The 55,066-nt window shown below is 69.0% G+C and carries 51 protein-coding genes, 2 pseudogenes and 1 riboswitch (2 of these 54 running past the window's edge); of the genes and pseudogenes, 26 read left to right on the top strand and 27 right to left on the bottom strand.

Annotated elements, in window-relative coordinates:
* Positions 1–197, bottom strand: partial view of a hypothetical protein gene (locus Q8K84_RS01735; RefSeq protein ID WP_305279993.1) — the beginning only. Its footprint begins 379 nt before the window's first position; 197 of the gene's 576 nt are visible here — the first part of the coding sequence; its start codon is at positions 195–197; its stop codon lies beyond the left edge, outside the window.
* A gap of 331 nt (positions 198–528) precedes the next feature.
* Between Q8K84_RS01735 and Q8K84_RS01730 the strand changes: the two genes are divergently transcribed.
* The gene (locus tag Q8K84_RS01730) at positions 529–1,299 is read left to right on the top strand and encodes a sulfite exporter TauE/SafE family protein (protein ID WP_305279992.1); all 771 of its coding nucleotides are present in this window, start codon (positions 529–531) and stop codon (positions 1,297–1,299) included.
* 11 nt (positions 1,300–1,310) lie between these two features.
* Here Q8K84_RS01730 and Q8K84_RS01725 read toward each other — a convergent pair whose 3' ends face one another.
* Positions 1,311–1,715 (bottom strand): MAPEG family protein, encoded by a 405-nt coding sequence (locus tag Q8K84_RS01725; protein WP_305279991.1) that lies wholly within the window; start codon positions 1,713–1,715, stop codon positions 1,311–1,313.
* A 208-nt stretch (positions 1,716–1,923) separates the two neighbouring features.
* Between Q8K84_RS01725 and Q8K84_RS01720 the strand changes: the two genes are divergently transcribed.
* Together Q8K84_RS01720 and Q8K84_RS01715 are read left to right on the top strand one after the other, a co-directional pair.
* Positions 1,924–2,484 (top strand): hypothetical protein, encoded by a 561-nt coding sequence (locus tag Q8K84_RS01720; RefSeq protein ID WP_305279990.1) that lies wholly within the window; start codon positions 1,924–1,926, stop codon positions 2,482–2,484.
* Between the two features lie 12 nt (positions 2,485–2,496).
* On the top strand, positions 2,497–3,672 hold the full coding sequence (locus Q8K84_RS01715) for a zinc-dependent alcohol dehydrogenase (protein WP_305279989.1): 1,176 nt from the start codon (positions 2,497–2,499) through the stop codon (positions 3,670–3,672).
* Between the two features lie 19 nt (positions 3,673–3,691).
* Here Q8K84_RS01715 and Q8K84_RS01710 read toward each other — a convergent pair whose 3' ends face one another.
* From Q8K84_RS01710 to Q8K84_RS01700, 3 genes are all read right to left on the bottom strand, one after another.
* Positions 3,692–4,924 (bottom strand): argininosuccinate synthase, encoded by a 1,233-nt coding sequence (locus Q8K84_RS01710; RefSeq protein WP_305279987.1) that lies wholly within the window; start codon positions 4,922–4,924, stop codon positions 3,692–3,694.
* 69 nt (positions 4,925–4,993) lie between these two features.
* On the bottom strand, positions 4,994–5,359 hold the full coding sequence (locus Q8K84_RS01705) for a hypothetical protein (RefSeq protein WP_305279986.1): 366 nt from the start codon (positions 5,357–5,359) through the stop codon (positions 4,994–4,996).
* 73 nt (positions 5,360–5,432) lie between these two features.
* Positions 5,433–7,349 carry a potassium transporter Kup gene (locus Q8K84_RS01700; protein ID WP_305279985.1) on the bottom strand — a complete coding sequence of 639 codons (1,917 nt, stop codon included), beginning with the start codon at positions 7,347–7,349 and terminating at the stop codon, positions 5,433–5,435.
* Between the two features lie 224 nt (positions 7,350–7,573).
* Here Q8K84_RS01700 and Q8K84_RS01695 point away from each other — a divergent pair, with 224 nt between their 5' ends.
* On the top strand, positions 7,574–8,368 hold the full coding sequence (locus Q8K84_RS01695; RefSeq protein ID WP_305279984.1) for an SDR family oxidoreductase: 795 nt from the start codon (positions 7,574–7,576) through the stop codon (positions 8,366–8,368).
* A gap of 8 nt (positions 8,369–8,376) precedes the next feature.
* Here Q8K84_RS01695 and Q8K84_RS01690 read toward each other — a convergent pair whose 3' ends face one another.
* Positions 8,377–9,063 carry a MarC family protein gene (locus tag Q8K84_RS01690; protein ID WP_305279983.1) on the bottom strand — a complete coding sequence of 229 codons (687 nt, stop codon included), beginning with the start codon at positions 9,061–9,063 and terminating at the stop codon, positions 8,377–8,379.
* Positions 9,064–9,146: 83 nt separating this feature from the next.
* Between Q8K84_RS01690 and pyrF the strand changes: the two genes are divergently transcribed.
* On the top strand, positions 9,147–9,866 hold the full coding sequence (gene pyrF, locus Q8K84_RS01685) for an orotidine-5'-phosphate decarboxylase (protein WP_305279982.1): 720 nt from the start codon (positions 9,147–9,149) through the stop codon (positions 9,864–9,866).
* Here the strand turns inward: pyrF and Q8K84_RS01680 are convergent.
* A complete protein-coding gene (locus Q8K84_RS01680) occupies positions 9,863–10,612 on the bottom strand; it encodes a hypothetical protein (protein ID WP_305279981.1) in 750 nt (249 codons plus the stop codon). The two genes, pyrF and Q8K84_RS01680, sit on opposite strands and share 4 nt — an antisense overlap.
* Positions 10,613–10,713: 101 nt before the next feature.
* Positions 10,714–10,911, bottom strand: a complete 198-nt coding sequence (locus tag Q8K84_RS01675; RefSeq protein ID WP_305279980.1) for a DUF1674 domain-containing protein — start codon at positions 10,909–10,911, stop codon at positions 10,714–10,716.
* 89 nt (positions 10,912–11,000) lie between these two features.
* Here Q8K84_RS01675 and Q8K84_RS01670 point away from each other — a divergent pair, with 89 nt between their 5' ends.
* The 4 genes from Q8K84_RS01670 (at position 11,001) to purH (ending at position 16,594) form a co-directional block, all read left to right on the top strand.
* Positions 11,001–12,320, top strand: a complete 1,320-nt coding sequence (locus Q8K84_RS01670; RefSeq protein ID WP_370867810.1) for an RsmB/NOP family class I SAM-dependent RNA methyltransferase — start codon at positions 11,001–11,003, stop codon at positions 12,318–12,320.
* A gap of 76 nt (positions 12,321–12,396) precedes the next feature.
* The gene (gene rpe, locus Q8K84_RS01665) at positions 12,397–13,059 is read left to right on the top strand and encodes a ribulose-phosphate 3-epimerase (protein WP_305279979.1); all 663 of its coding nucleotides are present in this window, start codon (positions 12,397–12,399) and stop codon (positions 13,057–13,059) included.
* Between the two features lie 11 nt (positions 13,060–13,070).
* Positions 13,071–14,810, top strand: a complete 1,740-nt coding sequence (locus Q8K84_RS01660; protein WP_305279977.1) for a heparinase II/III family protein — start codon at positions 13,071–13,073, stop codon at positions 14,808–14,810.
* 60 nt (positions 14,811–14,870) lie between these two features.
* Positions 14,871–14,954: riboswitch (ZMP/ZTP riboswitch) on the top strand.
* Positions 14,955–14,980: 26 nt separating this feature from the next.
* Positions 14,981–16,594, top strand: a complete 1,614-nt coding sequence (purH, locus tag Q8K84_RS01655) for a bifunctional phosphoribosylaminoimidazolecarboxamide formyltransferase/IMP cyclohydrolase (protein WP_305279975.1) — start codon at positions 14,981–14,983, stop codon at positions 16,592–16,594.
* 10 nt (positions 16,595–16,604) lie between these two features.
* Here purH and Q8K84_RS01650 read toward each other — a convergent pair whose 3' ends face one another.
* Positions 16,605–21,479, bottom strand: a complete 4,875-nt coding sequence (locus Q8K84_RS01650) for an NAD-glutamate dehydrogenase (protein WP_305279974.1) — start codon at positions 21,477–21,479, stop codon at positions 16,605–16,607.
* 472 nt (positions 21,480–21,951) lie between these two features.
* Between Q8K84_RS01650 and Q8K84_RS01645 the strand changes: the two genes are divergently transcribed.
* Positions 21,952–23,436, top strand: coding sequence for a helicase HerA-like domain-containing protein (locus Q8K84_RS01645; protein ID WP_305279973.1), 1,485 nt, complete (start codon positions 21,952–21,954; stop codon positions 23,434–23,436).
* 21 nt (positions 23,437–23,457) lie between these two features.
* Here Q8K84_RS01645 and Q8K84_RS01640 read toward each other — a convergent pair whose 3' ends face one another.
* Both Q8K84_RS01640 and Q8K84_RS01635 read right to left on the bottom strand, forming a co-directional pair.
* Positions 23,458–25,773, bottom strand: a complete 2,316-nt coding sequence (locus Q8K84_RS01640; protein WP_305279972.1) for a PAS domain-containing sensor histidine kinase — start codon at positions 25,771–25,773, stop codon at positions 23,458–23,460.
* A 97-nt stretch (positions 25,774–25,870) separates the two neighbouring features.
* Positions 25,871–26,653 carry an SDR family NAD(P)-dependent oxidoreductase gene (locus Q8K84_RS01635; protein ID WP_305279971.1) on the bottom strand — a complete coding sequence of 261 codons (783 nt, stop codon included), beginning with the start codon at positions 26,651–26,653 and terminating at the stop codon, positions 25,871–25,873.
* Positions 26,654–26,708: 55 nt separating this feature from the next.
* Here Q8K84_RS01635 and Q8K84_RS01630 point away from each other — a divergent pair, with 55 nt between their 5' ends.
* The gene (locus tag Q8K84_RS01630) at positions 26,709–27,143 is read left to right on the top strand and encodes a YkvA family protein (RefSeq protein ID WP_305279970.1); all 435 of its coding nucleotides are present in this window, start codon (positions 26,709–26,711) and stop codon (positions 27,141–27,143) included.
* Here Q8K84_RS01630 and Q8K84_RS01625 read toward each other — a convergent pair.
* From Q8K84_RS01625 to Q8K84_RS01615, 3 genes are all read right to left on the bottom strand, one after another.
* Entirely contained in the window at positions 27,140–28,003 is an 864-nt protein-coding gene (locus tag Q8K84_RS01625) for a DMT family transporter (protein ID WP_305280038.1), read from the bottom strand. The two genes, Q8K84_RS01630 and Q8K84_RS01625, sit on opposite strands and share 4 nt — an antisense overlap.
* 70 nt (positions 28,004–28,073) lie before the next feature.
* Positions 28,074–28,937: an SDR family NAD(P)-dependent oxidoreductase gene (locus Q8K84_RS01620; RefSeq protein ID WP_305279968.1), complete on the bottom strand. Its 864-nt coding sequence runs from the start codon at positions 28,935–28,937 to the stop codon at positions 28,074–28,076.
* A gap of 182 nt (positions 28,938–29,119) precedes the next feature.
* Positions 29,120–30,121 carry an NADPH:quinone oxidoreductase family protein gene (locus Q8K84_RS01615; RefSeq protein WP_305279967.1) on the bottom strand — a complete coding sequence of 334 codons (1,002 nt, stop codon included), beginning with the start codon at positions 30,119–30,121 and terminating at the stop codon, positions 29,120–29,122.
* Between the two features lie 193 nt (positions 30,122–30,314).
* Here Q8K84_RS01615 and rlmN point away from each other — a divergent pair, with 193 nt between their 5' ends.
* From rlmN to Q8K84_RS01600, 3 genes and pseudogenes are all read left to right on the top strand, one after another.
* Entirely contained in the window at positions 30,315–31,502 is a 1,188-nt protein-coding gene (gene rlmN, locus Q8K84_RS01610; protein WP_305279966.1) for a 23S rRNA (adenine(2503)-C(2))-methyltransferase RlmN, read from the top strand.
* 68 nt (positions 31,503–31,570) lie between these two features.
* Entirely contained in the window at positions 31,571–31,999 is a 429-nt protein-coding gene (locus tag Q8K84_RS01605) for a DUF350 domain-containing protein (protein WP_305279963.1), read from the top strand.
* Between the two features lie 7 nt (positions 32,000–32,006).
* Positions 32,007–32,831: pseudogene (locus Q8K84_RS01600) on the top strand (serine protease); the annotation flags it as partial.
* Positions 32,832–32,926: 95 nt separating this feature from the next.
* Here the strand turns inward: Q8K84_RS01600 and Q8K84_RS01595 are convergent.
* Genes Q8K84_RS01595 through Q8K84_RS01585 form a run of 3 tightly spaced genes read right to left on the bottom strand, consistent with a single transcriptional unit; the run spans position 32,927 to position 36,714 of the window.
* Complete coding sequence (locus tag Q8K84_RS01595) at positions 32,927–34,678, bottom strand: MFS transporter (protein ID WP_305279961.1); 1,752 nt, start codon at positions 34,676–34,678, stop codon at positions 32,927–32,929.
* Positions 34,679–34,711: 33 nt separating this feature from the next.
* The gene (locus Q8K84_RS01590) at positions 34,712–36,268 is read right to left on the bottom strand and encodes a response regulator (protein WP_305279959.1); all 1,557 of its coding nucleotides are present in this window, start codon (positions 36,266–36,268) and stop codon (positions 34,712–34,714) included.
* A gap of 35 nt (positions 36,269–36,303) precedes the next feature.
* A complete protein-coding gene (locus Q8K84_RS01585; protein ID WP_305279957.1) occupies positions 36,304–36,714 on the bottom strand; it encodes a helix-turn-helix domain-containing protein in 411 nt (136 codons plus the stop codon).
* A 117-nt stretch (positions 36,715–36,831) separates the two neighbouring features.
* Between Q8K84_RS01585 and Q8K84_RS17340 the strand changes: the two are divergent.
* Positions 36,832–37,011, top strand: a pseudogene (locus tag Q8K84_RS17340) (response regulator transcription factor); the annotation flags it as partial.
* A 142-nt stretch (positions 37,012–37,153) separates the two neighbouring features.
* Positions 37,154–37,486, top strand: a complete 333-nt coding sequence (locus Q8K84_RS01580) for a hypothetical protein (RefSeq protein ID WP_305279952.1) — start codon at positions 37,154–37,156, stop codon at positions 37,484–37,486.
* On the opposite strand, the gene Q8K84_RS01575 is transcribed toward Q8K84_RS01580, so the two are convergent.
* Positions 37,483–37,623 (bottom strand): hypothetical protein, encoded by a 141-nt coding sequence (locus Q8K84_RS01575; protein ID WP_305279950.1) that lies wholly within the window; start codon positions 37,621–37,623, stop codon positions 37,483–37,485. The genes Q8K84_RS01580 and Q8K84_RS01575 overlap by 4 nt on opposite strands.
* A gap of 79 nt (positions 37,624–37,702) precedes the next feature.
* Here Q8K84_RS01575 and Q8K84_RS01570 point away from each other — a divergent pair, with 79 nt between their 5' ends.
* Positions 37,703–38,059 (top strand): hypothetical protein, encoded by a 357-nt coding sequence (locus Q8K84_RS01570; protein WP_305279948.1) that lies wholly within the window; start codon positions 37,703–37,705, stop codon positions 38,057–38,059.
* 132 nt (positions 38,060–38,191) lie between these two features.
* Positions 38,192–38,596 carry a hypothetical protein gene (locus Q8K84_RS01565; RefSeq protein ID WP_305279946.1) on the top strand — a complete coding sequence of 135 codons (405 nt, stop codon included), beginning with the start codon at positions 38,192–38,194 and terminating at the stop codon, positions 38,594–38,596.
* On the opposite strand, the gene Q8K84_RS01560 is transcribed toward Q8K84_RS01565, so the two are convergent.
* From Q8K84_RS01560 to rdgB, 7 genes are all read right to left on the bottom strand, one after another.
* The gene (locus Q8K84_RS01560; protein WP_305279944.1) at positions 38,551–40,083 is read right to left on the bottom strand and encodes a YifB family Mg chelatase-like AAA ATPase; all 1,533 of its coding nucleotides are present in this window, start codon (positions 40,081–40,083) and stop codon (positions 38,551–38,553) included. The two genes, Q8K84_RS01565 and Q8K84_RS01560, sit on opposite strands and share 46 nt — an antisense overlap.
* A gap of 165 nt (positions 40,084–40,248) precedes the next feature.
* A complete protein-coding gene (gene gshB / locus Q8K84_RS01555; RefSeq protein ID WP_305279940.1) occupies positions 40,249–41,196 on the bottom strand; it encodes a glutathione synthase in 948 nt (315 codons plus the stop codon).
* Positions 41,197–41,265: 69 nt separating this feature from the next.
* Positions 41,266–42,084, bottom strand: coding sequence for a SirB1 family protein (locus tag Q8K84_RS01550; RefSeq protein WP_305279938.1), 819 nt, complete (start codon positions 42,082–42,084; stop codon positions 41,266–41,268).
* Positions 42,085–42,094: 10 nt separating this feature from the next.
* Entirely contained in the window at positions 42,095–42,493 is a 399-nt protein-coding gene (locus Q8K84_RS01545) for a YraN family protein (protein WP_305279937.1), read from the bottom strand.
* The gene (gene rsmI / locus Q8K84_RS01540) at positions 42,480–43,364 is read right to left on the bottom strand and encodes a 16S rRNA (cytidine(1402)-2'-O)-methyltransferase (protein WP_305279934.1); all 885 of its coding nucleotides are present in this window, start codon (positions 43,362–43,364) and stop codon (positions 42,480–42,482) included. Before rsmI ends, Q8K84_RS01545 begins: the two co-directional genes overlap by 14 nt.
* A 45-nt stretch (positions 43,365–43,409) precedes the next feature.
* The gene (gene hemW / locus Q8K84_RS01535) at positions 43,410–44,579 is read right to left on the bottom strand and encodes a radical SAM family heme chaperone HemW (RefSeq protein ID WP_305279931.1); all 1,170 of its coding nucleotides are present in this window, start codon (positions 44,577–44,579) and stop codon (positions 43,410–43,412) included.
* A complete protein-coding gene (rdgB, locus tag Q8K84_RS01530; protein ID WP_305279930.1) occupies positions 44,576–45,178 on the bottom strand; it encodes an RdgB/HAM1 family non-canonical purine NTP pyrophosphatase in 603 nt (200 codons plus the stop codon). Before rdgB ends, hemW begins: the two co-directional genes overlap by 4 nt.
* Before the next feature lie 394 nt (positions 45,179–45,572).
* Between rdgB and Q8K84_RS01525 the strand changes: the two genes are divergently transcribed.
* Together Q8K84_RS01525 and Q8K84_RS01520 are read left to right on the top strand one after the other, a co-directional pair.
* Entirely contained in the window at positions 45,573–46,103 is a 531-nt protein-coding gene (locus Q8K84_RS01525) for a DUF2975 domain-containing protein (protein ID WP_305279928.1), read from the top strand.
* Positions 46,104–46,115: 12 nt separating this feature from the next.
* Positions 46,116–46,352: a helix-turn-helix transcriptional regulator gene (locus Q8K84_RS01520; protein ID WP_305279927.1), complete on the top strand. Its 237-nt coding sequence runs from the start codon at positions 46,116–46,118 to the stop codon at positions 46,350–46,352.
* A 349-nt stretch (positions 46,353–46,701) separates the two neighbouring features.
* Here Q8K84_RS01520 and rph read toward each other — a convergent pair whose 3' ends face one another.
* On the bottom strand, positions 46,702–47,418 hold the full coding sequence (rph, locus tag Q8K84_RS01515; RefSeq protein ID WP_305279925.1) for a ribonuclease PH: 717 nt from the start codon (positions 47,416–47,418) through the stop codon (positions 46,702–46,704).
* 150 nt (positions 47,419–47,568) lie between these two features.
* Here rph and hrcA point away from each other — a divergent pair, with 150 nt between their 5' ends.
* The 3 genes from hrcA (at position 47,569) to dnaN (ending at position 50,516) form a co-directional block, all read left to right on the top strand.
* Positions 47,569–48,636 (top strand): heat-inducible transcriptional repressor HrcA, encoded by a 1,068-nt coding sequence (gene hrcA / locus Q8K84_RS01510; RefSeq protein ID WP_305279923.1) that lies wholly within the window; start codon positions 47,569–47,571, stop codon positions 48,634–48,636.
* Positions 48,637–48,647: 11 nt separating this feature from the next.
* Positions 48,648–49,268 carry a nucleotide exchange factor GrpE gene (grpE, locus tag Q8K84_RS01505; protein ID WP_305279920.1) on the top strand — a complete coding sequence of 207 codons (621 nt, stop codon included), beginning with the start codon at positions 48,648–48,650 and terminating at the stop codon, positions 49,266–49,268.
* Positions 49,269–49,397: 129 nt separating this feature from the next.
* On the top strand, positions 49,398–50,516 hold the full coding sequence (dnaN, locus tag Q8K84_RS01500; RefSeq protein WP_305279918.1) for a DNA polymerase III subunit beta: 1,119 nt from the start codon (positions 49,398–49,400) through the stop codon (positions 50,514–50,516).
* Between the two features lie 10 nt (positions 50,517–50,526).
* Here dnaN and Q8K84_RS01495 read toward each other — a convergent pair whose 3' ends face one another.
* Entirely contained in the window at positions 50,527–51,165 is a 639-nt protein-coding gene (locus Q8K84_RS01495; protein ID WP_305279916.1) for a pentapeptide repeat-containing protein, read from the bottom strand.
* A gap of 151 nt (positions 51,166–51,316) precedes the next feature.
* On the opposite strand from Q8K84_RS01495, the gene recF reads away from it, so the two are divergent.
* The 3 genes from recF to Q8K84_RS01480 form a co-directional block, all read left to right on the top strand.
* On the top strand, positions 51,317–52,459 hold the full coding sequence (recF, locus tag Q8K84_RS01490; RefSeq protein WP_305279914.1) for a DNA replication/repair protein RecF: 1,143 nt from the start codon (positions 51,317–51,319) through the stop codon (positions 52,457–52,459).
* A gap of 10 nt (positions 52,460–52,469) precedes the next feature.
* On the top strand, positions 52,470–54,908 hold the full coding sequence (gene gyrB, locus Q8K84_RS01485) for a DNA topoisomerase (ATP-hydrolyzing) subunit B (RefSeq protein WP_305279913.1): 2,439 nt from the start codon (positions 52,470–52,472) through the stop codon (positions 54,906–54,908).
* Between the two features lie 90 nt (positions 54,909–54,998).
* Positions 54,999–55,066, top strand: the start of a protein-coding gene (locus tag Q8K84_RS01480; RefSeq protein WP_305279910.1) for an amidase. The gene runs 1,360 nt beyond the window's last position; 68 of the gene's 1,428 nt are visible here — the first part of the coding sequence; it begins with the start codon at positions 54,999–55,001; the stop codon falls past the right edge of the window.

Below are 55,066 nucleotides of genomic sequence, written 5' to 3'. Positions count from 1 at the left end.
CCTTCCACGGTCTCGCGACCGGTCAGGCTGTTGCCCGCGAAGCTGACCCGCCAGCGGTCGGGCTCCACACGCATCTCGGAATAGCCCCCCGACACCGCCTGGCCTGGAAGGTTGGGCTGATAGGGCGTGGCCGTGGCGCAGGCGCTGAGCCCGGCCAGAAGGGCGAGGGCGACAGCGGGACCCGATAGTCTTTTCATGTTCGTCTCGTTCCTTGAAGAACGTCCCCCGAACGCTCTGCGGCAGACTAGGCCAACACCGTGGCGCAATTTTGGTCGCCCGGCCACTCCCGCGCCCCGCACGGCTTGGCCGATCATCTCTAAGTCCAAGACTTCAGATGACATTATCGTGTGCGCGCCCCTTGGGCGGCCCAGGCCGGTTCCGGCCATTTCGGGAGCCAAATTGAGGCCTTAACCACTCACACCGCCCCTCTGGCTCAGGACGTGCACATTCAGGCGTTGTAGATTTCAATTAATTCCTATTGAGACACTAGGATAGTATTTCGCAGCGCTGCGAAGCCCGGGGGTTGGGATGGATTCGGACTTCATGCTTTTTGCGGCGGTGGGTTTCGCCGCGCAGCTGGTGGATGGCGCTCTGGGCATGGCCTACGGGGTTGTTTCGACCACCACCCTGCTGGCCATGGGTGTCTCGCCGGCGAACGCCTCAGCCAGCGTGCATGCCGCCAAGGTCTTCACCGGGGCGGCGTCGGCGGTGTCCCACGCCCTGCACAAGAACATCAACTGGCGCCTGTTGGCCCTCCTGGCGGCCGGTGGGGTGATCGGCGGCGTCGTCGGCACCTACCTCCTGACCTCGATCGATGGCGACACGATCAAGCCCTATGTGGTCGGCTGGCTCGGCCTCATGGGGCTGGTGATCCTCTACCGCGCCTGGAAGGGCGTGCGACCCAAGCCCTTCTCCTGGAAAAGCCCCATGCCCCTTGGGGTCCTGGGCGGCTTCTTCGACGCCGTCGGCGGCGGCGGCTGGGGGCCGGTGGTCACCTCCACCCTGCTCGGCTCGGGCGCTGACCCCCGCAAGGCGATCGGCACCACCAACGCGGCGGAGTTCTTCGTCGCCACCGCCGTTTCGGCGGCCTTCCTTTCAGCCCTACTGACAGGCCACTGGGAGACCGAGGGGCTACGCGACCACATGTGGTCCGTCCTTGGGCTGATCGCCGGCGGTGTGGTCGCTGCGCCGTTCGCAGGCTGGATGACCAAGGTGCTGCCCATCCGGGCCCTGACCTGGTTTGTCGGCGTCCTGGTCACCTCGCTCGCGGTCTGGCAGGCGGTGGTGTTGTTCCTCTAGACTACGGAGCCTCAGGCCCCGATCACGACCAATGTCCAGATGATCCTGCCCGCCGCGCCGAACAGCAGGACAGCGGCGGCCAGGGCCTGAATCACGAAGCCGAGCTCGCGCTTTCCAGGATCGGCCACATAGCCGAGAGCGTAGAGGATGCGCCCGATGATCCAGATCACCCCCAGCCCCGCGGCGACCAGATCGTTCCAATAGAGGGCGAACAGCCATAGGGCCGGCAGGAAGATGGGCAGCCATTCCAGGGTGTTGGCCTGGACCCTCACGTGCCGCTCCAGCACCGGATCCCCGGTCATGGCCGGCGCGGCGATCCCGCTTGTCCGGCGCGCGCCGGCGACACGGATGCCCATCCAGAAATAGACCAGTATGGCGGCGATGGTGACCAGCGCGACCCAGCTGTGCGGACCCATGGCGAACTCCCCCTGTGTTGATGACGGCGCAGCTTCGCGCCTTGGCGCCACAGTGGCACGGGCCAAGCGCCACCGGAACCGGCGCTGGGCGAGAACCGGCGTCCGGGCCCAACAGCCGCCGCCTTCTGCCGAGATTCCGCCGGTTTTCCGGGAACGATCACGGGCCTGAGGTGAGTTTATCGGGGGTCACCGATACAGGAGCCGGCCCGTGTCCTCAGTCCACACGCCCCACACCGACAGCCCCTGGCGCCGCCGCGCCGGCAAGGCCGTAGGCGCCCTCAAGGACGCCCGAAGCTGGGCGGCGGGCGAGCCCTGGGACGCCTCCCCCAGCACCACCCTGCCCTTGCCCGGGGGCGGCCGCATGCGCCTGGCCACCGACCGCGTTCGGGCCAAGCCCGCCCTGTCGCCGCAGATTTCCTTCATGCTGGGTCAGAACGCCATCGGCCTGGGGGTCTGGGGCCTGTTTTTCCCCCGTGGGGTCCAGCGGTTCCTCGGCCTGAACACCTCGCCCCAGACCACTCAGATACTGTTCGGCGCCCGGGAGATGGCCACCGGCATGAGTCTGTTCTCCGACCCGACCCGGGCTGGCGTGCTGTGGGCGCGGGTGGCGGGCGACGTGTTCGATATCGCCGTGCTCAGCGCCCTGAACCGCCGCAGCAATCCCAAGCGGGGCAACGCCCGACTGGCCCTGGGTGTGGTGCTGGCCGTCACCGCCCTGGACGTGATCACCGCCGCCCGCATGACCAACGTCAAGCGCAACTGCGCCTAGGAGGACCGCCCCATGAAAGCCATCTGCTGGCAAGGCAAGAAGGACCTCCGCTGCGAGGAGGTGCCGGACCCGATCATCGAAGACCCCAAGGACGCCATCATCCGGGTGACCTCCACCTGCATCTGCGGGTCGGACCTGCACCTCATGAACGGCCTGGTGCCCACCATGTGCGTCGGGGACGTCATGGGCCATGAGGCCATGGGCGAAGTTGTGGAGGCGGGCCCCGAAGCCCGCGCCCAGGGCCTGAAGGTGGGCGACCGGGTTGTCGTCCCCTTCCAGATGACCTGCGGCGTCTGCGACCAGTGCCAGGCGGGCAACTTCTCCGTCTGCCAGACGACCAACCGGAATTCGGACCTGGCCAAGGCCTTCTTCGGCGACACCACCGCTGGGCTGTTTGGCTATTCTCACATTACCGGCGGCTATGCCGGGGGGCAGGCGGAGTATCTGCGCGTCCCTTATGCCGCCACCACCCTGATCAAGATTCCGCAGACCGGCGCCGACGAGAAGTACCTCTTCCTCAGCGACATCCTGCCGACCGGGTGGCAGGCCGCGGCCTTCGCCGACATCCAGCCGACCGACACGGTGGCGGTCTGGGGTTGTGGGCCGGTGGGACTGTTCGCCATTCAATCGGCGATCCTGCAGGGCGCGAAGCGGGTCATCGCCATCGACGACGTGCCCGAGCGCCTGGCCCTGGCCTCAGGCCTGGGCGCCGAGGTTCTCGACCGCAGCGCGCACAAGGTGCTGCCGACCCTCAAGGACATGACCGACGGGCATGGGCCGGAAAAGTGCATCGACGCCGTGGGTCTGGAGGCCCATGGCCCGACGCCGCTGCTCGGCATGATCGACCGGGTGCAGACCGCCCTGAAGCTGGAGACCGAACGGCCGGTGGCTCTACGTGAGGCGATCATGGCTTGCAAGGCGGCCGGTACGGTGTCGATCCCTGGCGTCTATGGCGGGCTGGCCAACATGATTCCTCTGGGCGCCATGATGAACAAGGGCCTGACCCTCCGCACAGGCCAGACCCATGTCCGGCGCTGGAGCGACGACCTGCTACGACGGCTCGATGACGGCGAGATCGACCCCACCTTCCTGATCACCCATACCGAGCCCCTCGGCCGGGGCCCGGAGATGTACAAGACCTTCCGGGACAAGCAGGACGGCTGCGTGAAGGTGGTGCTCAAGCCCTGAGAGCACCGACAGGCGCGACCTACCGCCCGCGGCGATCGCGTTTGGCGGTCCCACGCAGGCGCAGGGCGTTGAGCTTGATGAAGCCCGCCGCGTCGCGCTGGTCGTAGGCCACCTTGCCCTCTTCGAAGGTGACCAGCTCCTGGTCATAGAGCGAGTAGGGGCTGGAGCGGCCGATGACGGTGACATTGCCCTTGTAGAGCTTCACCCGCACCTGACCGGCCACGTGGGCCTGGGAATGGTCGATGGCGGCCTGCAGCATCTCGCGCTCCGGGCTGAACCAGAAGCCGTTGTAGATCAGCTCCGCATAGCGGGGCATGAGCTCGTCCTTCAGGTGAGCCGCGCCGCGGTCCAGGGTGATGGACTCGATGCCCCGGTGGGCGGCCAGCAGGATTGTGCCGCCGGGTGTCTCATAGACACCCCGGGATTTCATACCGACGAAGCGGTTCTCCACCAGGTCCAGGCGGCCGATCCCGTTGTCGTGGCCAAGCTGGTTGAGGCGGGTGAGCAGGGCGGCCGGCGACAGGGCCTCGCCGTCGATGGCGATGGGATCGCCCTTCTCGAAGTCGATGGTGATGACCGTCGGCTTGTCCGGCGCATCCTCGGGCGAGAGGGTGCGCATGTGGACGAATTCCGGGGCTTCCACCGCCGGGTCCTCCAGAACCTTGCCCTCGGAGGAGGAGTGCAGAAGGTTGGCGTCGACGCTGAAGGGCGCCTCGCCGCGCTTGTCCTTGGTGATCTGGATCTGGTGCTTCTCGGCGAAGTCCAGCAGGGCCTCGCGGCTCTTAAAGTCCCACTCCCGCCAGGGCGCGATCACATGGATGTCGGGCTCCAGCGCATAGTAGCCGAGCTCGAAGCGGACCTGATCATTGCCCTTGCCGGTGGCGCCATGGCTGACGGCGTCGGCGCCGGTGGCGCGCGCAATCTCGATCTGCCGCTTGGCGATCAGGGGGCGCGCGATGGAGGTCCCCAGCAGATACTGGCCCTCATAGACCGTGTTGGCGCGGAACATCGGGAAGACGAAGTCGCGGACAAATTCCTCCCGGACATCCTCGATGAAGATGTTTTCCGGCTTCACCCCTGCGGCCAGGGCCTTGGCCCGCGCCGGCTCGATCTCTTCGCCCTGGCCAAGGTCGGCGGTGAAGGTGACCACCTCGGCCCCGTATTCGGTCTGCAGCCACTTCAGGATGATCGAGGTGTCCAGGCCGCCGGAATAGGCGAGGACGACTTTCTTAATCGGCTTGTCGGCGGCCATGACGAGGTCTTTCGAGGATCGGAGGATGGAGGAAACAGGCGCGGCTTTAAGGGCGAACGGTCGCCCCGTTCAAGACCTAAGCGCGCCTTCCTGGTCCAGCTGGTCCAGGGCGGCCTTGAGCCAGCGCAGATGATAGAGCGCAAAGAGGCCCGCCAGGGTGGCGCGAATACCGAACAGCACCAAGGCGTCTGGGGTGCCTGGGGGGATCTCCCGGTTCTGCCAGAGCAGGACCAGGCTGAGCAGGAAGGCCAGGCCGGGGATCAGCAGTAGGGCGATATGGCGCGGAATGCGCATCATGGCCCGCCCGTCCCGGGCGAACTGCAGCGGCATCTTGGTTTCGGCCGGCACGCGCCCCCACGCCTTGTGCGAGGCGCTGGCCATGATCGACAGGGAGACGATCCACAGGGCGTCGCCCACAATGCCCAGCCAGTTCATCGGTCTCTCCCTGCGGTTCTGATCGCCGACCCATGGCCCAGTATGGCCCGCAGAGTCCAGGCCAGCCCTGTTCCTAGACCGTGACCTGCGTGCCCAGCTCCACCACCCGGCCGGGCGGGATCTTGAAGAAGTCGGTGGGATTGGCCGCGTTGCGCATCAGGAAGATGAACAGCCGATCCTGCCAGAGCGGCATGCCCGACTGAGCCGAGGGCACCACCGAACGGCGGCCCAGGAAGAAGCTGGTGGCCATGATGTCGAACTTCAGCCCGAGCTTGCGGCAGAGGCCGAGCGCCTTGGGGAGGTTGGGGCTCTCCATGAAGCCATAGGCGACGACGACCTTCTTGAAGTCCTCATTGACCGGCTCGATCTTGATCCGGTCCTCGTCCTTGACCCGGGGAGTCTCGGCGGTCCGGACGGTCAGGATGACGTTCTTCTGGTGCAGCACCTTGTTGTGCTTGAGATTGTGCATCAGGGCCACTGGGGCGACGTCAGGATCCGAGGTCAGGAAAATGGCGGTCCCCGGCGCCCGGTGCGGCGCCCGGGCCTTCAGGATCTCGCTCAACTCGGTGAGCTGGATGCTGTCACGGCGGGTCTTGTCGGTGAGGATCTGGGCGCCGCGCATCCAGGTCCACATGATGATGACCAAGCCCCCGCTGAGGGCCAGGGGGAACCAGCCGCCCTGGAAGACCTTCAGCAGGTTGGACGACAGGAAGACCAGATCAATGGCCGCAAAGCTGCCGGCCACCAGGGCGGCCTGCCACCAGGGCCGCTTCCACATCGCGCCGATGATCACGAACAGCAGCAGGGTGTTGACGAACATGGTGCCAGAGACCGCGATCCCGTAGGCGGAGGCCAGGTTGGACGAATTCTGGAACAGGGCGAGCGTCAGCAGCACCCCCGCCAGCAGCAGCATGTTGACCTGCGGCACATAGATCTGGCCGGCCTGGGTTTCGGAGGTGCGGCGGATGTCGATCCGCGGCAGCAGGCCGAGCTGCACCGCCTGCTGGGTGACCGAAAAAGCGCCGGTGATCACCGCCTGGCTCGCCACCACGGTGGCCGCCGTAGCCAGCATGAGGACCGGCCAGAAGATGGCTTCCGGGATCATCTCATAGAAGGGGCTGATGCGGGCCTCGGGATTGGTCAGCACCAGGGCGCCTTGCCCCAGGTAGTTCAGCAGCAGGGCGGGGAGCACCAGGACGATCCAGGCCGCGCGGATCGGGCCCTTGCCGAAGTGACCCATGTCCGCATAGAGCGCCTCGGCGCCGGTGACCGCCAGGAAGACGCTGCCCAGGATGACAAATCCCAGGAAGCCGTTGTCCAGAATGAACAGCAGACCGTAGTGAGGCGACAGCCCCATCAGAATCCGCGGGTCGTCAAAGATATGATAGATTCCGAGGCCGCCCAGGGTCAGGAACCATACGGCGGTGATCGGGCCGAAGTAGCGGCCGATCTTCGCGGTCCCCCTGGACTGGGCCATGAACAGGGCGATCAGGATCCCCGCTGAAATCGGCAGCACGAAGGGGGAGAGGGCCGATCCGACCCCAGGCGCGACCTTCAGCCCTTCCACAGCCGAAAGCACCGACAGGGCCGGGGTGATCACGCCGTCCGAATAGAACAGCGCGGCCCCGATCATGCCCAGCAACAGGATCGCCCCAGACCGCCGCCCGAGCGACCGGCGCGCGAGCGCCATCAGGGCCAGGGCGCCGCCTTCTCCCTTGTTGTCGGCGTTCAGCAGGAAGATCACATACTTGACAGAGACGATCAGGATGAGCGCCCAGGCCATCAGGGAGACGACGCCAAACACCGCCAGCTCGTCGGTCCCACCGCTGCGGGAGTGGGCCAGGGCCTCGCGCATGGCGTAGAGGGGGCTCGTTCCGATGTCGCCGAAGACGACGCCGACGGAGCCCAGGGCGAGCGCCCAGAAGCCTTCCGCCTTGGGGTGGGACGCACCTGAATGCGCCTCGGCAGCCGAGGGGGTCGGCTCACTCATCAAGACTCTCCGGAGACCGCGGGGGCGGTATCTCGTAATCCCAGACAGGACGTCTGCGCCCCAACGATGCGGCCGGCGCGATACACCCTTTCCGCATGGGGTTCAATCGTAGGGGCGTTCGACGGACTGTCGCACGACGGCTTGCCCCGCGCGGCGTCCTTGGTCACCCTCTGCATTCGACGGCGCCGATCGTGGCCAGGCCGCAGATACTTGCAGGAGCGCCGATGGCTCGCCGACTGGCCCTGGTGACCGGCGCCTCGGCCGGCATCGGCGCCACCTTCGCCCGAAGCCTGGCCGCCCAGGGCCATGACCTGGCGCTCACCGCCCGCCGGCTGGATCGCCTGGACGCCCTGGCCGCCGAGCTGAGGGAGCGTCATGGGATCGAGGTGCTGACCCTGGCCGCCGATCTGGCCGATCCGGCTGCGCCCCGGGCGCTCCAGGCCGCCCTGACAGCTGAGGGGCGGACGGTCGACCTGCTGATCAACAATGCCGGCTATGGCCTTCCTGGCGCCTTTGGCGACAACAGCTGGGACGATCAGGCCGCAAGCCTCCAGGTCATGCTGACCGCGCCGTGCGAACTGGCCCACCTGTTTCTCCCCGGCATGACGGCGCGGGGGTTTGGCCGCATCGTCAATGTCTCGTCCGTGGCCGGCCTTGTGGCGGGTGGGGCGGGGCTTTATGGGGCGCAGAAGAGCTTCCTGGTCCGTTTTTCCCAGAGCCTTCATCTGGAATGCGCCGGGTCTGGGGTTCACGTCAGCGCCTTGTGCCCGGGACTGACCTGGTCGGAGTTTCACGACGTCAATGGCATGCGCGATGCGTTGGACAGCGCCACCCCGGCCTGGCTGTGGATGGACGCCGAGACCGTCGTCGCCGCCGGCCTCGCCGCGGTGGAGGCCAACCGGCCGGTCTGCGTGCCCGGCGCGGTGAACAAGACCCTGGTCCTTCTGGCCCAGCATCTGCCTGACACCTGGATCATGGCGCTGACAGCGTCCCAAGGCTGGCGTTTCCGCAAGCCCTGAGCCTTGCATCACTCAGACACATAGGGTTTGGCGGCCTCGTTGAGGATCACCCCGCTGGTGGCGTCGGCAATGCCCACCAGGACGAACTGCACCGCCATGGCGCAGAGGATGAGGCCCAGCACGCGCACGACGATGGTCATGCCGATCCGCCCGAGAATCTTGCTGATCACGGGCGCGGCCCAGAAACAGAGCATGGTCACAAGGGCGATGGCCCCGATCACCCCCACACCGATGGCCGCCCCGGTCAGGCCAAAGGCCTTGGCCTCGCTGGCGTAGATGACCACCGAGGAAATGGCGCCGGGTCCGATCAGCAGGGGCATGGCGAAGGGCACGATCAGCCGCTCGAACTTGCGCCCGGCCCGCCCCTTCGGGTTTTCGTCGCCCTCGGCCATGGCCGAGAAGGTGGCGGTGAAGTCATCCCGAGCCATCTCCAGGCCCAGCAGAAACAGGATGATGCCGCCGGCGATCCGGAAGGCCGGCAGGGAGATGCCGAAGAAGGCCAGCAGCGCCAGGCCCGAAAAGTAGAAGAAGGTCAGGAAGCCAAGGATGAAGAGGGCGATATAGACGGCCACCAGCCGCGCATCGCGGCCCTTGCTGCCCTGGGTCGCCGCGCCGAACAGGGGGACGTTCCCGATCGGATCGATCAGGGCGAACAACGCCACGAAGAAGTTGACCGCGAACTCAGCCTGGCTCATGCCTCGCTCCTAGCTCAAAATTGAAGCGGCGCCGATCTCCCTTATGGGGCGGGAACGGCGCAAATCCGCCTGGAGCCTGCGCCATGACCGCCGCCGCCCGCCTGGAGACCGCCGCGACCTGTGACCGGCGCCTCATCGTTCCCCTGGACCTGCCCGATATCGATCAGGCCAAGGCCATGGTCGAGGCGATCGGCGAGTCGGTCAGCTTCTACAAGATCGGCCTGGAGCTGTTCGCCTCCGATGGCATGAGCCTGGCGCGGGACCTGAAGGCCCAGGGCAAACAGATCTTTCTCGACTGGAAGCTGCATGACATCGGCACGACCGTGCAGCGATCGGCCGCTGTGCTGGCGGAGTCCGGTTGCGACTTCCTGACCGTGCACGGCGAGCCCCAGGTCATGGCCGCCGCCGTCCGGGGCAAGGGGCGTTCGGACCTGAAGGTGCTGGCGGTCACCGTGCTGACCAGCCTGTCGGACGACGATCTGGTGGAGATGGGCTTTTCCGAGCGCGCCCGCACCCTGGTGGAGCGGCGCATCCATCAGGCGGTCGCCGCCGGCTGCGACGGCGTGATCGCCAGTCCGCATGAGGCGCAACTGGCCCGGTCCATCGGCGGCCCCGACTTTCTGGTGGTGACCCCAGGGGTGCGCCCCGACTGGGCGGCGAAGAACGATCAGGCCCGGGCGGCGACCCCGGCCCAGGCCTTGGAGGCCGGCGCCTCGCACCTGGTCTGCGGCCGTCCGATCACCGGAGCCAATGATCCCCGGGCCGCAGCCCTGCGGATTGTGGCCGAGATGGCCGGGATCTAGCGGCCCTTGCCGCCGTGGCCGTGGCCGCCGCCATGACCTTTGCCGCCATGGCCACCGCCGTGGCCGCCCCCATGGCGGCCCCCGTGGCCACCCATGTAGCCGCCGTGGATGGAGACCCTGGCTGAGGCCGAGGCCGAGGCCGAAGCCGATGCGGAGGCATAGGCGCTGGACGACCCGCCACCGCCGCCGCCAACCACATAGAAGCCGCCGCCGCCATAGCCGCCTGAGGGAATGGGCCCCACCCCGCCGGAGCCGGCGAAGAAGCTGTTGGACAGGACCATGCCTTCAGCCGCCCCGCAGGCGCTGGCGCAGGGGACGCAGCAGGGGCTGGGCGGCGGGGGACCATAGCCTGGAGGGCCGTATACGGGAGGACCGTATGCTGGGGGGCCGTAGGCTGGGGGCCCATGCATCGGGGGGCCGTGCATCGGGGGGCCGTAGGCCGGTGGCTGATAGCCGGGATGCTGCGACGGAGGGTGGCCGTAGTCCTGCCGGTACGGCCCGTATTCCTGGGCGTAGCCGCGGGTCCCATAGCCGTCGCTGACATAGGCCTGCTCATAGCCATAGGTCTCGGTGTAGCCGGAACTGTGCTGGTAGCCCTGTCCGCCATGGCCGCTGGAATATCCGCCCGCCGAGGCCGGGCAGGGATTATGGGCGGGGCAGGCTGCGGCGAGGCCCGCGCCCGCGACGGAAAGGGTGAGGCCCGCGGCCAGTCGGGCGAGCCAGCGGTGAGAAATAGGCCAGGACATCAGACGCTCCTGTTTACAAAACTTAACAGAAGCCTAACGCGGCTGGCGGGCGCCGGCGAGTCGCTGCACCCCTTGCGCGAGCTTGGCCGGTCTCTTTCCAGCTAGAAGTCGACGGCGATTCCCTTGCGCTCCCAATCGCCGAACCGCGTGGGCTCTAGCCCCTTGGGCCCGCCCTCTTCTGGCGGCGGCTGCAGGGCGGCCTCGGCCTCGCGGCGGGCCTGGGCCTCTTCGAGGGCGCGACGGGCCGCCGGGCTGAGAAGCTTGTCCGGTGCGGCATTGGGGGGAAGGGTCTCGGTCATAGACAGGATTTAGGACGCCCAGGGCCTGCGCGCCAGTCGTAGGGCCGGCGCCACACGGCGGGAAAGGCGGGCAGAACTGCGATCTTTCCTTGCCTGAGGGCGACGGAGCGGGCACGTCGGCGCCGGTGAATGACGACAATGATCTTGGCCTGCCGGCCCGGGGCGCCGCCCTCGACATCCTGACCGCCGCCCTGGCCCGCCGCACGGGCCTGGAAGAGGCGATCTCCACACCTGCCTTCGGGGCCCTGTCGCCCCGGGACCGGGCCTTCGCCCGGGCGCTGGCCATGGCCACCCTGCGCCGGCTCGGGCCCATTGACCGGGCGCTGGACGCAAAGCTCGCCAAGGCGCCGCCCGATGGGGTGCGCCAGATCCTGCGGATCGGCGTGGCCCAGGCCTTCCTGCTGGAGACCCCGCCCTTCGCCGCCGTGGCCACCAGCGTCGATCTGGCCGCCTCCCGCCGGGACACCGCGCCCTTCAAGGGCCTGGTCAACGCCGTCCTGCGCGGGCTGTTGCGCGAGCCGCCAAGGCTGGATGAGGCCGAAGCCCTGGCCCCGCCTTGGCTGATGGCCCGATGGAACGCAGCCTATGGCCCCGACATCGCCCTGCAGATCGCCGCCACGATCGCCCAGGAGCCGGGGACCGACCTGTCGGTTCGCGATCCCGCCACCACCGAGGCCCTGGCCGCTGAGCTGGAGGCCGATCTTCTGCCCGGCGGCAGCCTGCGGACCGCCCGTCGGGGCGATCTCGCCACCTGGCCGGGCTTCGAAACCGGCGCCTGGTGGGTGCAGGACGCCTCGGCCGCCATTCCCGCCCGCCTGCTGGAGGCCGGCCCCGACCAGCAGGTGCTCGACCTGTGCGCCGCGCCGGGGGGAAAGACCCTGCAACTGGCCGCCACGGGCGCCAGCGTCACCGCCCTGGACCGCTCGGCGGGCCGCCTCAAGCGCCTGGCCGCCAATCTCGAACGAATGGGGCTGAAGGCGGCCACCGTCACCGCCAACGCCGTGGACTGGAAGGCGCCCGACCTGTTCGACGCCGTGCTGCTGGACGCGCCCTGTTCGGCCACCGGCACCTTCCGCCGCCACCCCGACGTCCTGTGGGCCGCGCGCCCGGCCGACATTGCGAGCCTGGCCGAGACCCAGGCAAGGCTGCTCGACGCCACCGCGCCGCGGGTCGCGCCCCAGGGCCGGCTGGTCTACTGCGTCTGCAGCCTGGAGCCCGAGGAGGGCGAATCCCAGGTCGAGGGCTTCCTGGCCCGCCACCCGAACTTCGTCCTTGAGCCCATCGCCCCCGGCGAGGGCGGCGCGCCGGCGGCCAGCGTGCGGCCTGACGGGACCTTGCGCATCCTGCCCTTCCACAGTCCCGGCGGGACGGACGGATTCTATATCGCCCGCTTCCTGCGCCAGGGCTGAGCCCTCGCCGGACGAGCGGCCCCCTGCGGCCCTGCGGTCCTTGTGGCCGGCCCGCGGCTTGGGTTAAGTCCAGACGATGACGCGCACGCCTCTCATCGCCCCCTCCATCCTGGCCGCCGACTTCGCCCGCCTGGGCGAGGAGTGCCGGGCCATCGAAGCCGCCGGCGCCGACTGGGTCCATATCGACGTGATGGACGGCCATTTCGTGCCCAACATCACCATCGGCCCCGACGTGGTGAAGGCCCTGAAGCCCCACGTCGCCATCCCCTTCGACGTCCACCTGATGATCGCGCCGGCCGACTCCTATGTGGAGGCCTTCGCCAAGGCCGGCGCCGACCTGATCAGCGTCCATCCCGAGAGCGGCCCGCACCTGAGCCGGACGCTGCAGCTGATCCGCAGCCATGGGTGCAAGGCCGGCGTGGTGTTCAACCCGTCCACCTCGCCCACAGCCATCGAGTCGATCATGGACCAGATCGATCTGATCCTGGTCATGTCGGTCAATCCGGGCTTCGGCGGGCAGAAGTTCATGACCTCGCAGCTGGCCAAGATCCGCCGCTTCCGCGAGATGATCGACGCCCACGGCCGCGAGATCCACCTCGAAGTGGATGGCGGCGTGACGCCAGAGACCGCCCCTCTCTGCCTGGAGGCGGGGGCCACAGCCCTGGTCGCGGGCACCGCGGTCTTCAGGGGCGGCGCCGGCGCCTACGCCGCCAACATCACCGCCCTTCGGGGCGGGTGAGCGGGTCGCCCGTGGCCGGACAGCCCCCCCCGGCGCCGGCGGCCAGGCGGCTGCCCGGCCAGGTGGCCGCGCTGGCCCTGGCCGTTGGCCTGCGCCGCCAGATCCGACGGGAGTGGGCCGGCTCCCCCCTGCATCGCTGGATGCTGGCGAGACCGAAGCCTGAGGGCCTGACCACCACGACCCGCGACCCCCGACCCGGGCGGGCGGAGAATGGCCGGCGCATCCTGCTGGGCGATTTCACCTTCGCCGGGGTCACCCTGCACGCCGGCCCCAAGTGCGACCCCTGGGACCGCCCAAATCCCAGCCGCCGATTCGCCGTGGCCCTGCACCGGTTCGACTGGATGCGCGACCTGCTGGCTGTGGGCGAGAGCGGCGCCGTGGAGGGACTGCGGCTGACCCTGCTCTGGCGGCGCACATTTGGCCGCTGGAACGGATTTTCCTGGGACCCCGAGGTGCTGGAGCGCCGGGTGTTCAATCTGGCGTGCGGGGCGCCGGCCATCTGCGCCGGAGCATCCGACGCCGAATCCGCCCAGATCGCGCTGGATCTCGCCCGGCAGGCGCGCCAACTGCTGGCCACGATCGATGGTCCGGCCCGCGCCGCTGAACGCGCCTGCGCCGCCGCCCTGGCCGGCGCGGTCCTGGCCGGGGAGGCCGGGGACCGATTGGTCACCACAGCCCTCGGGCGCCTCGTCAAGGCCCTGGGTGAGACGGTCGAGGCCGACGGGGGGCATGCCTCCAGATCACCGCAGGCCGCGCTTCAGCTTCTGCTCGACCTACAGACCCTTGATGAGGCCCTGGTCCAGCGCGGCATCGCCCCGCCGGACGAGATGATGCGGGCCATCGACCGCCTGGTGGGCGCGGTCCGCTTCTTCACCCTGGCCGACGGCGCCCTGCCGGTTTTCCAGGGGGGCGAGGCCCTGCGCCCGGCCCTGGTGGCGGCGGCCCGGGCCAGAGAGAACGACGCCGGCCGCACCCTGCCCGCCGCCCGCAATGGCTATCAGCGCCTGGAGAGCCGCAGCCTGCAACTGGTCGCCGACACAGCCCCGCCCGCGGTCGGCCCCTGGAGCGTCACCGCCTGCGCCCAGCCCCTAGCCCTGGAGGTGCTGATCTCAGGCCGCCGGGCGATCACCAACTGCGGCTGGTCGCCGGACGCCGTGGGGCCAGAGGCCCTGCGCCTGGCTGACGCCGCCTCAACAGCCTCCATGGGCGACCTGTCCTGTGGCGCGCCGGTGCGCGGCCTGCAGGCCCGCGCCCTTGGTCCGCGGCTGATCGGGGCCGACGCCGCGGTCAGCGCCAAGCGGCAACAGGCCGAAGGCGCCCTGTGGCTGGAGATGTCCCATGACGGTTGGGTCCGCCGGTTTGGCCTGCGCCACGAGCGACGTCTCTACCTTGACCTGGCGGCGGACGAGCTGCGGGGCGAAGACCGTTTCACCCCCGTCGCCGACGCCGCGCCCGGGGAGGATCCCCGCCGGTTCATCCCCTTTGCGGTGCGCTTCCATATTCATCCCGACGCCCGGGCCTCCCTGGCGCGGGATGGCAAGAGCGTGCTGATCAAGCCCGATGGCGAGGAAACCGGCTGGTGGCTGCGCAATGACGCCCTGGAGGTGGCGATCGAGGCCTCGGTGTTCTTCCAGGACGGCCAGGCGCGGCGCACCAGCCAGGTGGTGCTGCGCGGCCAGGTCCGGCAGGAGACCGGCGCGCGCCTGCGCTGGAAGCTGGCGGCCGCCGAGCCCTGGCCGCCGCCGCGCTGACCGAGATTCCCGGGACGCGGCGTCGCATTGACTCTGGCCGTCGCCGGGGTCTAGAGCGCCCCTGTCCTGCGTGACTGGCGAAAATTGAGGTGGGCGACCACCGGGGAGCCAGGACCTCATACGCCGCTCGCCTGGGCACGCCTTGTCACCTTTCCCGCCAGGAGACCGCCGTGCCCGCCGCCCCCGACTTCCCGCCCGCCCCAGACGCCGTCAAACCGGTCCGCGCCCTGCTTTCGGTCTCCGACAAGACCGGTCTGATCGAGGCCGCCCGGGCCCTGTCGGAGATGGGCGTCGAGCTGGTCTCCACGGGCGGCACCAAGGCGGCCATCGCCGCCGCCGGCCTGCCCGTAAAGGACGTCTCCGACCTCACCGGCTTCCCGGAAATGATGGATGGCCGGGTCAAGACCCTGCACCCGGTGGTGCATGGGGGCCTGCTGGGCGTGCGCGACGCCGCCGACCACGCCCAGGCCATGGCCGAGCACGGCATCGGCCCCATCGATATCGTCTACGTGACCCTCTATCCCTTCGAGCAGACGGTTGCGGCGGGCGGCGACTTCGCGTCCTGCGTCGAGAATATCGACATCGGCGGGCCGGCCATGATCCGGTCTGGCGCCAAGAACCACGGCTATGTGGCCGTCTGCACCGAACGCGCTGACCTGGAAGAGGTGATCGAAGCCCTGCAGACAGATGGCGCGACCGCGCTCGCCCTGCGCAAGCGCCTGGCCGCCCGGGCCTATGCCCGGACAGCGGCCTATGACGCCGCGATCTCGCAGTGGTTCGCCAAGGAACTGGCCGAAGAGGCCCCCCGCCGCCGGGCCTTCGCCGGCGAGCTGGTGCAGACCATGCGCTATGGCGAAAACCCGCATCAGGCCGCGGCCTTCTATCGCGACGGGTCAAGCCGCCCAGGCGTGGCCACCGCCACCCAGCTGCAGGGCAAGGCGTTGTCCTACAACAACATCGCCGACACCGACGCGGCCATCGAGCTGGTGGCCGAGTTTGACCCCGCCGCCAGCGCGGCAGTGACCATCATCAAGCACGCCAATCCCTGCGGCGTAGCGCTCGGCGCAACCCTGACCGAGGCCTATCAGCGCGCCCTGCAGTGCGATCCGGTCTCGGCCTTCGGCGGCATCGTGGCGGTCAACCGCCGGCTGGACGCCGCCGCGGCCCGGGAGATCGTCAAGGTGTTCACTGAGGTGGTGGTCGCGCCTGAGGCCGACGACGAGGCCATCGCGATCTTCAAGAAGAAGAAAGACCTGCGCCTGCTCCTGACCGGCGGCCTGCCCGACCCGAAGTCGGCCGGCGTCACCTATCGCCAGGTGGCCGGGGGCTTCCTGGTGCAGGGCCGCGACACAGCCCATATCACCGCCGCTGACCTGAAGATCGTGACCCAGCGCCAGCCGACGGAAGCCGAGCTCCGGGACATGCTGTTCGCCTTCACTGTCGCCAAGCATGTGAAGTCCAACGCCATCGTCTATGCCCGCGACGGCCAGACCGCCGGCATTGGGGCCGGACAGATGAACCGCAAGGATTCAGCCCGCATCGCCGCGTTGCGGGCGGCGGAGGCGGCGGAGGCCGCCGGCCTGCCGGAGTCCCTGGCCAAGGGTTCGGCCTGCGCCTCGGACGCCTTCTTCCCCTTCGCCGACGGCCTGATCCAGGCGGCCGAGGCCGGGGCCACCGCAGTGATCCAGCCCGGCGGTTCGATCCGCGACGCGGAGGTCATCGCCGCCGCCGACGAAGCGGGCCTGGCCATGGCCTTCACCGGCGTACGGGTCTTCCGCCACTAAGCCGCGCGGCTTAGCCCTCGGCGCGGACCGCCAGTTCGCGCAGGGCGCCGTGGGCGATGGTCAGCTTGGCGAAGGTCCAGCCGCCCGGCGCGGACTCGATCTCGGCCAAGGTGCGGTTGGCTGACGCCACCGCATCTCTGACCGAGGCCGACCAGGCCTTGATCGCGGCCTCGGCCGAGCGGGCGTCCGCCCCGGCCGTCGCGCCCCGCGCCTTGCCCATCACCGCCCGGGCGACGGCGGTCTGTTCACTGAGCAGATCCTCGACCAGCCGGCGCACGGCCGTGCGTTCGAAGATGTCGCCCGCCGAATGCCCGCCTGCGGCGGCGCGCAACCGGTCAAATCCGAAGACCTCGCCGACCTTGTGGTGCAGCCGCGCCACATGCTCCACCGGCCAGCGGGAGGCCTCCGCCAGGTCGGCCAGATCGGCGGCGATGGTCAGGGGCTGGAGCTCGACCACGGCGTGAGCCAGGGCCTCCGGCGCGCCGGCGGCGGTCAGTCGCTCGGCCAGGGCGTCCAGATCGGCTCGCTCCACCGGCGTCAGGACCTCCGGTGCGAGGGCCTTCAGCGCCCGGGCCGGCTTTGCGTAGCGGTCGATCAGGGCGCTGACGCCCTCACCCTGCCGCTGGGCGCGGCGGGCGAACCAGAAGGTCAGACCGCGCAACTGGCGGGCCAGTTGGCGGAGCAGCAGGAGCTGAGCGCGCGCCGGGACCTCATTGTCGAGGGCTTCGACCGCCTCCCACAGGGGAGCGACGTCCAGAACGGCGCGAGCGGCCTCATAGCCGACGAAGAAGGCCCGGGCGTCACAGCCCGCCGCCGCCATCAGGCGTCCAGGGAAGCTGGGGCCGCAGCGATTGACCACGTCATTGGCCACCACCGTGGCGATGATCTCCCGGCGCAGTCGATGCCGGCGCATTTCCGGCGCATAGCGCATCAGGGGCGCGGGGAAATAGCCCTCCAGAACCTGCTCGAACCAGGGATCGTCCGGGACCTCGGTCTCGACCATTTCCCTAAACAGCTGGATCTTGCCGTAGGCCATCAGCACCGCCAGCTCCGGCCGAGTCAGGCCCAGGCCCGCCTCCGCCCGCGCGGCGATGGCCGCGGCGTCCGGCAGTCCCTCCACCACCCGGTCCAGGCGGCCGATGGATTCGAGCCGGGCCATGAACCGGGCGTGGGGCTCAAGCTCGCCGACGGCGTCCAGTTCAAGCAGAGACAGCGCCTGGTTCTGGTCGTAGTTGTGCGCCAGCACATGCTCGGCGACGTCGTCGATCATGGAGCGCAGCAGCTTGTCCCGATCGGGCCGGGTCAGGTCGCCCGCCCGCTCGACCATGCCGGTGAGGATCTTGATATTGACCTCGTGGTCGGAGGAATCGACGCCGGCGGAATTGTCGATGGCGTCGCTGTTCACCCGACCGCCAGCCTCGGCGAAGGCGATCCGGGCGGCCTGGGTCAAACCCAGATTGGCGCCCTCGCCCACCACCCGCACGCGCAGGTTCTGGGCATTGACGCGCAGGGCGTCATTGGCCTTGTCGCCCACATCAGCGTGGCTTTCGGCGGCGGCCTTCACATAGGTGCCAATGCCGCCAAGATAGAGCAGCTCGGCCTTGGCCTTGAGGATGGCGCTGATCAGCTCCACCGGCGTCAGGGTGTCGGCCTCGACCTCCAGCATGGCCTGGATCTCGGCGCTCAGCGGGATCGATTTCTGACTGCGGGGAAAAACCCCGCCGCCGGCCGAGATCTTGTCCCGGTCATAGTCGTCCCAGGAGGAACGCGGCAGGGCGAACAGGCGCTCGCGCTCGGCGAAGCTGGTCGCCGGATCCGGGTCCGGATCGAGGAAGATGTGCCGGTGGTCGAATCCGGCCAGCAGGCGGATCTGCCGCGACAGCAGCATGCCGTTGCCGAACACGTCCCCGGACATGTCGCCGACGCCGACCACGGTGAAGGGCTCGGCCTGGATATCCTTTCCCAGCTCCCGGAAGTGGCGCTTGACCGCTTCCCAGGCGCCGCGGGCGGTGATGCCCATCTCCTTGTGGTCGTAGCCCGCCGACCCGCCCGAGGCGAAGGCGTCGCCCAGCCAGAAGCCGTAGGACTCCGCCAGTCCGTTGGCGATGTCGGAGAAGGTGGCCGTACCCTTGTCAGCGGCGACCACCAGATAGGGGTCCTCCCCGTCATGGGCCACCACGCCCTTGGGCGCGATCACCTGACCCTCTGGGGTGAGGTTGTCGGTGATGTCCAGCAGGCCGCGCAGGAAGGTCTTGTAGGCCTCGACCCCGGCCGCCCGCACCGCATCAGGGCTTCCCCCGACCGGCAGAGCCTTGGGATAGAAGCCGCCCTTGGCGCCCACGGGCACGATCACTGCGTTCTTCACCTGCTGGGCCTTGGCCAGGCCCAGAACCTCGGTGCGGAAGTCGTCGCGGCGGTCTGACCACCTCAGGCCGCCTCGGGCCACAGGACCAAAGCGCAGGTGCACCCCTTCGACACTCGTCGACCAGACATAGATCTCGCGATAGGGCTTGGGGGCCGGCAGATCGGCCAGTTCCTCGCTGGCCACCTTGAAGCTGATGAAGGGCGCAGGGGCCCCGTCGTCGCCGATCTGGTAGTAGTTGGTGCGCAGGATCGACTGAACCAGCAGGGCGATGCGGCGCAGCACCCGGTCGTCATCCAGGCTCTCCACCATCTGCAGGGCCTCGGTGATCTCCCCCATCACCGCACCGGCCTGGGCCTGCCGCTCGGCCAGATCGGCCCGGACAGCGGGATCGAAACGGGTGCGGAACAGGTCGAGGATCAGTCGGGTTACGCCTGGCCGTCGACTCAGCGCCTCTTCCTGCAGACGCTGGGACGGATCCAGGCCCGTCTGCTGACGGTATCGGGCCAGGGCGCGCACCAGGGCGGCCTCGCGCCAGCCTATGGACAGCTCCAGCACCAGCCGGTTGAAGCCATCATTCTCGGTCTGGCCTGTCCAGACGGCGACAAAGGCCTGTTCGAAACAGGCCTTTACGTCGTCGAACACCAGATTTTCGCCGCGGGGATCGTCCAGCTCGAACTCGTGGACCCAGACCGGATCGGCGCCCACCCGACGGACGGGGAAGCCCGCCTCGGCCATGGCCTTCAGGCCCATGCTCTCCAGGATCGGCAGCACGTCGGCGAGCGGCGCGGGCTCGGCAGGACGATAGAGCTTGAATCGGAAATTGCGGGCGGTGTCGCCCTCCCGGCGGAAGGCGCGCACCCGCACGATCTCACCTGGCGACAGGTCATCGATCACCGCCACGTCAGCAAGGGCCTCGGCGGCGTCATAGCGGTCGCGATAGCCGGCCGAGAACGCGCCGTAATAGCGGCCGAGCAGGTCGCCGGTGACCGCGGCGGGGCGCTCTAGGTCACGGACGGCGGCTTCGAACCGGTCTTCCCAGGTGCGGGCGGCCTCGGCGATCTCGCCCTCGACGGCGGCGAGATCGGGCTCACGCTTCTGGCCGGCGGAGAAGCCGATGATGAAGTGCACCCGGGCCAGGGGCGAGTCCGAGAAACTCGGATAATAGGCCGAGACCCGGCCGCCATAGGCCTTGGCCAGTAGCTGGCCGGCGCGAATGCGCAGATCGGAATCGTAGCGTTCCCGGGGTACGAACATCAGGATCGAGCAGAACCGGTCGAAGGGATCGCGGCGCTCGAACAGACGCACCCGGGGGCGGTCGTGCAGATGCAGGACGCCGAGCGCATTGGTCAGCAGCTCGTCCTCGGTCATCTGGAAGAGTTCGTCGCGGGGATAGTTCTCGACGATATTCTTCAGCCGCTTGGCGTTGTGGCTGCCGGGCGCCTTGGCCGCCCGGGCCAGAGCCCCGGCCGCCTTGGCCCGCACCAGGGGCACGGCGGCCACCGGCTGGTCATAGGCCTCGGCGGTGAACAGTCCGACGAACCGCACCTCGCCCGAGGGCCGACCATCGGGGCCGTACCGACGCACGCCGACATAGTCCATATAGCCCCGGCGATGGACCCGGGAGCGCATATTGGCCTTGGCCACGGTGACGGCGGAGTCGTCTTCCAGGCGTCGCGCCAGTTGGGCGGTGAGGACGGCGGGCTCATTGGTCCGACGCAGCACCCGCTGGGCCGGGTCACGGAGCACGCCAAGACCGTCCTGGGGCTGAAATAGTGGCTCTTCAGAGGCGTACTCGCCACCTTCGGCCCTCGGATATTCGTAGATCCGGGCCCCCAGGAAGACAAAGTGCTCGGTATGCAGCCAGCGCAGGAAGGCCAGCTCCTCAGCCCGGCGGGGGGTGACCGGCGCCAGGGATTCCAGCTCGGCCACCGTACGGCCCATCAGGTCGAGCATGGCGGGGAAGTCGGCCACGGCGGCCCGGGCGTCAGCCAGGGCCGTGCGCAGGCCGCTCAGCAACTGTTCCTCCCGATCGGGTCCGATGCGGTCGATGAAGACCTGGATCATGGACTCCCGGCGCAACGCCCCTTCTGCGGCGCGCAGCCCCTTGGCGTCGCGGGCGACCTGCACCACCGGATGGAACATGGCGCGGACCTGGAAGCCCTGCTCGGCGATCTCCCCCATCACGCTGTCGACCAGGAAGGGCGCATCCTCCTGAACGATCTCCACCCGGTCGAGGTCCAGCCGCGGGGAGTCTTCCGACGCCCGCTCGGCCCGCGCCACCCGCAGGACCGGAGACAGGCCGCGCCGTTTTTCGGCGAAGGTCCAGAAGGCGGCCAGGTTGGCGGCGAGATCGTCGAGATCGAACTCGGGCAGCTCAGCGGGTACGACGTCCTCGGCGGCCTGGGCCGCGAAGGCCTGCAGCGCCTGGTCCTCGGCCGGGCCGGGGCCAAGTCTCGCCAGCAGCTTGTCGGCCAGAACCCGGCCAAGCGCCTCAGGTGAGGGGATGTTGGCGCCGCTCATGACAGACTCCCTTTCGCCAGAACGCCGCCGGAGGAGAGGATCCGGCGGCGTTTGGTTCCGGCAGGGGGGACCGCCGGAACGCTGGGGTCTCGCCGCGTCGGCGTCCCTTGCGGGGCGACGCTTTGAAGCCGGGAGCGGGCGACCCCCGACAGACCTTCAGATAGGTGTTCAGACGTCAAAGGGAAGACCTGTCATCTATTCGTCCTGGCCGCCGGATGCGCCGCCGCCTGTGAGCGGTCGTGGCCCGGAGGCGGCCGGATCGGGCGCGGTGATTCTATGACTGTCCTTCGGGTCCTAGCCACCGTCAATCTGCTTGCACGGCGGCGCCGCCTCTCGGGGCTGTAACGAGAAGATTATTGCCGAAGGGGCGGCCAACAGAGGCCGATCCTTCCGGGTACCCGCCGGAGACGTCGCCGCTGGTCGATCCCGGTTCGGCCAGCTAGCCTAGCCTCATCAAGACGGGGCGAACGATATGACGGCGATGGGCGCAGAGGGAATTCTGGTGGGTCTAGGGGGCGGGGAAATCCTCTCCCTGCGGCTGGACCGCGCCAACCGCCACGGCCTGGTGGCCGGCGCCACCGGAACCGGCAAGACCGTCACCCTCCAGATCCTGGCCCAGGGCCTCTCGGACGCCGGGGTGCCGGTCTTCGCCGCCGATGTGAAGGGCGACCTGTCAGGGATCGCCATGGCCGGCGCGCCCAATGACAAGCTGGTCGCCCGGGCCGCCAAGATGGGCCTGGAGATCTCGCCCCAGGGCGCGCCCACCGTGTTCTGGGATCTGTTTGGAGAACAGGGCCACCCGATCCGGGCGGCGGTGTCAGAGGTGGGGCCGCTGCTGCTGTCGCGCATGCTGGAGCTGAACGACGTCCAGGAGGGCGTGCTGACCGTCGCCTTCCGCGTGGCCGACGAGGAAGGCCTGCTGCTGCTGGATCTCAAGGATCTGCAGGCGGTCCTGGGTTTTCTCAGCGAGAACGCCGCCGATATCAGCACCCGCTATGGCGCCGTGGCCAAGACCAGCCTGGCGGCCATCCGGCGCAAGCTGCTGGTGCTGGAGGACCAGGGCGCCGCAGGCTTCTTCGGGGAGCCGGCGCTGTCCTTGAGCGACCTGATGCGGGTGGACGGCGCCGGTCGCGGCCAGGTGAACATCCTGGCCGCCGACCGACTGATCAATTCGCCCAGGCTCTATGCCACCTTCCTGCTGTGGCTGTTGTCGGAACTGTTCGAGGAACTGCCCGAGGTCGGCGATCCGGAAAAACCCCGCCTGGCCTTCTTTTTCGACGAGGCCCACCTCCTGTTCCGCGACGCCCCCCGGGGCCTGCTGGAAAAGGTCGAGCAGGTGGTCCGGCTGATCCGCTCCAAGGGGGTCGGGGTCTATTTCGTGACCCAGAACCCGGCCGATATTCCCGACAGCGTGCTGGGCCAGCTCGGCAACCGGATCCAGCATGCCCTGCGCGCCTATACGCCCGCCGACCAGAAGGGCCTGAGAGCCGCGGCCCAGTCTTTTCGCGCCAACCCCGACTTTGACACCGCCGAGGCGATCCAGGGCTTGGGTGTGGGCGAGGCGCTGGTCTCCCTGCTCGACGAAAAGGGCGCGCCTTGCGTCGTCCAGCAGACCTTGATCCGGCCGCCCGCCTCGAGGCTCGGCCCGGCCACAGCGGCTGAACGCAGCGTCCTGATGGCCAGCAGCCCCGTGCGCGGCCTCTATGACGAGGCCCGGGATCGCGACTCCGCCCACGAGCGCCTGCAGGCAAGAGCCGAGGACAGGGCCGCCCCAGCCCCGCCGGCCAAGACCGCACCAGAGCCCCGCCAGCCGACCCGTCCGACCCGCCGCACGGGCGGCGGCGGAAGCCGTCAGGGCCTGGGCGAGGCCTTCACCAAGTCGGTCCTGCGCACAGTCGGAAGTCAGATCGGACGCGAGATCGTCCGCGGCATGCTGGGCGGCCTGCGTCGGCGCTAAGTCCGCCTTTGAGACAGGCGCTCAGGCCGCGCCGGCGGCCTGGCGCACCACGGCGCTGAGTTGTTCGGCGCGGAAGGGCTTTCGCAGGATGGGCCAGGCTTCGGCCTCGTCGGGATCATCCAGGGTCTCGCCGCTATAGCCAGTGGTCAGCACCACGGGCAGGGCCGGGTGGATCGCTCTCAAGCGCCGGGCGAGATCAACCCCGCTGACCCCGCCAGGCATGACAATGTCCGACAGGACCAGATCGAAGTCTGCGTTCTGACCCAGGCGCTGCAGCGCCTCCATCCCGTTGATCGCGGTCTCCACCTGGCAACCCATTTCGTCCAGGAGGCTCTCGGTGACCGCCCGGACCGCGTCGTCATCCTCGACCAGCAGGATGCGCAGGCCATCCATGCCGGTCGAAAACACAGGCGTCTCCACCTCCGCGACAACGGCCAGGGGGCCATCGGCGGCCGGCAGATAGAGACTGATGGTCGAGCCCGCCCCAAGGGCGCTGCGAATATCCACCGCCCCGCCGCATTGACGGATGAAGCCATAGACCTGGGCCAGGCCAAGGCCTGTCCCCTTGCCTGTTTCCTTGGTGGTGAAGAACGGTTCGAAGACGTGTTCGAGCACCTCGGGCGCCATGCCTGATCCGGTGTCGGAGACCGACAGGCGCACATAGGGGCCGGCGGCCGCCTCGCGCACCTGCCCTTCCGCCAGCATCGTGCGGGCGGCCTCGATCCGGATCTGGCCGCCTGGGGCGGTGGCGTCGGCGGCGTTGACCACCAGGTTCAGCAGGGCGGCCTCGAACTGGGCCGCATCGAGCCGCGCGGCGCCGACCTCGGGAGAACAGTCGATCTCCAGGGTGATCGCCTCCCCCGCCGCCCGCCGCACCAGGGGCTCAATCTGTTCGATCAGGGGCGCTACGGCCAGGTTGGCCAGGCGCAGTTCCTGGCGGCGGGAAAAGGCCAGAAGCTGCCGGGTCAGCCGCTCCCCCCGGCGCCCCGCGGCCAGGGCCGCCGTCGCCAGCTTCGTGACCCGCGCCGTGTCGTCCGGGGCCTTGAGCATCATGTCCAGACCGCCGATGACGACGGTCAGGAGATTGTTGAAGTCGTGGGCCACCCCCCCGGTCAGGCGCCCCACCGTCTCCAGGCGCTGGGCTTGGGCGAGGGCCGCCTCGGTGCGGGCCCGGGCCTCCAGGCTGGCCTCCAGGTCGCGGGTGCGCTCGGCGACCCGGGCCTCAAGGTCCTGCCGGGCCTCAACGATCTCGGTGATGTCGGACGCCGAGCCGAACAGGCTGCGGACCCCGCCACCTTCGTCCGGCAGGACCGCGGCCCGGCCATGGACCCATCGCCAGGCCCCGTCGGACCGGCGCAGCCGAAATTGCGGCGCGAAGGGCAGCGCGCCCCGCACCGCCTGACGCCAGGCTTCCGCGACCCCGTCCCGGTCCTCAGGATGCACCGCGCTTAGCCAGCCGCTCTCGACGGCCTCGGCCGACTTCTGCCCGGTGAAGGTCAACCATTGGGGGCTGGCGAAGGTCCAGGCGCCGTCAGCATTGGCGACCCACATGAGCTGCGGCAGGGATTCGACGAAGGCCCGCACCCGCGCCTCGCCCCGGCGCAGGGCGTCCACCGTATTCCGCAGTTCCGTGACGTCCCGGAAGGTGACCGCCACCCCTCCCCCAGCCCGCAGGGCGCTGGAGCGGACCCAGTGTTCCTCGCCATCGATGATCCGGCGGACCTCGACGTCGTCGGGCTGATCCTGGCTGAGCGCCCGGCGCAGGCGCTCGAACATGTCCTGGCCGGTCTCGTCCGGAAACACCTCGCGCACCCGCCGGCCCACCAGACCGGGGACCCCGGCCGGGGCCATCCGATCGGCGGCGGCGTTGGCGTAGACCCAGACAAAGTCCACCACCTCGCCCGCTTCCCGGACGGGATCGAGGATGACGAAACTGTCCTTGGCCGCCTGTTGCGCGAGGCGGAACCGCTCCTGAACCGTCGCCCCCCGACGGATCGCCACCCGCAGCGGCTTGGCCAGGGCGACGGTCAAGGCGCCTGTGAGGACAAACAGGCCGGCAGACACTGGCAGGCTGGCCCCGGCCCTGGCCTCCGCTGGCCAGAGTGAGGCCGCCACAAGGGCGCTCAGGGCGACTGCGATCAGACCGCCCCGGGCGCCGGCGACGACGGTCGCGAAGATGATCGCCGGATAGTAGATCATGAAGGCCGGCGGCGCGGTCAGAGCCAGCTCCAGGACGCCCTGCGCCACGGTCGCCGCAGCGACCGTGGCCACGACCATCCCATAGGCGATCGCGGGCCGCTCGGTGGCTGTGGCGAAACGCTGGGCCCAGGTGGCCATCATTTGGATACGCACCCCCAGTGAGGGATTTGGCTACTTCAAGCTCGTACTGTGGCGCAACGTCGCAGCCGGGGAAACCCCGGCTGCGACCTCAGCCTTAGCGCGGCGGCATACGGATGGCGCCATCCAGGCGGACATGCTCGCCGTTGAAGTAGCCATTGCGGCACATTTCCACGGCGAGGGAGGCGTATTCCTCGGCATTTCCCAGGCGCTTGGGGAAGGGCACGGAAGCGGCCAGGGCGGCCTTCACATTCTCCGGCGCGGCGTTCATCAGCGGGGTGTTGAAGATGCCCGGCAGGATGGTGTTCACCCGAATGCCATCGTTCATCAGGTCGCGAGCAATGGGCAGGGTCATGCCGACGACGCCGCCCTTGGACGCCGAATAGGCCGCCTGGCCTACTTGGCCGTCGACAGCCGCGACTGAGGCCGTATTGACGATCACGCCGCGCTCGCCGTCTTCCAGCGGCTCCAGGGACAGCATGCCCTGGGCGGCCTTGGCCACGCAGCGGAAGGTGCCCACCAGGTTGATCTGGACGATCTTTTCAAAGATCGCGATGGGGTGGGACTTGGCTTCCCCGGTGGTCTTGTCGCGGCTGGCGGTCTTGGCGGCGAAGCCGGTGCCGGCGCAATTGATCAGGATCCGCTCCTGACCATGGGCGGCGCGCGCCTTCTCAAAGCCCGCCTCCACGGTGGCGTCGTCGGTGACGTCGACCTTGCAGAAAATTCCGCCGACGTCTTTTGCGACCGCTTCGCCCTTGTCGGCGTTCATGTCGAAGATGGCGACCTTCACCCCGTGGGCGGCCAGAGCGCGGACCGTGGCCTCGCCGAGGCCGGATGCGCCGCCGGTGACGACGGCGGCGACAGAGGAATCAAGTTTCATGGACGCTACGCCTCCTGATGCGTTTAATGATGCAATCTGAAACTGGCTTATCCTGATGATCGCGCGGCCTAAAGTATCACCCGACGTCAAGACTGACGGATTTGATCCGACCAGGGTCCTGGACCCGAAGCGGGCGCTTGTCCCGGCGGTGATCAAGGTCAATGAGGAGCGGGTCCGCCGCGGCTTCTGGCCCAAGATCGTGCGGACGGCTTCGAAAATTCCCTTCGCCTCCGACGCCGTCGCCGTCTGGTTCTGCGCCAGGGACCCCGCCACCCCCAGGGCGGCCAAGGGCATGATGCTGGCGGCCCTGGCCTATTTCGTCATGCCTGCAGACGCCATTCCCGACGTCCTGGCGGTGGTGGGCTTCACCGATGACGCGGCGGTGTTCGCCGCCATGCTGGCCCTGGTCGGCCGCTATGTGAAACCCCGCCACAAGGTCGAGGCCCAGGCCTTCCTCGACCGACAGACTCAGGATGGGTCGGAGCCCTAGAGCTCCGCCGCCGCTTTCAGCCGGGCCTTGCGGGATATCTGCTGCTCGCGCCAGGTGATGAACAGGGTGGAGATCACCACCACGGCGGCGCCCATCAGGGTCCAGATGGTCGGCAGTTCGTTGAACAGCAGGAAGCCGGCCCCGGCGGCGAACACCAGCCGGATATAGTCGATCGGGGCCATGGCGCCGGCGTCGCCGATGGACATGCCCTTGATATAGAAGCCTTGCGTCAGGGTTCCGACCACCCCCATCACACACAACAGGAAAAGGTCGAAGGGCTCTGGCCAGCGCCAGACGAACAGCGCGCCGGGCAGGGCGAAGACCAGGCCCAGCGTCGCCGACCAGACCAGCAGCACCATCGGGCTATGGTCCCGGGTCATCACCTTCATGCCAGTGATGGTCAGGGCGAACAGGAAGGACGAGGCCAGCATGGCCGCCGCGGGCCAGCCGATGGCGAACTCGCCCCCCGCCCCTGGCCGCACCATGATCAGCACGCCAGCAAACCCCACCAGGGCGGCGCCGATGCGCATCAATCCGACCGGCTCGCGCACGATGAAGAAGGCCAGCGGCACCAGCCACAGGGTGCGTGTGAACGACAGCGCATTGGCGTCAGCCAGCGGCATCTTCTGAAAGGCGTAGAAGGACAGGATCATCCCCAGCGTCCCCGCCGCCGAGCGGAACAGCAGGATGCCCGGCCGCGTGGTGGCGAAGGCCGCCCCACGACGGTTGATGATGAAGGGGATCAGGATCACGAACCCCGCCACCTGCCGGTAGAAGGTCTGCAGGGCCGCCGGATAGTCGTCGCCGAGGAACTTGATCAGCGTCGTCATGACGGTGAAGCCCAGCGCCGAGGCCACCATCCACAGGGCGCCATGGACGTTGGGGGCCAGGGGTGTCCGCGGCGCCTTGGTCTCGCTCAACCGCCCCGCCTCACGAGGCTGTGGGTGGGGCGAAGGGCGAATCCTCGCCGAACATCTGCACGAAGGGCGAGGGCGAATCCGTATCCCAGCTGTGGCGGCCGCCGACGGTGATGCCGCCATCCACCACCAGGTGCGTGCCCGAGACGAAGGCCGAGGCGTCCGAGGCGAGGTAGAGCGCAGCCTCTGCGATATCGGCGGGGAGGCCCGCCTTGGGCACGGGCTGGACGCTGGCGGCGCCCTGCTCCACCCGGGCGGCCATCTGGTCGGCCACCTCGCGCGGCAGGCCGAGGGATGCGCCGAAGATCGAGGTGGCGATCAGGCCCGGGCAGATGGCGTTGACCCGCACCTTCTGGCGCGAAAGCTGAGCGGCGGCCACGCGGCTCATATGGATGACGCCGGCCTTGGCGGTGGAATAGGCGATGGGGCCAAAGCCCGCCTGCAGGCCGGCGATGGAGGCGGTGTTGATGATCGAGCCGCCGCCGCGGGCGATCATCATCGGGGCCGCATGCTTCATGCCGAGCGCCGGCCCACGGACCAGCACCGAAAAGATCCAGTCCCAGCCCTCGGCGGTGACCTCGGTGATCGCCCCCATGCGGTCGGAGATGCCGGCGTTGTTGAACAGGATGTCGAGGCCGCCGAACGCGCTCTGGGCCAGTTCCAGGGCCGCGACGATGTCCGCCTCGGAGGTGACGTCGCAATGGGCGTAGCGGACCTGCTCGCCGAAGCGGGCCTCCAGCATGGCGCCTTTTTCGTCCTGGATATCGGCGGCGACGACCTGCGCGCCCTCGGCGATGAACAGCTCTACGGCGCCGAGGCCAATGCCGGAGCATCCGCCGGTGATCACCGCAACCTTGCCCGCCAGACGTCCAGCCATGATCCATCTCCCTTGTGGACGCAGGATCGGTCGCCGGCGCCTCATCTATGTGATCGATGATCACTAGAGCGCGTTTCGTAAAAGTGGAAACCGGTTTTACGGCTGAAACGCGCTCGGCCTAAAGAATCTGGCGCGACGGGCGGGAGGGGAAGCTGCTTCCACCCCCGCCGCCGAGATCGGGATCAGTCGACGGTGACGACCACCTTGCCCATGGCCTTGCGGCTGGCCAGGTGGGCGATGGCGTCGGCGCCCTTGTCCAGGGGGAAGCGTTCGGAGACATGGGGCTTGATCTTGCCCTCGGCATAGAGCGCCAGCAGATCCTTGACGCTCTGGGCGAAGGCCTCGGGATCCTTGGCCGCCCAGGTGCCCCAGAAGACGCCGACGATCTCGCAGCCCTTCAGCAGGGTCAGGTTCAGGGGGATCTTCGGAATTTCGCCGGCCGCGAAGCCGATGACCAGGTAGCGGCCTTCCCAGGCGATGGTGCGCAGGGCAGGCTCCGCATAGTCGCCGCCGACGGCGTCATAGATGACGTCGAAGCCGCCCGGACCGGCCTTGGACTTGAACAGTTCCGACAGCTGCTTCTGGCCGTCGCGGTCGAAGGGGCCACGGCCATAGACCACGCCTTCATCGGCGCCGTGCTTGATGGCCAGATCGACCTTTTCCTGGCTGGAGCAGGCGGCGACGACCCGCATGCCCATCGCCTTGCCCAGCTCAACGGCCGCCAGCCCGACGCCGCCGGCGGCGCCCAGCACCAGCAGGCTCTCGCCCGCCTTCACCCGGCCCCGATGCTTCAGGGCGTGGAAGGAGGTGCCATAGGTCAGGATGAAGGCTGCGGCCACATCATGGGGCATGCTGTCGGGGATGTGCCACAGGCGGTTGGCCGGCAGGGCCACCTCTTCGGCCATGCCGCCCCAGCCCGTATTGGCCAGGATGCGATCGCCCACCTTCACATTGGTGACGCCCTCACCGACGGCCTTGATCACGCCCGACAGTTCGCCGCCTGGCGAGAAGGGGCGCGGGGGCCGCGACTGGTACTTGTCCTCGATCATCAGCACGTCGGGGAAGTTGACGCCGACGGCCTTCACCGAGATCAACGCCTGGCCGGGGCCGGCGGTGGGCGCAGGAACGTCTTCGACAACCAGTGTCTCAGGACCGCCCGTCACCTTGCTCAGCACTGCCTTCATGTCGTTCTCCCGCGTCCGATTATCCGATTGGCGCGGACGCTAACCCAGGCCCGGCGGCGGCGGAAGGTCGCAGACGAACATTTGTTTGAGGCCTGCCGCCGCCGCGTCTTCCGTCGCGTCATCCGCCCATGAGTTGGAAGCGCGCTCGCCCTCGCCTATATTGGCTGATCTTCCAGACAGTGAGTTCAGACCCTTGGGCGTCACCCTCGATCTTTCGCGCGCGAAGCCTGTGGCGACGCCGACCCGGCCGAACCTGTCGGGGCTGACCCGGCCGCAGCTGGCCGCCGCCTTGATCGAGGCCGGCGTGGTGCGCCCGGACAAGGCCAAGATGCGGGCCACCCAGCTGTGGCGCTGGATCCATCACTATGGCCTCACCGACTTCGCCGCCATGACCGACGTGGCCAAGGAGACCCGGGCGGCCCTCGACGCCGCCTTCACCCTGGCGCGGCCAGAGGTGGTCGAGCGCCAGGTCTCCCGCGACGGCACCCGCAAGTGGCTGATCCGCATGGCGCCGGGCATCGAGGTCGAGACGGTCTATATCCCCGATGTCGGCCGATCAGGCGCGCTGTGCGTCTCCAGCCAGGTCGGCTGCACGCTCAACTGCACCTTCTGCCACACCGGCACCCAGGCCCTGGTGCGCAACCTGACCGCCGCCGAGATCGTCGCCCAGGTGCAGGTGGCCCGGGACGACCTGGAGGAGTGGCCGAGCCCCAAGGAAGACCGCCGGCTCTCCAACATCGTCTTCATGGGCATGGGCGAACCGCTCTACAATCTGCCCCATGTGGCCGGCGCCATCGACATCATCGCCGACAATGAGGGCATCGCCATCTCGCGCCGGCGGATCACGGTCTCGACCTCGGGCGTGGTGCCGGAGCTGATCCCCCTAGGCGACCAGACCCAGGCCATGCTGGCCATCTCGCTGCACGCCACCAATGATGAGTTGCGCGACGAGCTGGTGCCGCTGAACCGCAAATATCCCCTCGCGCAGCTGATGGACGGCATCCGGGCCTATCCGGGCCTGTCCAACGCCCGTCGGGTGACCTTCGAATACGTCATGCTCAAAGGCGTGAACGACAGCCCGGCCGAGGCCAAGGCGTTGCTCAACCTGATCAAGGGCGTTCCGGCCAAGATCAACCTGATCCCGTTCAATCCCTGGCCAGGCTCGCCCTATGAGTGCTCGGACTGGAAGACCATCGAGGCCTTCGCCGCGATTCTGAACCGGGCCGGCTACGCCTCGCCGATCCGCACACCGCGGGGTCGGGACATCCTGGCCGCCTGCGGTCAGCTCAAGTCGGAGAGCGAGAAGATGCGCGCCAGCGAGCGGCGGCGTCTGGACCAGGAAGCGCTCGCCCTTCAAGCGAAGGACGCACCTGCGGCCTGAACTGCTTGCTTGTAGCGCCAGACCTCGTGCTAACCATCCCCCTCCCGACGCCGCCGAGGTGAGCCGCCATGCCCCCCGACCTTCAGTCTCCGGAAATCCAGGCCTTCGCCATCGGTTTTCCCACCACCCTGCTGCACGCCGGCGTCGCGGTGCTGATCCTCTTCTTGGGGGCCGCGCTCTATGTGCTGCTGACTCCGCACAAGGAGGTCGCCCTGATCCGCGACGGCAACGCCGCGGCCGCCATCTCCCTGGGGGGCGTCCTGGTCGGCCTGGCCGCGCCGCTCGCCCTGTCGCTGAACTCCTCGACCTCCCTGGTGGAGATCGTCATCTGGGGGGTCTCGACGGTCATGGTCCAGCTGCTGGTGTTCAGGGTTGTGGACCTGCTGCTGCGGGGCCTGCCCCAACGCATTCAGGACGGCGAGGTCGCCGCAGCCGCCCTGCTGGTGGGGGCCAAGCTGGCCACCGCCCTGATCCTCGCCGCAGCCGTGGCGCCCTGACCGCCTGATGCACTTTCCCCGCCTCCCGGACTGGCTCGTCTACGCCGCCGTCGTCCTGGCCCTGCTGATCTCAGCCGTGGGCCGGCAGGAGAACGCGGCTGCGCCGCCGCCGCCGCCGCCGGTGCCGGGGGAAGAAGGCCTGCCCCTGGGGCCGGCCTCGCCCTTCGATCCGGCCGTGGTGGTCGAGGTGCCACAGACCGCAGAGCCCGGCGCCGGCACGGCCTTCGCCGTATCCGACGACGGCGTCTGGATGACCGCCCGCCATGTGGTCGAAGGTTGCAGCCATGCCGCCATCATGGTCGCCGACGGCCGAGGGGTGGACGCCGAGGTGTTCATCGATCCCCGCGGCGAAGCCGCCATCCTGGTGACCGAAGGCGGCGCGCCAGCCTTGCCGCTCGGCCTGGACCGCACCCTGCGTCGCGGCGATCGGGCCTTCCATCCGGGCTATCCCCAGGGCCGGGCGGGCGAGGCGACCTCCCGACTGCTGGGCCGGGAGAACCTGGTGGTGCGCGGACGGGGCGAGCGGACGGAATCTGTGCTCGTCTGGGCCGAGACCGGCCGCACCGACGGTCTGGCCGGCACCCTCGCTGGTCTGTCGGGCGCGCCGGCCCTGGACAGCGGCGGGCGGGTGATCGGCGTGACGGTGGCCGAGGCTCCCCGCCGGGGGCGCATCTATACGACGTCTCCGGAGACCGTGCTCACTGCCCTGACCGCCTCGGGTCGCCAGCCCGCGAGCTTCGCCGTGGGCGAGCCTGTGACGCCGGAGAACTATGGCCGGGTGGCTGACAACCTGCGCCGAGACCTCCGGGTGGCGCAGGTGATCTGTATTGCGCCCGGCGCGGCCAACGCCCGGCCCGGCCGCGGAACGCCTGCGACCATGCCGGCGCCTGAAGTCCTGCCAGACGGGGCGCGCCCCGAGGTGGCGGGTCAGGCCGGCGGCGAGACGGAAGCCCCCTCTGGCGCCGCCTCGAATAACTGAGCCTCTGGCGGCTTTTGGCGGGCGGCGACCATGAAGGCCAGGACGATGCCCACCACGCCGATCAGGGCCGAATAGATGAAGAACAGCAGGTAGCCAGTCCCCAGGGCGGCCGCGCTGACCCCCGACTTCTCCACGGCGCTGGCATAAGCTTCCGCCGGCAGGCCCGCGAAAAGTCCCTTGAAGGCGCCCAGGGCTCCGCCGGCCTCAGCCGCAGCGGCCGTGCTCTCGACGATGCGGCCAGACTGGGACGCCAGAAGCTTACCTGGCAGGGAATAGAAGGACGAGAAGACCGCATACTGGGTGGCCGTGAAGCCCTGGCCGGTCAGGCTGGACATATAGGCGATCAGACAGGTGCCCGCGAAACCACCGGCCACATTGTCCACGCCGATGGCCACGAACAGGGCCGGCAGCCACGCCCCCTCGATCGCCAGCCAGGCGAAGACAAGATTGCTCAAGGGTCCGGCGAAGGCGCCGATCAAAAGGGCCCGAAGCAGCCCGAACCGGGCCACAGCCAGACCCCCCAGAAAGACCCCCAGCATGGACATGGCCACCCCGAACACCTTCCGCACCTCGGCGATCTCCACCAGGGTGAAACCCAGGTCCAGATAGAAGGGGGTCATGATGTTGAGGACGAAGTCCGCCAGCCGATAGAGGCAGATCAGGGCCAGGATCAGGGCCGCGGTCCCGCGATAGCGGTCGAAGAAGTCAATGAACGGATCGAACAGGGCCGCTGACAGATAGACGCCAGGTCGGGTGCGAAAGCCTGGAATCGGGAAGGCCGCCAGGACGATCAGCCCGCCCCCGACCAGCACGGCGCCGACCTGCAGAAACACCCCCCAGGGACGGCTGGTCCAGGCCGCCACCAGGCCCTCACCCGCGCCGGCCTGACCGATCGCAGCGAGTCCCTGGGCCAGGATGTCGGCCGAACCGGCGAGCCCGGAGCCGAGCACCACCGCGCCAGCCAGCACCAGGGTCAGCCGGGCCAGCCATTCGGGCAGCTCAAGGCCAGGCCGGGAGGGCACGCCCTCCAGATTGATCGCCCGGACGATGTGCTGGGCCTCCCGCGGGGCGCCCAGGACGCCGGCGACCCCGATCAGCATCAGGGCGGCCATGACCAGATAGGAGACATTCCAGCTGTACTGCTGGGCCAGGATCAGCGGGACGGCGCCCGCGACAATGATCGCGATCCGATAGCCCCACTGATAGGCCGCCGCCAGGGCGCCCTGACGGGTCTCGCCAGCCGCCTCGATCCGCCAGGCGTCGATGACGATGTCCTGGGTGGCCCCGGCGAACGCCACCAGCACCGCCAGCAGGGCCATCATGCCAAGGTTCCGCACCGGGTCGCCGCCGGCCACCAGCCAGAGGCCGATCATCACCGCGACCTGCGCCACCAGCATCCAGGAGCGTCGATGTCCCAGGCGGTTGGTCAGCCATGGAATCTTCGTCCGGTCCACCAGCGGCGCCCAGAGCAGCTTCATCGAATAGGCGAGCGTCGCCAGGGAGAAGATGCTGATGACCTGGAGGGACAGCCCCGATTCCCGCAGCCAAGCCGACAGGGTGTCGAAGATCAGCAGGTTGGGCAGGCCCGAGGCGAACCCCAGGGCGAGCATGATCAGGGCCCGCCGCTCCCCATAGACGGTCAGGGCCGAAAGCAGGCTGGGCTTCGGCGCGGGCGTCTGGCCAGCGTCTTGGGTGTTCATGGCGTCTCCCCGAGGCGGGACGCCCCGCCAGATTCAGCCGAACTTGGCGCGGTCGGAGGCTTCCGTCCAGACCGCCTCGGCCATCGGTCGGCGAGCCCAGCGGGAAAGGACCCCTCGCAGGGCCTCCACAGCCAGGGGCTTGACCAGAAAGCCGTTCATCCCAGCCGCCATGCAGGCTTCCTGGTCTTCCTGGAAGGCGTTGGCCGTCAAGGCCACGACGGGGGTCTCGACGCCGGCTGACCGCAGCCGCCGGGTGGTCTCTTCGCCGGTAATGTCGGGCAGGCGCATGTCCATCAGCACCAGATCGTAGGTCCCCACCTGCAGCGCCGCCAGGGCCTCGTGACCGGTCAGGGCGTGGTCCACGCTGCACCCTTCGCGGGTCAGCAGGGTGCGGGCCAACAGGGCGTTGACGGGATTATCCTCCACCAGCAGCACCCGGGCGCCAGGCGCCGCAGCCGGGGCGACCCGGTCATCATCCGGGGCCTGAGGCTGGTCGGCGGCGCTGTGCAGAGCCGCCAGCACCCGCTCGGCCAGGGAGGCGCGGCGCAGGGGCTTGATGAGATAGCCGCAGAAGCCCGAGGCCCGGTAGCGGGCGATGCGATCCCGCTCCTCGGGGGCCAGCAGGATCAGGGCTGGACGGTCGAAGGGCCGACGCACCTTGCGCCCGGCCTGTCCCAGGGCATGGTCGAGCAGCAGGACGTCCTGGGGACCGGTGAGGGGCAGCAGCGCCTCCACCTGATCGGCGACCACAGGCTCCCCGCCGCAGGCTAGAACCTGGCGGCTGGCGGCCTCCCGCACCACGGGGTTGGCGGAGGCGATCCCCACCCGCAGGCCGGCCAGAGGCAGGACCTGAGCCTGGCTGCTCGCCGCCAGGGTCTCCAGGGGCGCTTCGAACCAGAACACCGCGCCGCCATCGGGGGCGGTCTCAACCCCGACCTCCCCGTCCATGGCCAGGGCCAGGCGCCGGGCGATGGCCAGGCCGAGGCCCGAGCCGGTGAGCTGATGGCTGGGGTCGGACTGGGCGAAGGCGTCGAAGATCAGGTCCCGGGCCGACTGGCTGACACCAGGGCCGGTATCGGTCACCGTAAACCGCCAGCGGCCGTCCCTCGTGGGGGCGGCGTCCAGCAGGACGCCCCCCTTGGCGGTGAACTTGACCGCATTGCCGGCGAAGTTGAGCAGGATCTGACGAAGCCGGCTCTCATCGGCGATCAGCACGGCGTCGGCGTCCGGAGAGGCCCAGGCGATCTCGAGGCCCTTCTCGTGCGCCCGGGGGCTGAGCAGCTCGCAGACCGCGCGCAGCAGATCCTCCACCGGAACCGGCGCGGCCCGCAGCTCAATCTTGCCTGCGCCGAGGCGGGCGAAGTCGAGCAATTCGTTGACGAGACCCAGCAGGTGTTCGCCAGAGTCGCGCATGGCGCTGACATAGGCCCTCTGCTCGGCGCTGAGCCGGGTGCCTTCCAGAAGGCGCGCCATCCCCAGCACGCCACTCAGGGGCGTGCGGAATTCATGGCTGAGGGCGGCGAGCTGGCCCGTGCTGATCCGTTCGCCCTGGCCGTCTGGCCCATCAATGTCGTCGGCTGGGAGTCCCATGGCGGGAGCCTAGCCCGACGCCGTTTAACGGGCCGTCAAAGCCCGCCGGGCAGGTCATCCCCACGGGCCATTTCCCGGGCGAGCGCCAGCAGCGCCTGTCGCGCCCGGGGTCGAGGAATGACCCGGTAGGCCTCCAGCATTTCCAGGGCGCCCGGCGTCATCAGGGCGGTGAAGGCCTCATCTGGCGCGGCGCTCTCATGGGCTTCCTCGCCCACCAGCCAGCTGACGGTGGTCTGGAGGGCGCGGCTGGCGGTCACCAGGGTCGAGCCAGAGATGCGATTGGCGCCCCGCTCATACTTCTGAACCTGCTGGAATGAGACGCCCAGCCGATCGGCGAGATCGGACTGGCTCATGCTGAGGGACCGGCGGCGGGCGCGGACCCGCGCGCCGATCGCCTGATCGATGCTGTCGACGTCCGTCTTCGCGTCCGGCTCCGTCAAATTCATCTTCGGCTCCATCTTGACGCTCAACCTCTGAGCGACCTCTTCTGTTCGGCTATACGTTTGACGAGGGGAGATGGACGCAGCCCCCCGCATAGCGTGTAGTGAAGCCATCCAGTGGGGATGAAGGTCATGAGCCAACAGGTGGAACTGCTGACCGTGCGGGAACGCGACTGCCTGCGCCTGGTGGACCGTCATTTCAGCTCCAAGCAGATCGCCCGCGAGCTTGGAATGTCCAAGACCTCCGTCGACACCTACTGCGACCGCGCCCGCCGCAAGCTGGGGGTCAACGACCGCTACCACGCCGCGCGGCTGCTGGCCGACCATGAGCGCGACGGCGACGGCGCGACGGGGTCTGTCCTGATCGCGTCAGGACAGGACACGGTCAGGACAGACGCCAGCCGAGGCGCATGGTCGGGTGGAGCCTCATCAGGAGGCGAGACCCATGAAGCACTGGAACGGCGAGGATCGGCGGGCGTCAGTGAACCGCGCCCTGCACCTCAGACGCGAGATCGAGGCCTTCGAGGAAAAGTGGCCGAAACCCTCGCCTCAGGCGGAGTCGATGCCGGGTTTCGCCTGGGATCAACTGGAGCGCCAGCTGACCGACCTGGCGGCCTCATCGGTCCAGGCCGAGATGGTGACGCATCTGGTCTCAGCCACCCGCAAGCTATCGGCCTTCAAGCCCCCGGAAATGGTGATGCGGGAGATCCTCTGTCTCACCTGGGTGCTGCTGGACGAGAATTTCCATCCTGGCGAAGCGGTAGCACCCGCGATCTAGGCCCGGGCGCGCGGGTCGGCCTGATCCTCGCCATCGCCATCGGATCGGCCCTCGCCTTCGGGGGCGTCCTGGCCGGCCTTCAGGCGCTCGCCACCCTGGTCTGACCACTTCCCGCAGACCTCTTCTCCCTGCGGCACGTCGTCCAGACGACCTAGAGCCAGCTCTTTTTTACATCATGTCCCCGGCGCTTGTGCGCCGACGGGAAGGAGATCCCCCATGCTCAAGCAACGTCGCATGTACGCCGATCAGGTAGCCGCCAGCCTCTTCGAGGCCGAAACCGCCATCGATGTCGCCCTCGCCAAGACCGCCGCCCTAGCTGGCGTCATGCCCGGCCTTCGCGCCCAGGCCGGACTGTCGGCCCTGATCGGACAGGAGGCCGTGGAATGGACGAGCCGGTCCATCACCGCCCTGGCTGAAGCCCGTCGGGCGGTGATTGAGGCGCACAAGGAACTGAGCCTGGCTCAGAAGCAGATCGGCCTGGGGGCCGTGCTGTACGGTGACGGGGCGCCCAAGCCGGCTGAACCGGCCCGCGCCCCCTCGCTGCGCGCGGTGGGCGACGTCAACGCCGCCTGATCCATCCCCCGTCCATTGAGGCCGGCGCCTTTGCTTGGTGGCCGGCCTCTGCCACCTTGAGGGGCGCACACCCATCGGGGGGCCCCAGCCCTGTACTTCGCCGTCCTTCCGCAGCAGATCTGGTTCGTCGCCATGGTCCTGGTGTCCGGCGCCGCGCTCTGGCGGGGCGGGATTCCGGAGAAGCGGGTGGCGGTGGCCAATGTGGCGGCCTGGTTTCTGACCCCCCTGGCCTATGACCGCGACCTTGCGGGCCTTCAATGGGGCGTCCTGGGCGTCGACGCCCTGTTTCTGGCCTATCTGCTGTTCCTGGCCCTAACCACGGATCGCCTGTGGCTGCTGTTCGCCACGGCGTTCCAACTGCTGGGCATTGTCACCCACGTCGCCATGGGCGTCGATGAGGGAGTTCCCGCCTTACCCTACCGCTGGGGCCTGGTGATCTGGAGCTATCTGACCCTGGGCGCCCTGGCGGCCGGCGCCTGGATACATCGGAGTCAGCCCGTCAGCGCCGGGGTCCCCTCCGCCGAGACCCGTCGATAGATCAGCGCCTCGGCCAGATGGACACGCCGCACCGCTTCGGACCCTTCAAGGTCGGCGATCGTGCGCGCCAGGCGAAGAGTGCGCGTCCAGCCCCTCGCCGTCAGCGCCGCCCCCTCGGCGGCCTTCGACAGTAGCGCCCGGGCCGCCGGCTCCATCTGCGCGATCGTCTCCAGCCGCTCGCCTGACGCCTGGGCGTTGAGCGGGGCGGCGGTCTCGCCGGCCGCGGCGGCCCGATCCAGCTGGATCGCCCGCGCCCGCGCCACCCGGGCGGCGGCCTCGGCCGTGCCCGCAGCTGGCGGCGGCAGGGCCATGTCGGCGGCGGTGACGGGGGGAACTTCGACCACCAGATCCATGCGATCCATCATCGGACCGGAAATCTTGCGCTGGTAGTCGCTCTGGCAGCGGGGCGCCCGACCACAGGCGCCGCGGCCCGGCCCGCCGACCCCGCAGCGACAGGGGTTCATCGCCGCCACCAGCTGAAACCGCGCCGGATAGCGGACGTGGGCGTTGGCCCGGGCCACCACCACCTCGCCGGTCTCCAGGGGCTGGCGCAGGCTGTCCAGGGCCTGGGCGGAGAACTCCGGCAGTTCATCCAGGAACAGCACGCCGTTGTGGGCCAGGGAGATTTCCCCGGGCTTGGCCTTCAGCCCGCCGCCGGTCAAGGCGGCCATGCTGGCGGAATGGTGCGGGGTCCGGAATGGCCTCTGGCGGGTCAGTTCTCCCTTGGCGATCAGGCCAGCCACGGAATGGATCATAGAGGTCTCAAGCAGTTCGGCCGCCGACAGGGGCGGCAGAAGGCCCGGCAGCCGTGCGGCCATCATCGACTTGCCCGAACCTGGCGGTCCCATGAACAGCAGGTTGTGACCGCCGGCCGCGGCGATCTCCAGGGCGCGCTTGGCGTTTTCCTGGCCTTTCACGTCCCGGAGGTCGGGCGCCCGCTCCCCCTCCACCACGGGCCCGGGCTGCGGCGGCGACAGCATCTGGGTTCCGCGGAAGTGATTGACCAGCGCGATCAGGGACGGGGCGGCGAGGATGCGGGTTTCGCCCGACCACGCGGCCTCGGCTCCGCAGGCCTCGGGGCAGATCAGGCCAAGGTCCATGCCGCCGGCCGCGACGGCGGCAGGCAGGGCCCCGGCCACCTGAACGATGCGGCCATCCAGGGAAAGCTCCCCCACCGCGGCCCAGCCGCTCAGGGCGTCCGGCGGAATGATGCCCATGGCCGACATGACGGCGAGCGCGATGGGCAAGTCATAGTGGCTGCCCTCCTTGGGCAGATCAGCCGGGGCGAGATTGACAATGATCCGACGCGCCGGCAGGGCCAGACCCAGGCCGGCGAAGGCCGCCCGGACCCGCTCGCGGCTCTCGGCCACGGCCTTGTCCCCCAGACCCACCACGACAAAGGCCACCGCCCCGCCCGTGAGCTGGACCTCCACATCCACCCGCCGGGCCTCGACCCCGTCGAAGGCCACCGTCACCACCCCCGCCATGGCTGTTCTCCCCGCCCGGCCATCGTCCGTCTGGATCAAAACCCACCCCAAGGGCGAGATTATCCACAGAGCCGCATCCAGGGCGGCCCATATCACGAACAAACATAGAACTTAATGGGAAGCTACGACAATCCTGAAATGCGAGAGGCGGCCTCCGGGGCTATCCTATGCCCCGGCGCGGATCGCCTCGACCCTCGCCCACATCAGATCGGTCGCGTCGATCCCGGTGAAGGTCAGCAATGAACGTGCGCCGGTGGGCGAGGTGACATTGATCTCGGTGAGGTACTCGCCGATCACATCTATGCCGACGAACATAAGGCCGCGGGTCTTGAGCTCTGGGCCGATAATATCGCAGAGCTCGCGGTCCCGGGCGGTCAACTCCACCGCCTCGGCGCGGCCTCCGACCCGGAGGTTAGAGCGTATCTGACCGGCGCCAGGCACGCGGTTGATCGCGCCGACGGGCTCGCCATCCACCAGCAGTATGCGCTTGTCGCCCTTGGAGACGGCGGGGATGAATTTTTGCACGATGACCTGCTCGCGGCCAATCGCGGCGTGCAACTCCAGAAGCGCGTCCAGGTTGGGATCATCGGCCAGCAGGCGGGCGACCCCCGAGCCGCCGTATCCGTGGAGCGGCTTGAGCACGATATCCCCGTGCCGGGCGCGGAAGTCGTAGATGGCCTCGATGTCCGAGGTGATCAGGGTCGGGGGCTGGACGCCGGGGAAGCTGGTGACGAACAGCTTCTCCGGTGCGTTGCGCACCTCGGTGGGATTGTTGACCACCAGGGTCTGCGGATGGATGGCGTCAAGGATGTGGGTGGCGGTGATATAGGCCATGTCGAAGGGGGGGTCCTGACGCAGCAGGACCACGTCCATCTCGGTCAGATCCCGCCGCTCCCAGTCGCCGAAGCTTGCATGGGCGCCCTTGACGTCCTGGACCGTGACCGAACGCCCCCTCGCCGTCACCCTGCCGCTCTCGAGGGACAGCTTGTCAGGGGTGTAGACCCACAGGCTGTGCCCACGGGCCTGGGCGCTGAGCATCATCAGGAAGGTCGTATCCCCCTCGATGTTGATCGATTCGAGGGGGTCCATCTGGACGGCGACCTTCAAGGCCATGGCGTGCTCCCGGTTCAACAGCTTCTTCGACATAGGCGGCGGCGGCGGCGAGCGCCAGAGCCAGGCGGCTCAGTTGAGCCGCAGCCGCACCCGCTCGCGTTGCACCCGGGCGGCCAGGGCGGCCCCGTGGTCCAGCTCGCCGGCCCTGGCCAGAGCCTCCAGAGCGCCGGCCAGGGCGCCCTGCCCCTCCCGGGCCGTGGCGACATCGAGCCAGGGACGATGGTCCTGTGGGTCGAGAAGCGCCCGCCGCAGGGCCGCCCGTTCGGCCCGGGGGAAGTCGCCGGCCGCGGCGGCGCGGGCGAAGACATTGTTCTGCAGCCGGATCAGCACCGCTCGGTCAGGGGCAGGCGCCATCAGCAGGTCGAGGCGGTCGGCCACATTGGGGGTCAGGCCTGTATGCAGCGCCCTGCGGGTCAGCTCCGAGGGCAGGACCACCCGGCCCTCGCTGAACGGGTCCAGCGCCAGGGGGCCCTCCGGCGTGTCGATGCGCAGGAGGAAGTGGCCTGGAAAGTCCACGCCCTTGACGTTCAATCCGCCACGCTCGGCCACGTGCAGATAGAGGATCCCCAGGGCGACCGGCAGGCCCTTGCGCCGGTGGGCGACGGCGATGATGTCGGCGTTGTCGGGGTCATCGTAGGTGAAAAGGTCTCCCGACAGGCCCAAATCCCCAGCCATGGCCTCGGCCAGGGCCTCCTCCTGGCTCTCCCTTCGCAGGCGCGCGGTCAGGCGCTCCACACCGATGGCGGCCAGGTCCCTGACCGGCTGGGGGTCCCGGGCGGGGTCCTCGTGAACCGCGCAGGCGATGGCCGCCTCCAGCAGCGGGAAGTCGGCGCCCTGCCCCAGGGCGCCGGCCTGGCCGATGACGGCTTCCGCCTCGTCTCGGGTCATGCCCACGCCCTCATGCGCCGTTCCAGGCGTCGGCCTGATGCTGCGGCAGGCGGCCCGGGGCCAGGGCGATGAGGTCCAGCCGCACCGGCAGGTCCTTGAGGCGCGGCTGGCTGGCCGCCACCGCCGCGCCAGCGCGGCGCAGGCGGGCTCGCTGCTCCGGCGCCACCGCCTCCAGGGCGTCATCAAGGGCTAGCCGGCTCTTGACCTCCACGACCGCCAGCACGCCGCCCTTCTGGGCCAGCAGGTCGATCTCGCCCTGTCGGGTGCGCAGGCGGAAGCCGAGGATTCGGTAACCCTTGAGCATCAGCCACACCGCCGCCCAGGCCTCGGCCCGGGCGCCGCTTCGCCGGGCTTGAGCGCCGCGGACCTGACGGAGACGTGGGGCCCGGCCGGGGTCAGACCTCCCCATGGGCCTGATCCGCCTTCAGCTCCAGCGCCCGACGGTAGAGGTCGCGCCGAGGCAGACCCAGGGCCCTGGCCACCTCGCCGGCGGCGTCGGCAGGCTTCAGGCGAGCCAGGGCCTCGCGCAGGGCCATGTCGGCGTCAGCCGCCGTCGCCTCCACCTCGCGGCCGGCCCCGACCAGGATGACGATCTCACCCTTGGGCGCCTGCAGGGCGGGATCGGCCGCCAACACATCCAGGGGGCCGCGGACCACCGTCTCATAGAGCTTGGTCAATTCACGGCAGACCACCGCCTCCCGGGGGCCGAAGACCTCGGCCATGTCCGTCAGGCACTCCCCCAGGCGCGAAGCGCCCTCAAAGAACACCAGAGTGGCCCGCAGGCCGGCCACCTCCTGCAGGAAGGTCCGACGCGCCGCGCTCTTGGGCGGGGGGAAGCCGGCGAACAGGATGCGGTCCGACGGCAGACCCGCCACCGAAAGCCCGGCCAGCAGGGCCGAGGCCCCCGGAATCGGGTGGACTGGAAAACCCGCCGCGGCGGCCTCGCGAACCATGCGGTAGCCCGGGTCGGAAATCAGCGGGGTGCCCGCGTCCGAGACGAGGGCGACCCGCCCGCCCTGCTCCAGGACGGCGAGGGCCTTGGGCCGCGCCCGTTCGGCGGCGTGCTCATCGTGCCGCTCCATGCGCCCGGAAATCTTGAACGCCGCCAACAGCTTTCCGGTCACCCGGGTATCCTCGGCCAGGATCAGGTCGGCCGCGGCGAGTACATCCAGAGCGCGAAGTGTGATGTCACGCAGATTTCCGATAGGCGTGGCGACGATGTACAGGCCCGGCGCCAGAGGCGCGTCGGACAGGGGGGGCGGAGCGACGGGATGGGCCATCGGACAAGGGTTCGCCGGTCAGCGCCCGCAAAGCAAGCGTCGCAATCAGACCAGCAACCGGCGGGTCACGTGGTCAAGCAGCAGCCGCCCCTCTGGGGTGACGATCAACCTGAGATTGTCTTCTTTCAGCAACCCCGCCGCCACAAGGGCTGTAACCCGTCCCTGACGTGGCGAGAGGCCCAGGGGCGCCACTTCCGCGAAAGTCACCCCAGGCCAGATGCGCAGGCCGCTCAGCACCCGCTCCTCGGCCGCGACCACCGGGGTGAGCGCTTCAAGCTCGGAGAAACCCCGGCCTGATTCGGCCACCGCGGCGATGTAGTCCCCTGGACGCGCCCGAGCTTCGGTGGCGTGACGAACGCCGCCACGGGTGATCCGCCCGTGGGCGCCGGGCCCGACCCCGACATAGTCCAGGCCCTGCCAGTAGACGAGATTGTGCCGTGAGCGGGTGCCTGGACCCCGGGCGTGGTTGGAGACCTCATAGGCCTCGAAACCTGCCGCTCCCAGAACCGCCTGGGTGATTTCATACAGGGCGGCGCCCACCTCGTCGCCCGGAGGCGAAATGCGCCCGCGGCGCACGGCCCGGTCGAATGCGGTCCCCGCCTCAATGGTCAACTGGTAGGGCGAGACATGTTCAGCACCATGGTCGAGGGCCTCGGCCAGTTCCGCCGCCCAGGCCTCTGGCGTTTGGTCCGGCCGGGCATAGATCAGGTCGAGGGACAGGCGCGGGAAGGTTCGGCCGGCGATCGTCAGGGCCCGGCGGGCGGCTGCGGCGTCATGGTCACGGCCCAGAAAGGCCAGCGCGGCGTCATCCAGGGCCTGTACGCCGAGGGACAGACGCCCCACCCCCGCCTGGGCCAGCGCCGAGAACCGGCTGGCTTCGGCGTCGGTGGGATTGGCCTCCAGGCTGACCTCGAGATCGGCCGCCGGCGTCCAGAGCCGCCGGGCGGTCTCCAGGATCTGAGCCACTGCGGCGGGATCCATCAATGAGGGGGTGCCGCCTCCGAAAAAGACCGAGACCAGGGTGCGCGGCCCGGTGAGCGCCGCCTGGGTTGTCAGATCCTGGACAATGGCGGCGACGAGCGCGACCTGCTCGTCCCCCCGACCCCGGTCGCGATAGACGTTGAAGTCGCAGTAGGGGCAGATCCGCGCGCAGTAGGGCCAGTGCACATAGACCCCCAGGGGGGCCTGGGGGGGCGCCTGCGCAGCTGGGCTCAAAGCAGGGCGGCCTTGAGCTTGGCGAAGGCCAGCGCCCGATGGCTCATGGCGTCCTTGGCGGCGGGGTCCATCTCGCCAAAGGTCTCGCGGCCTCCCATCGGGGTGAAGATGGGATCATAGCCGAAGCCCCGATCGCCCCGGGCGGGGAAGGTGAGCTGGCCATCCAGCCGGCCTTCCACCACCAGGGCCGGGCCCTCGTCGGGCCAGGCCACCGCCAGGGCGCAGGTGAACCAGGCGGCGCGGTCCTTCTGGCCGGTGGCCTCAAGGCGTTCCTCCACCTTGGACATGGCCAGGGCGAAGTCCTTGTCGGGTCCCGCCCAGCGGGCCGAAAACACCCCAGGCGCCCCGTCCAGGGCTGCGACGCTGAGCCCGGAATCATCGGCGAGCGCCACAAGACCTGACCCCCGGGCCGCGGCCCGGGCCTTGAGCAGGGCGTTGCCGACAAAGGTGGTCTCGGTCTCGTCCGGCTCGGGCAGGCCAAGCTCGCCAGCGGTCACCAGGTCAAAGCGGTTCTCCAGGATCGCCGCCAGCTCCCGGGCCTTGCCGGGATTGTGGGTGGCCACCACCAGCCGCGCGCCGGGTTCGAGCTTCAGGGCCATCGGCCATCCTTTCGTGAGATGGCGCGAACATAGGCAGCCCAGGCGCGCCGGGCAAACCGCCTCGCCCCCCGGCTTCCCCCAGGCCGGCCAGATGACAGATCAGCCACATTCTTACGGCGATTTAATATCGTTTCTCGATAAAGTTCTTGATCGAAAAACAGTGCGCCCGTATCGACTAACGGCATGGAGCCAAGGCGCTCCGCCCACCCTTCCCGCCCCCGGGCGCCCATCGATTAAGGATAAAAACCCATGCCCCGCTTCGCCTTCTCCAACGGTTTCGAGCGTTTCGCCCTGGCCTGCGCCCTGTGCCTCGCCGTCCTGCCCATCGTCACCGTGGTCGCCGGCGCCGGCATCCTCTAGGCTGCGGCAGAGACAAGGCGGGGGCTAGAAGACCATGCGCGCTCTGGGGCCAGGCTCGGTGTCGAGCTTTCTCAAGATCATCCTCGACGTGGTCTATGTAGCCCTCTGGATCGGGGTCAGCGTCGTTGGCGTTCTGATGCTGGCGGCCCTGCTCTTCTCCTTCAACCCGGAGCTGCTGGCCGATATCGCGGTCACCGCCGGCGGCGAGGAGGTGGAGAACCGGGGGCCCGTCATGACCCTCGGCCTGCTGGCGGCGGCGATCTATATGGGCGGGGTCCTGGTCATCGTGGCCCAGCTTCGGAAGATCTTCGCCACCCTGACCGCCGGGGACCCCTTCCATCCCGACAATGTGCGCCGGCTGCGCATGGTGGGGCTGATCCTGGCCGGGCTGGAGCTGGGCCGCTACGCCTTCTGGGCCCTGTCCAGCGCCATCCTCCCGGACACCAACGCGGTGGAGCCGTCGCTCAGCCTGACGGCGTGGTTTTCCGTGCTGGTGGTCTTTGTCCTGGCCGAGGTGTTTCGCGAGGGCGCCCGCCTGCGCCGCGAAGCCGAACTGACCATTTGAGGAGCGCCTAGAGTGCCAATCCGCGTGCTTCTTGATCGCGTGCTGCTGGAACGGCGCATGTCGCTGACCGAACTGGCCGACCGGGTCGGCGTCACCATCGCCAACCTGTCCATCCTCAAGACCGGCAAGGCCAGGGCCGTGCGCTTCTCGACCCTGGCCGCCCTGTGCCGCGAGCTCGACTGCCAGCCCGGGGACCTGCTGCACTATGAGCCCGGGCCGGGAGATGAGGGCTTTGGCGAGGAGGACTAAGGGGCCAGCAGGGAAGAATGTTGCGTCGCGACAACACATCCCCGTGATCTCGCATCGCAGCTGTCAGTTTTTGTGCCGATAGCGTTGCGGAGCAACGCCCTCAGGCCTATGTGCGATGCAACATTTTGCACTGCACAAAGGGACAGAACATGTTTGCAGCGATCGAACGCTTCCTGGCCCGCTGGATGGCGCCGCTGGCCAATGAACTGGCTCGCATGCCGCCTTCGGCCCAGCGCGACCTGCTGATCGGCCTCTAGGGTTCACCCCCTTCGGCCTCAGTGAGGTTCAGGATACCAGAACGGCCGGATGCGGAACCCCGCACCCGGCCGTTTTGCGTCTGGCGCCCAGCTTAACGGGCGACGGCGGCCAGCTGCAGGGCGAACAGCTCGTCCATGCCCTTGCGGGCCAGGCCGAACAGGGCGTCGAACTCACCTTGCGTAAAGCCGCGCTTCTCGCCGGTGGCCTGGATCTCGACAATGTCGCCCACCCCCGTGAGCACGAAGTTGGCGTCGGCCTCGGCGTCGGAATCCTCCTCGTAGTCCAGGTCGAGCACCGGGAGGTCCTGGTGGACCCCACAGCTGACGGCGGCCACCTGGTCGAGGATCGGGTCAGCGGTGATCACGCCTTCGTCCATCAGGTAGCGGGTGGCCAGGCGCAGGGCGACCCAGGCGCCGGTGATCGAGGCCGTCCGGGTGCCGCCGTCGGCCTGGATGACGTCACAGTCGAGGGAGATCTGCCGCTCGCCCAGGGCCTTCATATCGGTGACGGCGCGCAGGGAGCGACCGATCAGACGCTGGATCTCCTGGGTGCGGCCCGACTGCTTGCCCTGAGCGGCCTCCCGGCGGCCCCGGGTGTGGGTGGCCCGCGGCAGCATGCCGTACTCCGCCGTCACCCAGCCCTGGCCACGGCCGCGCAGGAAGGGGGGCACGCCCTCCTCCAGGCTGGCGGTGACCAGCACCTTGGTGTGGCCAAAGGAGACGAGGCAGGAGCCTTCGGCATAGCGGTTCACCCCGGTCTCGAGGGTCACGGCGCGCAGCATGTCGGGGGCGCGTTGCGAGGGGCGCATGGCGAGAACCTTTCCTGAGGTCGGTGACGGCGTGGTATCGATACCGTCAAGGCGCCGCGTCACTTGCACGGCCGTGGCGCGCGCTTATCCTAAAACTGAACCGCCCGTCCATGGGCCCCCGCAACAGGTGAAGGCTCCGGCCGTCAGAACGTGAACACACCACTGCTCTCCCGCGGGCCCTCGCTCGCCGAACTGGACGAGCGGGCGCGCGACATTTTCCGCCGCATCGTTGAGAGCTATCTCGACACCGGCGACCCGGTCGGCTCACGAACCCTGTCCCGGGGGGGCGTTTCCCTCTCCCCGGCCTCGATCCGCAACACCATGCAGGATCTGACCCAGCTCGGCCTGCTGGGCGCCCCTCATTCCAGCGCCGGGCGGCTGCCGACCCATGCAGGCCTGCGCCTGTTCGTCGACGGCCTCCTGGAGGTCGGCGATGTGGGCGAGGACGAGCGCCGCCTGATCGAAACCAGGCTTCGGGTCCAGGGGCGCAGCTTCGAGGAGGCCCTCAATGAGGCCTCATCGCTGCTGTCAGGCCTCGCGGGGGGAGCGGGCGTGGTCGTGACCCCGGTGCGCGACGCCGAGGTCAAGCATGTGGAGTTCGTCGCCCTGGGCGGCGATCAGGCCCTGGCCATCATGGTGTTCGAGGATGGCACCGTGGAGAACCGGCTCATGGCCCTCGGCGCCGGGGTCACCCCGTCCTCCCTGCAGGAGGCCTCCAACTTCCTCAACACCAAGCTCCGCGGCAAGACCCTGGACGACGCCCGTAGCGAGGTCAGCCTCGACCTGGACCGGTCTCGCCGGGAGCTGGACGCCAAGGCCGCCCGCTTGGTGGAGGACGGTCTCGCCGCCTGGGGCGGCGGCGACGGCGCCAACCGAGCCCTGATCGTGCGCGGCCGGGCCAACCTTCTGGGGGATCGCGACGCGCTCGAGGATCTGGAGCGGGTTCGCATGCTGTTCGACGATCTGGAGCAGAAGGAACAGCTGATCGGCCTGCTGGACGGGGTGCGCGAGGCGCAAGGGGTGCGCATTTTCATCGGCGCAGAAACCCGTCTGTTTTCGCTTTCGGGTTCCTCCGTGATCGCCGCGCCCTATATGACGGGTCGACAGAAGGTGCTGGGCGCGATCGGGGTGATCGGCCCGACCCGCCTGAACTATGCCCGGATCATCCCCTTGGTGGACTACACCGCCAAGGTGCTGGGCCAGGTGATGAATGCGTAAGGAACTAGAGAATGTCCGACGATCACACGCCGGCTGAAACCGAGGCCGTCGCCGACGCCGCCATCGAGATGCTGGAGGCCCTGAAGGCCGAGAACGCCTCCCTGAAGGAACAGGTGCTGCGCTTCGCCGCCGAGGCCGAAAACACCAAGCGCCGCGCCGAGCGCGAGGCCAATGACGCCCGGGCGTACGCCATCCAGAAGTTCGCCCGCGATCTGCTGGGCGCGGCCGACAACCTGTCCCGGGCCACGGCCGCTGCGCCGGCCGACCTGGACGATCCGGCCGTGAAGAATTTCGTGCTGGGCGTCGAGATGACCGAGAAGGCGCTTCAGACCGCCTTCGAAGGCAATGGCCTGAAGAAGATCGAGCCCCCCCGGGGCGAGAAGTTCGATCCGCACAAACATCAGGCCATGATGGAGCAGCCCGCCGCCGACGTGGGCGCAGGCGGGGTCCTGCAAACCTTGCAGAGTGGCTATGAGCTGTTTGGCCGCATCGTGCGCCCGGCCATGGTGGTGGTGGCCGCCAAGGGCTCGGGCGCTGATCTGGCGCCCCCGCCCACTGAGAGCGCCGGCGCCAACCCCTATGCCGCGGGCGAGGCCGAAGAGGCCGGCGGCGCTGTCGACACCAAGGCCTGAGGCGGAACCGGCCTGTTCGGCCCCGCCAGGGCTTTCGCAGGCTGACCAAATGAGTAAAGTCCCAAGTCCCCTCCACCCGGGGGGCGCGGGCGAATCGTCTCGCCGGCGCAGGGAGGTTCGGACGGAATCATGAAGCTGACGATCGAACGGGCGGCGCTCCTCAAGGCGCTGGGTCATGTGCAAAGCGCCGTCGAGCGGCGCAACACGATCCCGATCCTGTCCAATGTGCTGCTCTCGGCCGAGGGTGAGCGACTGAGTTTCTCGGCCACGGACCTGGACCTGGAGATCACCGACGAGGCCCTGGCCCAGGTCGACCAACCGGGCCAGATCACCGCGCCGGCCCACACCCTCTATGAAATCGTCCGCAAGCTGCCGGAGGGGGCTGATGTCTCCTTGAGCTTCACCGGCGAAGACCCCCGCCTGACCGTCCAGGCGGGCCGCTCGCGATTCAACCTGCCGGTGCTGCCGGCCGGGGATTTCCCGGTCATGTCGGCCGAGGGCCTGTCGGCCCGGATCGGCGTCGATGTCAACGAACTCATCCGGCTGATCGACAAGACCCGCTTCGCCATCTCCACCGAAGAGACCCGCTACTATCTGAACGGCCTCTATCTGCACGTGGTCAATGATGGCGGGGTCCAGAAGCTGCGCGCCGTGGCCACCGACGGCCACCGCCTGGCGCTCGCCGAAATGCCGGCGCCAGAGGGCTCCGTGGGCGCGCCGGGCGTCATCGTGCCCCGCAAGACCATCGGCGAGGCGCGGCGCCTGCTGGACGACGCCGGCGAGCAGATCGATCTGCAGCTTTCCCCCCAGAAGGTGCGCTTCGAGCTGGGCGCCACGGCCCTGACCTCCAAGGTCATCGATGGCTCCTTCCCCGACTACGGCCGGGTGATCCCCAAGGACAACGACCGCATCCTGCGGGTGGACAACAAGCTGTTCGCCAAGGCCGTCGACCGGGTCGCCACCATCTCGGCCGAGAAGAGCCGTTCGGTGCGCATGGCCATCGAGCCCGGGCGCATCATCCTGACGGTCCGCAACATGGAGGCCGGCCAGGCGGTTGAGGAGATCGAGGCCGACTATTCCGGTGAGGCTTTCGAGCTGTCCTTCAACGCCCGCTATATCCTGGACGTCACCGACCAGATCACGGCGCCGGAGGCCGAGTTCCGCTTTGGCGGCCCCAACGATCCGGCCCTGGTCCTCGATCCCGCCGACAGCGACGTTCAGTACGTGCTGATGCCCTTGCGGGTCTAAAGGCCCGCCCTCAAACCACCTTCAGGCCCAGCCCGATCAGGAGCTGGGCCGCCTGGGCCTTGGAGATGAAGGCGCCCCGGAACCGGCTGGCGTCGGACAGCCGCAGATCGCCCAGGTCGGCGCCCCTCAGATCGGCGGCCTCGAAGCGGGCCTCGGCCAGGTGGGCGTCCCGAAGATTGCAGTCCAGCAGGACCGCCTCTCGGAAATCGCATCCGGCCAGATCGGCGCCCTGCAGATCCAGGGCCTCGCACTCGGCCTTGCGAAAGCTCACCCCCCGCAGATAGGCGTTCACCAGCAGGCACCGGGCGAAGGTCAGTCCAAGCGCGCTGACCTCCCGGAACTGCGCGCCGGTCAGCTTGCAGTCCGCCAGATGGGCCGCCGCCAGCCGCGCGCCGCGCCAATTGGTGTTGTTGAGGTCACAGGCCTCGAACCGGCCCTCAGTGAGGTCGGCGTTGGCGAAGCTGGCGCGGCCGGCCCGGCACCGGGCGAAGACGCATCCCGCCAGATCCAGATCCGCGAGATCAGCCTCACCCAAGTCCCAGCCGGTGAAGCAGCTGGCGCCATGGGCGCCCAGGACCGCCGCCACCATCCCCCGGTCAGCGCGGCCCTGCGGCGGAGACGGCTCAAACAGGGGGGCGCCACGGGTCATGACGCACCGCTATCTCAAGCCTGGCGCCCGCCGCAAGGCGCCGGCCCGAGGGCGCTGTCTGAGGTGGCAGGTCTGCTGGCTCACGGATCGAGCCAGGGCCTGGTCAGCCGGAGGCTTCGCGCGCGCCCGCGAAACCCGCTATGAGCCGTGCGTGACCCGAGCCGTCCTCACCCGCCTGACCCTCACCGACTTCCGGTCCTATGTCCGCACCGAGTTGGCGATGGACGGCCGGCCCGTGGTGCTGGCTGGACCCAATGGGGCGGGCAAGACCAACCTGCTTGAGGCGGTCTCGCTGTTGACCGCCGGCCGGGGCCTGCGCGGCGCGGCCATGGCCGAGATCGGGCGGCGCCTGCCCGGCGAGGCGCGGGGTCGGGCCTGGGCGGTGGCCGCCGAGGTCATGCTGGGCGAGGAGACCCTGAAGGTCGGCACGGGCGTTGAGGCCGCCGGGGCGGCCCGTCGCACCGTGCGGCTTGAGGGCGAGACCGTGCCGCCTGGCCGGTTGTCGGACCTGCAGCGCCAGGTCTGGCTGACCCCGGCCCAGGACCGCCTGTTCCTGGAGGGCGCGGCCGAGCGCCGCCGGTTCTTTGACCGCCTGGTCTACGCCGCCAAGCCCGGCCACGCCGCCCAGGCCAGCGCCTATGAAAAGGCCCAGCGCGAGCGGATGCGCCTTTTGACCGACGGTCCCAATGATCCCGCCTGGCTCGGCGCCCTGGAGGCGCGGATGGGTCTGGCCGGGGCCCAGATGGCCACCGCCCGGGCGGCCAGCCTCATGGACCTGCAGGCCGAGATCGACAGCCGGGGGGAGCGACCTTTTCCCCAGGCCCGGCTGACCCTCACCGGCGAGTGGGAGCAGATGGCCAAGGACGGCGTCGCGGCCGAGGAGATCGAGGCCCGGCTGGTGACCGCCCTGGCCTCAGCGCGGGAGCGGGACGCCAGCGCCGGCCGCGCCCTCACCGGCCCGCACCGCGGTGATCTCGCCGTCATCCACCTGGAGAAGGACCGCCCGGCGGCCGAATGCTCCACCGGGGAACAGAAGGCCTTGATCCTGAACCTGGTCCTGGCCCAGGCGGCGAGACTTTCGCGTGCAGAATCAGCCCCAAACCCTATATTGTTATTGGATGAAGTCGCAGCACACCTGGACCGCCGTCGGCGGGGGGCGTTGTTCGATGAAATCGAGGCGCTCGGCCTGCAGGCCTTCCTGACCGGAACCGACGAGCACCTGTTCGAAGACCTTCGCGGCCGAGCCCAGGGCGTCCGGGTGGACGCTTCGGGCCTGGCCCTACTGGACGCGTAAGAAGAACCTCATGAGTGACGAGCCCCAAGGCGCCGACCAGACGCCGACGAGCAATGGCCAGGCCGAATATGGCGCTGAGTCCATCAAGGTCCTGAAGGGCCTGGACGCGGTGCGCAAGCGGCCGGGCATGTATATCGGCGACACCGACGACGGGTCTGGCCTGCACCACATGGTCTATGAGGTGGTCGACAACGCCATCGATGAAACCCTGGCCGGCTATGCCAGCCGCGTCGAGGTGATCCTCAATGGCGACGGCTCGGTGACCGTCACCGACGACGGTCGCGGCATCCCGGTCGACATGCATGAGGGCGAGGGCGTCTCCGCCGCCGAGGTCATCATGACCCAGCTGCATGCGGGCGGGAAGTTCGACCAGAACAGCTACAAGGTCTCCGGCGGCCTGCACGGGGTCGGTGTTTCCGTGGTCAACGCCCTGTCGGACTGGCTGAAGCTGAAGATCTATCGTGGCGGCAAGGCCTATGAGATCGAGTTCCGTCGCGGCGACACGGTCTCCCCCCTGGTGGAGACCGGCGAGGCGCCCATGCGCGAGAACGGTCTGCCCCTGTCGGGCACCGAGCTCACCTTCTATCCGTCCACCACCACCTTCGCCTTCATCGACTTCGACCGGAAGACCCTGGAGCACCGGCTTCGGGAGCTGGCCTTCCTAAATTCCGGCGTCACCATCTGGCTGAAGGACTTCCGCGGGGCCGAGCCCTTCGAAGAAGTCATGGCCTATGAGGGCGGCATCGAGGCCTTCGTCCGCCACCTGGACAAGGCCAAGACGCCCTTGCTCCGCGACCCGATCGTCATCCGGGGCCGCCGGGAAAACGTCGAGATCGACCTGTCCCTCTGGTGGAACGACGGCTTCCACGAGAACGTCCTCTGCTTCACCAACAACATTCCGCAGAAGGACGGCGGCACCCACCTGGCGGCCTTCCGCTCGGCCATGACCCGGCTGATCACCTCCTATGCGGAAAGCTCCGGCGCCACCAAGCGCGAGAAGGTCTCCCTGTCGGGCGAAGACGCCCGCGAAGGCCTGACCTGCGTCCTGTCGGTCAAGGTGCCGGACCCCAAGTTCTCGTCCCAGACCAAGGACAAGCTGGTCTCGTCTGAGGTGCGGCCGGCCGTGGAAGGCCTGGTTTCGGAGGGCCTGTCGACCTGGTTTGAGGAACACCCCAACGAAGCCAAGATCATCGTCCAGAAGATCGCCGAGGCCGCCGCCGCCCGGGAGGCGGCCCGCAAGGCCCGCGACCTGACCCGGCGCAAGTCGGCCCTCGACATCAGTTCCTTGCCCGGCAAGCTCGCCGACTGCTCGGAGAAGGACCCGGCCAAGTCCGAAGTCTTCCTGGTCGAGGGGGACTCCGCCGGCGGCTCGGCCAAGCAGGCCCGCAACCGGGAAAATCAGGCGGTCCTGCCCCTGCGCGGCAAGATCCTGAACGTCGAGCGGGCGCGTTTCGACAAGATGCTGTCGTCTGACCAGATCGGCACCCTGATCACGGCGCTGGGCGCCGGCATCGGCCGCGACGACTTCAACATCGACAAGATCCGCTACCACAAGATCGTCATCATGACCGACGCCGACGTGGACGGCGCCCATATCCGCACCCTGCTGCTGACCTTCTTCTACCGGCAGATGCCGCAGGTGATCGAGCGGGGCTATCTCTATATCGCCCGGCCGCCCCTCTATAAGGCGACCAAGGGCAAGTCGGTCCGTTATCTGCAGGATGACCCCGAGCTCGAGGCCTTCCTGGTCAATGAAGGCGTTGAGGGCGCTACGCTCACCCTGGCCAATGGCGAGCGACTGGCGGGCGCCGATCTGCACGCCCTGGTCCAGACCGCCCGCGGCGCCAAGGCCAATGTGGACCGCCTGTCCTCCCGGGCCCCGGCCTTCGCCATCGAACAGGCGGCCCTGGCCGGCCTGCTGGGGGAAAACGGCGACCTCGACCTGGCGGCCAAGCGCCTGAATCTCTATGCCGAAGAGGGCGATGGTCCCTGGAGCGGCGAGACCGCGGCCACCGGCGGCTATGTGTTCAGCCGCGTCCGCCGCGGCGTGTCCGAGCGCGTGGTGCTGGACGATCTGCTGCTGCACGCCGCCGACGCCCTGCGTCTGGCTGAGCGCGCCGCGTCCATGGCCGAGACCTTCGCGGCGCCGGCCAGCTTCACCCGCCGGGACAAGGTGACCCAGGTCCGCGGCCCGCTGGATCTGTTCAACGCCGTCATGGAGGCCGGCCGCCGCGGCCTGGCCATCCAGCGCTACAAGGGCCTGGGCGAAATGAATCCCGACCAGCTGTGGGAGACCACCCTGGACGTGGAGGCCCGCAGCCTGCTGCAGGTGAAGGTGGCCCATGCCGACGACGCCGACGGCATGTTCACCCGCCTGATGGGCGATCTGGTTGAGCCGCGCCGCGAGTTCATCCAGGAGAACGCCCTGGACGCCGAGGTGGACGTCTAGCCCCCCCCCAGGCCTGGACAGGCCGCGCCATCTCCTGAACTCTCCGGCTCTTGAGGAAACAAGAGCCGGGAACCGGCAGGGAGTTGGGCCATGGCCTTCACCGAATATGCCGAGCATGACGGGCTGGGGCTCGCCGCCCTGGTCGCCAAGGGCGAGGT

The organism is Phenylobacterium sp. (assembly GCF_030679875.1).
Lineage (GTDB): Bacteria > Pseudomonadota > Alphaproteobacteria > Caulobacterales > Caulobacteraceae > Phenylobacterium.
The sequence above is the reverse complement of the archived record's forward strand: the minus strand, read 5'-3'. Positions and strand labels throughout refer to the sequence as shown.

What these genes read in the sequence shown, in the direction of transcription:
- Q8K84_RS01570 (WP_305279948.1), top strand. Translation starts at nt 37,703, where the DNA reads ATGCTCAAGCAACGTCGCATGTACGCCGATCAGGTAGCCGCCAGCCTC.
- Q8K84_RS01680 (WP_305279981.1), bottom strand. Translation starts at nt 10,612, where the DNA reads ATGTCCTGGCCTATTTCTCACCGCTGGCTCGCCCGACTGGCCGCGGGC.
- Q8K84_RS01675 (WP_305279980.1), bottom strand. Translation starts at nt 10,911, where the DNA reads ATGACCGAGACCCTTCCCCCCAATGCCGCACCGGACAAGCTTCTCAGC.
- grpE (WP_305279920.1), top strand. Translation starts at nt 48,648, where the DNA reads ATGTCCGACGATCACACGCCGGCTGAAACCGAGGCCGTCGCCGACGCC.
- Q8K84_RS01565 (WP_305279946.1), top strand. Translation starts at nt 38,192, where the DNA reads ATGGTCCTGGTGTCCGGCGCCGCGCTCTGGCGGGGCGGGATTCCGGAG.
- rdgB (WP_305279930.1), bottom strand. Translation starts at nt 45,178, where the DNA reads ATGGCCCTGAAGCTCGAACCCGGCGCGCGGCTGGTGGTGGCCACCCAC.
- Q8K84_RS01590 (WP_305279959.1), bottom strand. Translation starts at nt 36,268, where the DNA reads ATGGGACTCCCAGCCGACGACATTGATGGGCCAGACGGCCAGGGCGAA.
- Q8K84_RS01640 (WP_305279972.1), bottom strand. Translation starts at nt 25,773, where the DNA reads ATGGCCACCTGGGCCCAGCGTTTCGCCACAGCCACCGAGCGGCCCGCG.
- Q8K84_RS01625 (WP_305280038.1), bottom strand. Translation starts at nt 28,003, where the DNA reads ATGGTGGCCTCGGCGCTGGGCTTCACCGTCATGACGACGCTGATCAAG.
- Q8K84_RS01550 (WP_305279938.1), bottom strand. Translation starts at nt 42,084, where the DNA reads ATGACCCGAGACGAGGCGGAAGCCGTCATCGGCCAGGCCGGCGCCCTG.
- Q8K84_RS01705 (WP_305279986.1), bottom strand. Translation starts at nt 5,359, where the DNA reads ATGAACTGGCTGGGCATTGTGGGCGACGCCCTGTGGATCGTCTCCCTG.
- Q8K84_RS01495 (WP_305279916.1), bottom strand. Translation starts at nt 51,165, where the DNA reads ATGACCCGTGGCGCCCCCCTGTTTGAGCCGTCTCCGCCGCAGGGCCGC.
- gyrB (WP_305279913.1), top strand. Translation starts at nt 52,470, where the DNA reads ATGAGTGACGAGCCCCAAGGCGCCGACCAGACGCCGACGAGCAATGGC.
- Q8K84_RS01630 (WP_305279970.1), top strand. Translation starts at nt 26,709, where the DNA reads ATGATCGCGCGGCCTAAAGTATCACCCGACGTCAAGACTGACGGATTT.
- Q8K84_RS01595 (WP_305279961.1), bottom strand. Translation starts at nt 34,678, where the DNA reads ATGAACACCCAAGACGCTGGCCAGACGCCCGCGCCGAAGCCCAGCCTG.
- Q8K84_RS01545 (WP_305279937.1), bottom strand. Translation starts at nt 42,493, where the DNA reads ATGGGGAGGTCTGACCCCGGCCGGGCCCCACGTCTCCGTCAGGTCCGC.
- Q8K84_RS01615 (WP_305279967.1), bottom strand. Translation starts at nt 30,121, where the DNA reads ATGAAGGCAGTGCTGAGCAAGGTGACGGGCGGTCCTGAGACACTGGTT.
- Q8K84_RS01525 (WP_305279928.1), top strand. Translation starts at nt 45,573, where the DNA reads ATGCGCGCTCTGGGGCCAGGCTCGGTGTCGAGCTTTCTCAAGATCATC.
- Q8K84_RS01635 (WP_305279971.1), bottom strand. Translation starts at nt 26,653, where the DNA reads ATGAAACTTGATTCCTCTGTCGCCGCCGTCGTCACCGGCGGCGCATCC.
- Q8K84_RS01560 (WP_305279944.1), bottom strand. Translation starts at nt 40,083, where the DNA reads ATGGCGGGGGTGGTGACGGTGGCCTTCGACGGGGTCGAGGCCCGGCGG.
- Q8K84_RS01710 (WP_305279987.1), bottom strand. Translation starts at nt 4,924, where the DNA reads ATGGCCGCCGACAAGCCGATTAAGAAAGTCGTCCTCGCCTATTCCGGC.
- rph (WP_305279925.1), bottom strand. Translation starts at nt 47,418, where the DNA reads ATGCGCCCCTCGCAACGCGCCCCCGACATGCTGCGCGCCGTGACCCTC.
- rsmI (WP_305279934.1), bottom strand. Translation starts at nt 43,364, where the DNA reads ATGGCCCATCCCGTCGCTCCGCCCCCCCTGTCCGACGCGCCTCTGGCG.
- Q8K84_RS01695 (WP_305279984.1), top strand. Translation starts at nt 7,574, where the DNA reads ATGGCTCGCCGACTGGCCCTGGTGACCGGCGCCTCGGCCGGCATCGGC.
- rpe (WP_305279979.1), top strand. Translation starts at nt 12,397, where the DNA reads ATGACGCGCACGCCTCTCATCGCCCCCTCCATCCTGGCCGCCGACTTC.
- Q8K84_RS01700 (WP_305279985.1), bottom strand. Translation starts at nt 7,349, where the DNA reads ATGAGTGAGCCGACCCCCTCGGCTGCCGAGGCGCATTCAGGTGCGTCC.
- pyrF (WP_305279982.1), top strand. Translation starts at nt 9,147, where the DNA reads ATGACCGCCGCCGCCCGCCTGGAGACCGCCGCGACCTGTGACCGGCGC.
- dnaN (WP_305279918.1), top strand. Translation starts at nt 49,398, where the DNA reads ATGAAGCTGACGATCGAACGGGCGGCGCTCCTCAAGGCGCTGGGTCAT.
- Q8K84_RS01585 (WP_305279957.1), bottom strand. Translation starts at nt 36,714, where the DNA reads ATGAATTTGACGGAGCCGGACGCGAAGACGGACGTCGACAGCATCGAT.
- Q8K84_RS01605 (WP_305279963.1), top strand. Translation starts at nt 31,571, where the DNA reads ATGCCCCCCGACCTTCAGTCTCCGGAAATCCAGGCCTTCGCCATCGGT.
- Q8K84_RS01650 (WP_305279974.1), bottom strand. Translation starts at nt 21,479, where the DNA reads ATGAGCGGCGCCAACATCCCCTCACCTGAGGCGCTTGGCCGGGTTCTG.
- Q8K84_RS01725 (WP_305279991.1), bottom strand. Translation starts at nt 1,715, where the DNA reads ATGGGTCCGCACAGCTGGGTCGCGCTGGTCACCATCGCCGCCATACTG.
- Q8K84_RS01690 (WP_305279983.1), bottom strand. Translation starts at nt 9,063, where the DNA reads ATGAGCCAGGCTGAGTTCGCGGTCAACTTCTTCGTGGCGTTGTTCGCC.
- Q8K84_RS01715 (WP_305279989.1), top strand. Translation starts at nt 2,497, where the DNA reads ATGAAAGCCATCTGCTGGCAAGGCAAGAAGGACCTCCGCTGCGAGGAG.
- Q8K84_RS01645 (WP_305279973.1), top strand. Translation starts at nt 21,952, where the DNA reads ATGACGGCGATGGGCGCAGAGGGAATTCTGGTGGGTCTAGGGGGCGGG.
- gshB (WP_305279940.1), bottom strand. Translation starts at nt 41,196, where the DNA reads ATGGCCTTGAAGGTCGCCGTCCAGATGGACCCCCTCGAATCGATCAAC.
- Q8K84_RS01620 (WP_305279968.1), bottom strand. Translation starts at nt 28,937, where the DNA reads ATGGCTGGACGTCTGGCGGGCAAGGTTGCGGTGATCACCGGCGGATGC.
- Q8K84_RS01730 (WP_305279992.1), top strand. Translation starts at nt 529, where the DNA reads ATGGATTCGGACTTCATGCTTTTTGCGGCGGTGGGTTTCGCCGCGCAG.
- Q8K84_RS01580 (WP_305279952.1), top strand. Translation starts at nt 37,154, where the DNA reads ATGAAGCACTGGAACGGCGAGGATCGGCGGGCGTCAGTGAACCGCGCC.